Annotated in this window: 56 protein-coding genes, 2 pseudogenes and 1 riboswitch (1 of these 59 running past the window's edge); of the genes and pseudogenes, 50 read left to right on the forward strand and 8 right to left on the reverse strand. The window is 39.0% G+C overall.

All coding sequences use genetic code 11. From position 1 onward, the window contains the following. Positions 1-486 precede the first annotated feature (486 nt). The 4 genes from J7E52_RS19605 to J7E52_RS27085 all read left to right on the forward strand — a co-directional run bounded on the left by J7E52_RS19605 (position 487) and on the right by J7E52_RS27085 (position 2,202). Positions 487-768, forward strand: coding sequence for a DUF4190 domain-containing protein (locus J7E52_RS19605; protein ID WP_214750132.1), 282 nt, complete (start codon positions 487-489; stop codon positions 766-768). 110 nt (positions 769-878) lie between these two features. Next, complete coding sequence (locus tag J7E52_RS19610) at positions 879-1,199, forward strand: hypothetical protein (RefSeq protein WP_214750133.1); 321 nt, start codon at positions 879-881, stop codon at positions 1,197-1,199. A 345-nt stretch (positions 1,200-1,544) separates the two neighbouring features. Continuing rightward, complete coding sequence (locus J7E52_RS19615) at positions 1,545-1,967, forward strand: nucleoside 2-deoxyribosyltransferase (RefSeq protein WP_214750134.1); 423 nt, start codon at positions 1,545-1,547, stop codon at positions 1,965-1,967. Between the two features lie 112 nt (positions 1,968-2,079). Beyond that, entirely contained in the window at positions 2,080-2,202 is a 123-nt protein-coding gene (locus tag J7E52_RS27085; protein WP_268750824.1) for a hypothetical protein, read from the forward strand. A 399-nt stretch (positions 2,203-2,601) separates the two neighbouring features. Here the strand turns inward: J7E52_RS27085 and J7E52_RS19620 are convergent, their stop codons facing one another. Further along, complete coding sequence (locus tag J7E52_RS19620; RefSeq protein WP_214750135.1) at positions 2,602-3,345, reverse strand: L,D-transpeptidase family protein; 744 nt, start codon at positions 3,343-3,345, stop codon at positions 2,602-2,604. Between the two features lie 209 nt (positions 3,346-3,554). On the opposite strand from J7E52_RS19620, the gene J7E52_RS19625 reads away from it, so the two are divergent. Beyond that, positions 3,555-4,019: a YueI family protein gene (locus J7E52_RS19625; protein WP_309476911.1), complete on the forward strand. Its 465-nt coding sequence runs from the start codon at positions 3,555-3,557 to the stop codon at positions 4,017-4,019. Positions 4,020-4,525: 506 nt separating this feature from the next. Here the strand turns inward: J7E52_RS19625 and J7E52_RS19630 are convergent. Both J7E52_RS19630 and J7E52_RS19635 read right to left on the reverse strand, forming a co-directional pair. Beyond that, entirely contained in the window at positions 4,526-5,593 is a 1,068-nt protein-coding gene (locus J7E52_RS19630) for an AI-2E family transporter (protein ID WP_214750136.1), read from the reverse strand. A 392-nt stretch (positions 5,594-5,985) separates the two neighbouring features. After that, complete coding sequence (locus tag J7E52_RS19635) at positions 5,986-7,254, reverse strand: L-lactate MFS transporter (RefSeq protein ID WP_214750137.1); 1,269 nt, start codon at positions 7,252-7,254, stop codon at positions 5,986-5,988. Between the two features lie 662 nt (positions 7,255-7,916). Between J7E52_RS19635 and J7E52_RS19640 the strand changes: the two genes are divergently transcribed. Beyond that, a complete protein-coding gene (locus J7E52_RS19640) occupies positions 7,917-9,005 on the forward strand; it encodes a branched-chain amino acid aminotransferase (protein ID WP_214750138.1) in 1,089 nt (362 codons plus the stop codon). A gap of 41 nt (positions 9,006-9,046) precedes the next feature. On the opposite strand, the gene J7E52_RS19645 is transcribed toward J7E52_RS19640, so the two are convergent. Next, a complete protein-coding gene (locus tag J7E52_RS19645; protein WP_214750139.1) occupies positions 9,047-9,733 on the reverse strand; it encodes a response regulator transcription factor in 687 nt (228 codons plus the stop codon). A 139-nt stretch (positions 9,734-9,872) separates the two neighbouring features. Between J7E52_RS19645 and J7E52_RS19650 the strand changes: the two genes are divergently transcribed. Beyond that, on the forward strand, positions 9,873-10,760 hold the full coding sequence (locus tag J7E52_RS19650) for a R2-like ligand-binding oxidase (protein ID WP_214750140.1): 888 nt from the start codon (positions 9,873-9,875) through the stop codon (positions 10,758-10,760). Positions 10,761-10,887: 127 nt separating this feature from the next. Continuing rightward, positions 10,888-12,099 carry an iron-containing alcohol dehydrogenase gene (locus J7E52_RS19655; RefSeq protein ID WP_214750141.1) on the forward strand — a complete coding sequence of 404 codons (1,212 nt, stop codon included), beginning with the start codon at positions 10,888-10,890 and terminating at the stop codon, positions 12,097-12,099. 144 nt (positions 12,100-12,243) lie between these two features. On the opposite strand, the gene J7E52_RS19660 is transcribed toward J7E52_RS19655, so the two are convergent. Further along, positions 12,244-12,498 (reverse strand): alpha/beta-type small acid-soluble spore protein, encoded by a 255-nt coding sequence (locus tag J7E52_RS19660; RefSeq protein ID WP_214750142.1) that lies wholly within the window; start codon positions 12,496-12,498, stop codon positions 12,244-12,246. Between the two features lie 232 nt (positions 12,499-12,730). On the opposite strand from J7E52_RS19660, the gene J7E52_RS19665 reads away from it, so the two are divergent. The 8 genes from J7E52_RS19665 to J7E52_RS19700 all read left to right on the forward strand — a co-directional run bounded on the left by J7E52_RS19665 (position 12,731) and on the right by J7E52_RS19700 (position 24,386). Then, the gene (locus J7E52_RS19665) at positions 12,731-13,465 is read left to right on the forward strand and encodes a YqcI/YcgG family protein (protein ID WP_214750186.1); all 735 of its coding nucleotides are present in this window, start codon (positions 12,731-12,733) and stop codon (positions 13,463-13,465) included. Positions 13,466-13,700: 235 nt separating this feature from the next. Then, positions 13,701-14,327, forward strand: a complete 627-nt coding sequence (locus J7E52_RS19670) for an FMN-dependent NADH-azoreductase (RefSeq protein ID WP_214750143.1) — start codon at positions 13,701-13,703, stop codon at positions 14,325-14,327. 118 nt (positions 14,328-14,445) lie between these two features. Then, entirely contained in the window at positions 14,446-16,242 is a 1,797-nt protein-coding gene (gene pepF / locus J7E52_RS19675; protein WP_214750144.1) for an oligoendopeptidase F, read from the forward strand. A gap of 226 nt (positions 16,243-16,468) precedes the next feature. Beyond that, positions 16,469-18,715, forward strand: a complete 2,247-nt coding sequence (locus tag J7E52_RS19680) for an AAA domain-containing protein (protein WP_214750145.1) — start codon at positions 16,469-16,471, stop codon at positions 18,713-18,715. Positions 18,716-18,998: 283 nt separating this feature from the next. After that, positions 18,999-19,991, forward strand: coding sequence for an LLM class flavin-dependent oxidoreductase (locus J7E52_RS19685; protein ID WP_214750146.1), 993 nt, complete (start codon positions 18,999-19,001; stop codon positions 19,989-19,991). Between the two features lie 99 nt (positions 19,992-20,090). After that, positions 20,091-21,113, forward strand: coding sequence for an LLM class flavin-dependent oxidoreductase (locus J7E52_RS19690; protein ID WP_214750147.1), 1,023 nt, complete (start codon positions 20,091-20,093; stop codon positions 21,111-21,113). 92 nt (positions 21,114-21,205) lie between these two features. Then, a complete protein-coding gene (pabB, locus tag J7E52_RS19695; RefSeq protein WP_214750148.1) occupies positions 21,206-22,954 on the forward strand; it encodes an aminodeoxychorismate synthase component I in 1,749 nt (582 codons plus the stop codon). Between the two features lie 100 nt (positions 22,955-23,054). Continuing rightward, the gene (locus tag J7E52_RS19700) at positions 23,055-24,386 is read left to right on the forward strand and encodes a D-serine ammonia-lyase (protein ID WP_286197930.1); all 1,332 of its coding nucleotides are present in this window, start codon (positions 23,055-23,057) and stop codon (positions 24,384-24,386) included. A gap of 403 nt (positions 24,387-24,789) precedes the next feature. Here the strand turns inward: J7E52_RS19700 and pdxR are convergent, their stop codons facing one another. Further along, a complete protein-coding gene (gene pdxR, locus J7E52_RS19705; protein WP_214750149.1) occupies positions 24,790-26,184 on the reverse strand; it encodes a MocR-like pyridoxine biosynthesis transcription factor PdxR in 1,395 nt (464 codons plus the stop codon). A 131-nt stretch (positions 26,185-26,315) separates the two neighbouring features. Here pdxR and pdxS point away from each other — a divergent pair, with 131 nt between their 5' ends. From pdxS to J7E52_RS19780, 15 genes and pseudogenes are all read left to right on the forward strand, one after another. Continuing rightward, positions 26,316-27,203, forward strand: coding sequence for a pyridoxal 5'-phosphate synthase lyase subunit PdxS (gene pdxS / locus J7E52_RS19710; protein ID WP_076369529.1), 888 nt, complete (start codon positions 26,316-26,318; stop codon positions 27,201-27,203). Between the two features lies 1 nt (position 27,204). Next, positions 27,205-27,804, forward strand: coding sequence for a pyridoxal 5'-phosphate synthase glutaminase subunit PdxT (pdxT, locus tag J7E52_RS19715; protein ID WP_214750188.1), 600 nt, complete (start codon positions 27,205-27,207; stop codon positions 27,802-27,804). Positions 27,805-27,954: 150 nt separating this feature from the next. Then, a pseudogene (locus J7E52_RS19720) lies at positions 27,955-28,705 on the forward strand (SDR family NAD(P)-dependent oxidoreductase). Positions 28,706-28,867: 162 nt separating this feature from the next. Next, entirely contained in the window at positions 28,868-29,455 is a 588-nt protein-coding gene (locus tag J7E52_RS19725) for a TetR/AcrR family transcriptional regulator (RefSeq protein ID WP_214750150.1), read from the forward strand. Between the two features lie 208 nt (positions 29,456-29,663). After that, positions 29,664-30,197 (forward strand): NADPH-dependent FMN reductase, encoded by a 534-nt coding sequence (gene ssuE / locus J7E52_RS19730; protein ID WP_214750151.1) that lies wholly within the window; start codon positions 29,664-29,666, stop codon positions 30,195-30,197. Between the two features lie 280 nt (positions 30,198-30,477). Beyond that, positions 30,478-30,586, forward strand: a riboswitch (SAM riboswitch). Positions 30,587-30,757: 171 nt separating this feature from the next. Next, positions 30,758-30,901 carry a YezD family protein gene (locus J7E52_RS19735; protein WP_072273036.1) on the forward strand — a complete coding sequence of 48 codons (144 nt, stop codon included), beginning with the start codon at positions 30,758-30,760 and terminating at the stop codon, positions 30,899-30,901. A 180-nt stretch (positions 30,902-31,081) separates the two neighbouring features. Further along, positions 31,082-31,786, forward strand: a complete 705-nt coding sequence (locus J7E52_RS19740; protein WP_309476912.1) for a phosphoadenylyl-sulfate reductase — start codon at positions 31,082-31,084, stop codon at positions 31,784-31,786. 29 nt (positions 31,787-31,815) lie between these two features. After that, positions 31,816-32,964, forward strand: a complete 1,149-nt coding sequence (gene sat / locus J7E52_RS19745) for a sulfate adenylyltransferase (RefSeq protein ID WP_214750153.1) — start codon at positions 31,816-31,818, stop codon at positions 32,962-32,964. Between the two features lie 43 nt (positions 32,965-33,007). Next, a complete protein-coding gene (cysC, locus tag J7E52_RS19750; protein ID WP_214750154.1) occupies positions 33,008-33,607 on the forward strand; it encodes an adenylyl-sulfate kinase in 600 nt (199 codons plus the stop codon). Between the two features lie 16 nt (positions 33,608-33,623). Then, positions 33,624-35,249, forward strand: a complete 1,626-nt coding sequence (locus J7E52_RS19755) for a nitrite/sulfite reductase (protein ID WP_214750155.1) — start codon at positions 33,624-33,626, stop codon at positions 35,247-35,249. A 20-nt stretch (positions 35,250-35,269) separates the two neighbouring features. Further along, entirely contained in the window at positions 35,270-35,485 is a 216-nt protein-coding gene (locus J7E52_RS19760) for a DUF3906 family protein (RefSeq protein ID WP_214750156.1), read from the forward strand. Positions 35,486-35,504: 19 nt separating this feature from the next. Continuing rightward, a complete protein-coding gene (gene cobA / locus J7E52_RS19765) occupies positions 35,505-36,281 on the forward strand; it encodes a uroporphyrinogen-III C-methyltransferase (protein WP_214750157.1) in 777 nt (258 codons plus the stop codon). Continuing rightward, entirely contained in the window at positions 36,281-37,042 is a 762-nt protein-coding gene (locus J7E52_RS19770; protein ID WP_214750158.1) for a sirohydrochlorin chelatase, read from the forward strand. The genes cobA and J7E52_RS19770 overlap by 1 nt, the downstream gene beginning before the upstream one ends. After that, positions 37,023-37,637, forward strand: a complete 615-nt coding sequence (locus J7E52_RS19775) for an NAD(P)-binding protein (protein ID WP_214750159.1) — start codon at positions 37,023-37,025, stop codon at positions 37,635-37,637. Before J7E52_RS19770 ends, J7E52_RS19775 begins: the two co-directional genes overlap by 20 nt. A 160-nt stretch (positions 37,638-37,797) precedes the next feature. Next, positions 37,798-38,697, forward strand: a complete 900-nt coding sequence (locus J7E52_RS19780) for a sulfite exporter TauE/SafE family protein (protein ID WP_214750160.1) — start codon at positions 37,798-37,800, stop codon at positions 38,695-38,697. Between the two features lie 306 nt (positions 38,698-39,003). Here the strand turns inward: J7E52_RS19780 and J7E52_RS19785 are convergent, their stop codons facing one another. Next, positions 39,004-40,149, reverse strand: a complete 1,146-nt coding sequence (locus J7E52_RS19785) for a glycosyltransferase (protein ID WP_214750161.1) — start codon at positions 40,147-40,149, stop codon at positions 39,004-39,006. 739 nt (positions 40,150-40,888) lie between these two features. On the opposite strand from J7E52_RS19785, the gene J7E52_RS19790 reads away from it, so the two are divergent. The 14 genes and pseudogenes from J7E52_RS19790 to J7E52_RS19855 all read left to right on the forward strand — a co-directional run bounded on the left by J7E52_RS19790 (position 40,889) and on the right by J7E52_RS19855 (position 53,841). After that, positions 40,889-41,077 (forward strand): DUF2642 domain-containing protein, encoded by a 189-nt coding sequence (locus J7E52_RS19790; RefSeq protein ID WP_214750162.1) that lies wholly within the window; start codon positions 40,889-40,891, stop codon positions 41,075-41,077. 13 nt (positions 41,078-41,090) lie between these two features. Beyond that, on the forward strand, positions 41,091-41,306 hold the full coding sequence (locus tag J7E52_RS19795; RefSeq protein WP_214750163.1) for a hypothetical protein: 216 nt from the start codon (positions 41,091-41,093) through the stop codon (positions 41,304-41,306). Positions 41,307-41,730: 424 nt separating this feature from the next. Then, complete coding sequence (locus J7E52_RS19800) at positions 41,731-42,249, forward strand: mismatch-specific DNA-glycosylase (RefSeq protein ID WP_214750164.1); 519 nt, start codon at positions 41,731-41,733, stop codon at positions 42,247-42,249. A gap of 30 nt (positions 42,250-42,279) precedes the next feature. Next, positions 42,280-43,020, forward strand: a pseudogene (locus tag J7E52_RS19805) (AzlC family ABC transporter permease). After that, positions 43,011-43,337: an AzlD domain-containing protein gene (locus J7E52_RS19810; protein ID WP_214750165.1), complete on the forward strand. Its 327-nt coding sequence runs from the start codon at positions 43,011-43,013 to the stop codon at positions 43,335-43,337. Before J7E52_RS19805 ends, J7E52_RS19810 begins: the two are co-directional and overlap by 10 nt. Positions 43,338-43,666: 329 nt before the next feature. Then, positions 43,667-44,680, forward strand: coding sequence for a glycoside hydrolase family 15 protein (locus J7E52_RS19815; protein WP_214750166.1), 1,014 nt, complete (start codon positions 43,667-43,669; stop codon positions 44,678-44,680). Positions 44,681-44,926: 246 nt separating this feature from the next. Continuing rightward, positions 44,927-46,867 (forward strand): 1,4-alpha-glucan branching protein GlgB, encoded by a 1,941-nt coding sequence (gene glgB, locus J7E52_RS19820; RefSeq protein ID WP_214750167.1) that lies wholly within the window; start codon positions 44,927-44,929, stop codon positions 46,865-46,867. Further along, positions 46,867-48,033, forward strand: coding sequence for a glucose-1-phosphate adenylyltransferase (locus J7E52_RS19825; protein WP_286197923.1), 1,167 nt, complete (start codon positions 46,867-46,869; stop codon positions 48,031-48,033). The genes glgB and J7E52_RS19825 overlap by 1 nt, the downstream gene beginning before the upstream one ends. A gap of 17 nt (positions 48,034-48,050) precedes the next feature. Continuing rightward, entirely contained in the window at positions 48,051-49,157 is a 1,107-nt protein-coding gene (gene glgD, locus J7E52_RS19830; protein WP_214750168.1) for a glucose-1-phosphate adenylyltransferase subunit GlgD, read from the forward strand. A 16-nt stretch (positions 49,158-49,173) separates the two neighbouring features. Further along, positions 49,174-50,610: a glycogen synthase GlgA gene (gene glgA, locus J7E52_RS19835; protein WP_214750169.1), complete on the forward strand. Its 1,437-nt coding sequence runs from the start codon at positions 49,174-49,176 to the stop codon at positions 50,608-50,610. 126 nt (positions 50,611-50,736) lie between these two features. Next, positions 50,737-52,242, forward strand: a complete 1,506-nt coding sequence (gene cls, locus J7E52_RS19840; protein ID WP_214750170.1) for a cardiolipin synthase — start codon at positions 50,737-50,739, stop codon at positions 52,240-52,242. 75 nt (positions 52,243-52,317) lie between these two features. Continuing rightward, on the forward strand, positions 52,318-53,073 hold the full coding sequence (locus J7E52_RS19845; RefSeq protein ID WP_214750171.1) for an exodeoxyribonuclease III: 756 nt from the start codon (positions 52,318-52,320) through the stop codon (positions 53,071-53,073). Between the two features lie 63 nt (positions 53,074-53,136). Continuing rightward, positions 53,137-53,547, forward strand: a complete 411-nt coding sequence (locus J7E52_RS19850) for a cytosolic protein (RefSeq protein ID WP_214750172.1) — start codon at positions 53,137-53,139, stop codon at positions 53,545-53,547. 15 nt (positions 53,548-53,562) lie between these two features. After that, a complete protein-coding gene (locus J7E52_RS19855) occupies positions 53,563-53,841 on the forward strand; it encodes an HNH endonuclease (protein ID WP_214750173.1) in 279 nt (92 codons plus the stop codon). A gap of 41 nt (positions 53,842-53,882) precedes the next feature. On the opposite strand, the gene J7E52_RS19860 is transcribed toward J7E52_RS19855, so the two are convergent. Beyond that, positions 53,883-54,404 (reverse strand): DUF2179 domain-containing protein, encoded by a 522-nt coding sequence (locus J7E52_RS19860; RefSeq protein WP_063233682.1) that lies wholly within the window; start codon positions 54,402-54,404, stop codon positions 53,883-53,885. Positions 54,405-54,644: 240 nt separating this feature from the next. On the opposite strand from J7E52_RS19860, the gene J7E52_RS19865 reads away from it, so the two are divergent. The 5 genes from J7E52_RS19865 to J7E52_RS19885 all read left to right on the forward strand — a co-directional run. Next, positions 54,645-54,989 (forward strand): avidin-fold protein, encoded by a 345-nt coding sequence (locus J7E52_RS19865; RefSeq protein ID WP_214750174.1) that lies wholly within the window; start codon positions 54,645-54,647, stop codon positions 54,987-54,989. Between the two features lie 27 nt (positions 54,990-55,016). Next, positions 55,017-55,589 carry a histidine phosphatase family protein gene (locus tag J7E52_RS19870; RefSeq protein WP_214750190.1) on the forward strand — a complete coding sequence of 191 codons (573 nt, stop codon included), beginning with the start codon at positions 55,017-55,019 and terminating at the stop codon, positions 55,587-55,589. Between the two features lie 41 nt (positions 55,590-55,630). Continuing rightward, entirely contained in the window at positions 55,631-56,308 is a 678-nt protein-coding gene (locus J7E52_RS19875; RefSeq protein WP_286197926.1) for an NAD(P)H-binding protein, read from the forward strand. 474 nt (positions 56,309-56,782) lie between these two features. Beyond that, positions 56,783-57,199, forward strand: coding sequence for a BlaI/MecI/CopY family transcriptional regulator (locus tag J7E52_RS19880; RefSeq protein ID WP_214750175.1), 417 nt, complete (start codon positions 56,783-56,785; stop codon positions 57,197-57,199). A gap of 68 nt (positions 57,200-57,267) precedes the next feature. After that, positions 57,268-57,671, forward strand: partial view of a M56 family metallopeptidase gene (locus J7E52_RS19885; RefSeq protein WP_214750176.1) — the 5' portion only. Its footprint extends 379 nt past the window's final position; only the first 404 of its 783 coding nucleotides appear in the window; its start codon is at positions 57,268-57,270; its stop codon lies off the right edge, out of view.

Raw genomic sequence — 57,671 nt, forward strand, 5'->3', positions numbered from 1 at the left:
AAGATGGCCAATTGGACATGGCAAGGTCCAAAAATGGCCTAACATAGAGGGCTCGTAGAGCCCTAATCTCTCAACCTTGGGCCAAAATTCAAAGGAAATTTCAAAAGGGGCTCGGAATTTTTTAATTCCGAACCCCTTTTGTCTACAAACTGAAACGACTCAGTAATGAGTCGTTTTCTATTTGTCGACAAAAGGATGTTCGGCAGTGTCTCACCCCGAATTATGATTATTAAAAGTAGACTTGGTTATTCTTCATGTATTTTCCTTACGGGAGAACCTATTAAATTGAAGAAATTTGCGACACACCTGCCGAAGAGCTGACTAGCCGAGACCCCAAAGGCGCTTGCTTTGATGAGGCCTGGAAGTCGGCGGAAAGGGAGCGGGCTTCTGAAATCAACTGGAATATTAGTGGTGAATGAGTACACAAAAAATGAATCTTTTGCTTTAAATAACCGTATATATAAAGGAAGAAAGAAGGTGGAATATATGTCGGAAATTAAAACAAGCAATAGCAAAGCGATTGTATCATTGATCATGGGGGTATTATCCCTGTTTATTCCATTCATAGGCATCATATTAGGTATTCTAGGGTTAATATTTGCATCGAAGAGTAAACAAGAAATTAAGCTTACCGGTGAATCTGGAACTGGTTTAGTGACAGCTGGAAAAGTGTGCAGCATTATTGGAATAATCTTGAACGTTCTCGTGATTCTGATTTTCCTGGTGTTTTTTTACTTTGTAGTGAATACGGACATTACAACCTATTGAATGTAAGTACTAACTTGGCAAACAAAGAAAAGTAAATTAAACATGTATAAAATGGAAATTCATGTTATAATTAATATAAAAACCTAAATATTATATGAAGGGATGATATTTTGACCATTCAAATCTTTGAGTACCCAGCCGTATTCTATTATGAAAAACACCCGTTGATTATCGATTCTTTTTCCGTTCAAGTTTGTTTCCCGGATTTTAGGCGAGAAGGAATTATTTCTTCCGTTAGCGGTAGGAATCGGGTAGATGCCTTAGCTTGTGCTCAAGAACTGCTGGAATCCATGGTCGAACATTTTATTCACGATAAAAAAACAGTCCCTGATGCAAGTGAAATGGAAAAGGTTAATCTGGATAGGGGAATTAATATATGTGAGGCTGGACCCTTCAGGATCGAAATAGAAAATATCACATATGAAAAATAAAAAAACCTTGCCGGTTAAAGGACAAGGTTTTTTTATTTTGTATTTCTTGAAATTCAATGAACATTTAACCCGGAACGTCAGACTCTTAATGGTTACATAGTATATTATATTTTGCAGTAAGGTGAAGTCGACGATGATCACGATTTACTGCATAAAATACGTTAAATCTTTATAAAAAAACCATCATTACTGTATAGGAATGATGGTTTTTTGTTTCGCTTAAAGTTTCCATTTAATTATTTTTTAATTTTGGGGAAAGGATATTGCGTTCTTTATAACGAATATGTATAGTATAGGTAACGTAGGTAAAAAGTATCAATAGTTATATTTTTTGGAGGTGTATGTGTGAAATATTATATAGCATCAGACGAAAAAAATTTGAAGCAAGTCAAATCATTGATCAAGAAATTGACTTCAAAAGGGTTTACTTGTGTGAATGACTTGAATTTAATTACGAATGATGAGAAAAACCAAATAACGGACGGCATTGGAGAATATGAAAAAAAGGGGATTGAGGAATCAGATTTCATACTGATCTTCCTAACGGCAGGAAAAGGTAATCTATATGAGCTTGGATATGCTTTATCTTTAAATAAGAAAATTATTGTGTATTCACCTGAGAAAGACAATTATCATATTAATAAAAAATCAATATTTCATAATCTGCCCGAGGTAACAATCTGCAGCGGGACCTTTTATAAGCTGGTTAAATTGATACATACGCTTTCTCCGGAAGGATCTGAAAAAGATTCACTGCATCTTAAATAAATGACAAATGTAAAATTTTAAAGGATACCCTCTAATAATATATCTTTTGAACGAATTGTTTAATGTATTAAATATGAGGGTAAAAACCATTAAAAAAAGGGAGAGGACTGTTTTGGCCATTATTGATATCGACCAATTATTGTTAGCCACTGAAGCGATTGCAGAAGAGTCAGTTCCATTCCATCTTGATACATTTGACATCGATCAACTTTTAGATAATACGGATAATTGGTAAGGAAAAGCATGCCCAGAGAGGATATGCTTTTTTTCTGAGTGAAAATAACCTGATTACCAGTATAAAAATAATACAAGTAATCAGGCAAATGAGGATAATTAAGAAATTGGATAAAGTTAAAACCGGCGTCCTTTTACGAATCCTAAAATCACAAACATCGAGATGGTGCCAATAACAAAAATTGATTTAATGGTTGTTGCGAGAATTTCATCGTACATTTGTATTACCTCCTTATATGTAATGACAGTGCGATTATGTTTAGCTGTTCATGTATAAATTATAACATAAAGACAATAACTGATGGTGGAAAATTAAAGTCGATATGGGTAATAATGTATAGGTCGTACAGTTAAAACATAAAAAAAGATATCCTCAAGAAGAGGATATCGGTAATGAAAATTATTTAAGTCCAAGCGCTTTTTTCGTTTTTGGTCCGACGATTCCATCAGAAGTAAGCTTTTTGGACTTTTGGAATTTCTTTACAGCCATTTCGGTGTTTTTTCCAAATGACCCATCTACTCCTTTAGTGCTGAATCCAAGTTTAGTTAATCTTTTTTGCAGTTCAATTACTTGGGGTCCACTGCTACCTTTCTTTAGGGTAGAGTTGGTATTTACAGGTAGGCTCACAGATCCGCTCACTTTATATCCGTTCGTGGCAGCTATGGTGGCAAATGTTTTATTCGAACTGGCAATCAAGACTACAGTGTTCATTTTCACCCTATCGTACAGCCATTGAACATCATTGTTATACATACGAATACAACCGGCACTTATATATTTCCCAATAGTTGTAGGATCATTATTGCCGTGTATTGCGTACGTATTTCCTGGTGTGTTCCTTGCATTGATCCCCAGCCATCTTTTACCTAGAGGGTTTTTTGGGTCCCCGCCTCTAATGTTGCCTTTATAATAGGGACGATTCACAATCTTTGTCACTACCTTGAACTTTCCTTCAGGAGTGTAGGCTGCTTTCTTTCCTGTCGCCACAATGAATACCCTCACCAATTTATCATTTTCGTAATAGGCAAGCTGATTATTGGCTTTATTGATGATAATCAGTTGTCTTGCTGCTGCACCTGAAGTATTACTGAACCCAACAAAAGTAAAGGCGAATATCAATATAAATACAATTAATTTCCTCATGTTTTTCCCCGTCCCTCATTTAAGCAACCTAAATTTTACACATATACCATCCTATGCATGAAGTGGTGCTAAAGTGACAATTTTTAAAGTGGGGTAGAGTAACAATGGGTAATATTAAACCCAGAGTACTTTCTGCTTTTTTGCATACCTAGAGAATGATGGGCACTATTTTTGGCCATATTACATACATTATTGAAGTGAAAGCGGAGGTGGGAAAAGAATTGTCACGCCTAAAGGTGGAGGATTATCTAGAACAAGGAATATATGGGCCAAAAGAAATAAAACCTGGTGAACGAAGGGAATTTCTGGGCACATTACGGGAGCGCGTCGTCATTGTCCTAAAAAAAAGCCAAGTTTTTGAAACGAATGTATATCCGGAGATAGAGCAAATGATGAAGCAGTATCCCCGTTCAAATTTGTTTTTAAATGGTCAGATGGACTATCAATATTTAGGGAAATATATAAAATTGGCAATGAGACATAATATTCCTTATAAAATTGTCCTAAACAAAGATCATAACTCAGATTTAGGTCTGGTATTAGCAGAAAATAATGCCATAAACAAAGAGGAAATTTATATCGAGAAGAAATATCATGCCCAGCAAGTTATCAAAAAGAAAAGCTTCAAAGCATTTTTCAAACGCTGTGTTAAAAAATTATTAAACAAACGTTGATAGAATTATCAACGTTTTTAGTTTGTTTACAAAAGGAGTCACGGAATGGTTTCACCCCGAACCATGATTTTAAAACAAGATAAAAACCATTAAGAATTATCTAGTTCAGTTGATTGGAACGGAAGGTGCGAGACTCCTGCGGGAAAAACGCGTCCAAGGGAGACCCCACAGGCGCAAAGTGCGCCAAGGAGGCTCCCGGACAGCCCGTGGAAAGCGAGTGCCTGGAGTGGAAATGAAAGTTCAAATTTTACAAACCCTCAAAAAAAGTTCCAGTTGATTTCATAAAACCGTAACAGAGGATAACCTACCACTCCTGCTGAATAACTGGCTAACAAAGTCGCCAAAGGCGCTTGCGTCGAGGAGGCTTGGCATACAGAAACTTATATAAAAAAACTGTAGGCAAACGCTTTTCTTAGAGTTTGTCTACAGTATGAAAAGTTGATGGAATCATTTTTGTTTTTATTTTTACCGCTCCTTTAATTAAGTGTGTAGTCAACCGTTCCTGTTTATGTAATCCTATTCCGTAATCTATAAAACTTCCTGAAATTCCCTATGATCGTTTTTACTACGGAATAAGTGGGGATAGCGATTAACATGCCAATGAAACCGTATATCGATCCTGCAGCAAGCAGCAATAAGATAATGGTAAGAGGGTGAATGTTTAGCCGTTTTCCCATAATATTAGGTGTAACCAAGTGCCCCTCGACCTGTTGAACAACGGTAAGGACAATGAGCACTTTCACTGCCAAGCCAATGTCTTGCTGTAAGGCAATGAAAAGGGCAGGGATGATGCTTATTAATGGACCAAGGAATGGTACAACGGTAAAAATCATGGCAAATAGTGCTAATACAAGTGCATAATCGAGACCGATAATCAGGTAGCCAATATACATCAAAGTCCCAATGACGATAGATACGATGAATTGACCGATAATATAAGTTGAAAGGGCTTTATCGACGTCTTTTAAAATCGTGTTTCCCTCTGATTCTACATCGTTCGGAATATATTTTAATAGAAATGGTCTTAATTTATCTCCATCCTTCAAGAAATAGAATAAAATGAATGGTGTAATGACCAATACTGTTAATACACTAGTGATCGTGGAAAAAATGGTATTGACATTCCCTATGAGTTTTTCCGAGTAATCTTTCAAATGTGTGACCGCTTTTTCTTTCAAGTCTTCCATATTAACCATGCCAAAATCATTTTTTTCAATCATGACTTCAGATTCTTTAGAGAATTCCTTGACTTTGCTGGGTAGGTTTTCGGATAATTTTTGAAATTGGTCCACGATTACAGGACTTCCAAAGTAACTTACCATCCCAATCATACTAAATATAATTAAAAAAACGGTGAAGATGCTAGCTGACCTCGGGATAAATTCAGTTAAAAAGTTAACGACCGGCCGCAATATATAGTATAAAAGCCCAGCCACAATAATAGGGAAAAACATGGCAGCAATGATTTTTTGTAGCGGCTGCAGAACATAATCAATCTTACCTAGTAAAAAAATAATTAAAATGATCAAAATGATCGCGAATGCATATTTAAAAAACGGTTTATTGATCCACAAGACAATCCCCCCTAATTCCATCTCTTACTTGATTCCCTGATTTAGCTTAATGTTAAACTAAATAACTTGTTCAAATTGTTTGGTGCAAAACATGTTATAATGATCATTCAACTTTTTCGATTGTGCTGTTTCATTTTGAACATTTAAGGATTACTAGCTGACCAAAAGGAAATGGGAATACAGGCTGTTAATAAGCTGGAATTGATATAATCAAAGTATTAAAATGACTACAGATCCAAAAAGATATCAAATTATCTCAATCCCTGAAGCGATATCCGAAAATTTATTAAGAGCAGCCGCCGTTACGGCCATAAACAAACAAAAAGGCATCATCAAAGGTAAATTCCGGTTATGGAAGTTTACTTGATAATGCCTTTTTGCAAGGTTTTAAATTAGGATATTTTACTGAATGTGTTCGTTACTCCTTGTTTCTGTTCTCTTTGCATTTTTTTAATATCCAGGCGCAACCAGATGGAGATGGCAAACGCTATCGCAATTAATGCTGCGAAAACGTAGAATACCGGGATGTAACTGTTCGTACTTTCCCTGATTGCGGTAACCAACATTGGTCCACAAACCCCGCCTAGAGACCATGTAGTTAAAAGATAACCGTGGATGGCCCCAATTTCCTTAGTTCCAAATAAATCCCCGGCAAATGCAGGGAGATTTGAAAATCCTCCTCCATAACAACTCACGACCAGCAAGATGAGTCCTTGGAACAATAGTGTATTTGTTGTCGTTGGAAGTAAAAGGAACGCTCCGATTTGAATGATGAAGAAAATGACGAAAACATTTGGACGTCCAATATAATCTGATGCTGCTGCCCAGCCAAGTCTCCCTCCGCCATTAAAGATTCCCATAATACCGACTAATGTTGCTGCCCCTGCTACAGACAGACCAACAACGTCTTGTGCCATAGGTGAAGCTACCGAAATCATCATGATCCCTGCACTTGTATTTATCAATTTCATGGACCATAACATCCAGAAGTGTTTAGTTTTAACCGCTTCTTTTGCAGTTAATTGCCTTAGGTCTTTCTTCAGTTCTTTCTTACCTGACTCAATATCTTTCTTCATTCCTTCAGGTAGCCAGTTGGCCTTTGGAGGTGCTATATAAGTGGCCCCTAAGAACATAAGTATGAAGTAACCTGCGCCTAAAATATAATATGTAGTATAAATACCAACGGATTCCATAAGGCTTGCAGCTACTGGGGCTGTAATGAGAGCTCCGGCACCGAAACCTAATACTGCCATTCCTGTTGCCAATCCCCTGCGATCTGGGAACCATTTGACTAAAGTGGATACTGGTGAAATGTACCCGATCCCCATACCAAGTCCGCTTAAAACCCCATATGTCAATAGGTAAAGGGGAAGTGAATCGACCATTACTGCTAAACCGGAACCAGCTTGTCCTAAACCGAATAATACGGCAGCGACCATAGCTGACTTCCTTGGACCATTTTTTTCTACGAATTTACCAAAGAAGGCAGCTGAAGTTCCTGCAAGCGCCATCATTATTGTGAATGCTAACGTTACTTCAGTTTCTGACCACCCCATAGTCTCAACTAATGGTTTTTTGTAAACGCTATATGCGTATGCCCCACCAATGGAAAGGTGAATGGCGATAGCGGATAAAGCGATTAACCATCTGTTTTTTGTCATGTTGTTACCCCTTTTCGTCAAAAATAAGAAAGTAGCATGCGTTTTATCTATAATGTATCGTTTTGCATGCATTTTATCTATCTTGTGGGATAAGTATATAAGAATATTATTTAGTAGTAAACTACTAAATTGAAATTCATGAAAAATTTCCCTCTATACTCCATTAAATTGAAAAAGGGATAAAAAAATGTTATATTTCCTTAGGCTTTTTAATATATACATATAAGTTTATGTTGGGTATCAGCTTTATGTGTTTATAGAGCAGTTGTGATCACGAAATTGCTGCCAGCTTTTATTTTTCGATTTTCTAGGTTAAAGGAAGGGATACGATTGAATTAATTTAGGTACCATGATGGAATAACTAGAATATTTTTCTTCATGGCTTTATTGTAAATACTTTGTTAAAATTAACCTTATATTCAGGATTTCAAGTAACTTTTGCGAACAATCTGAATTGTTATTTTTTGAGAAGTTTCATGAATAAATGATTCTTTTTTCAGGAATCATAGCCTGGAAATCAAAAAAATCCCAATTATTTTAAAAAAATTCCGAAAATTTCGTCTTAAAGGCTTGAACTATGATTCCTGATAGGAGTAAACTAAATAAAGATAGATTTTATGGAAGTGAAATCTTGTAAAATTATTCAACAAGGGGTTTTGGTAATGAAGGAACATGACATGCAAATCACGCTTAGTACAACAAAGAAAGAAAAACCACAAGCGGACCAGCTTGAGTTCGGTAAGCAGTTTACCGATCATATGTTTATTATGGATTACACACAAGGGCAAGGGTGGCATGATCCAAGAATTGTTCCTTATCAACCGCTCACATTAGAGCCGTCAGCTATGATTTTTCACTATGGTCAATCCGTTTTTGAAGGATTGAAAGCATATGCAACACCAGAGGATGAAATTATCTTATTCCGTCCGGAAAAGAATTTCCAACGCTTAAATAGTTCAAATAGCCGATTATGCATACCGGATATCGACGTTGATTTTGCGTTGAAGGCCTTAAAGACTTTAATTAGAGTTGATAAGGATTGGATTCCCCAGGCAGAAGGGACATCTTTATATATAAGGCCATTCATTATAGCTACTGAGCCTTATCTTGGAGTTTCTCCATCGGATAAATATCAGTTCATCATCATCATGTCACCAGTAGGTTCGTATTATAAAGAAGGCATTCATCCAGTTAAAATAGCGGTGGAGTCAGCTTTCACACGTGCAGTTAATGGAGGTACGGGTGAAGCTAAAACGGGTGGTAATTATGCATCAAGCCTAAAGGCCCAGGAAGTATCCGAAAAGATGGGATATGCGCAAGTTCTTTGGTTAGACGGAGTAGAGAAAAAGTATATCGAAGAAGTGGGAAGCATGAATGTTTTCTTCAAAATTAATGGTGAAATCATCACTCCTGCTTTAAATGGAAGTATCCTTCCGGGTATTACTCGTGATTCCATTATAGAATTGCTGAAACATTGGGGTCTTCCGGTGTCGGAAAGACGCATTTCGATGGAGGAAGTCCATGAAGCCTATAAATTAGGTCACTTGGAAGAGGCCTTTGGAACGGGTACAGCCGCGGTCATATCACCAATTGGTGAATTTTTGTGGAATGGTGAAGAAATGATTGTTCATAGCGGGGAAACTGGCGAACTATCCAGAAAGCTTTATGATACACTGACAGGTGTCCAAACAGGTAAAGTCGCAGACGAGTTGAACTGGACTACGAAAGTTGAAGAAAAAGTGACTCAATGATATTTAAACAAAAAAACCTTCTTTGAAGGTTTTTTTTGTTTTCACATAATCATTTTGTGTCTGATGGCAACCGCGACGGCCTCGGTCCGGTGATTCACTCCCAATTTCCTGATAGCGGAAGAAATGTGATCTCTGACGGTAAATTCACTAACGCTCATTTTTGGTGCCATTTGCTTTAATCCCAATCCATTGGCTAAATATTGAAGCACCTCCACTTCTCGTTTGCTTAGAAGGTAAGTGGGAGGAGCGGAATCCAATGTCGAACCGACAGCGAGTTTTAAATAATGGGAAAGCTTCATTAAATCATTCTTGGTAACAGGCTCGTTGGCGTGAATGGGGTCAACCAACACTAAACCGATGGCCATTTCATTCACAATTATTGGAATGATTGCCAATGAAGAGATGGAAAATCTTTTAACGTATTTTGCAGGGATGGAGGATTTCGCATGCTGGATGGTTAAGTATATGGGCTTGTTATGGATGACTGCTTGGTGGATGGGGTATATATCATGAATATTTTCTTTAACATTATGTAATGAAAAGGTATCTTCACTTGTACAAGCACATATTCCTTCACTCATTCCTGTTAAACATGAGTAACTGAATAAAGAAGCGCGTTGAAATGAAAAAAATTCCACACAGCCCTTAACGATCATTTTTGATTTATTCGCCATATCTTTTTGATGGGAAATCTTTTTTACATGATTCATCAGCGTTTCCTCAAGCATTCGACTTTATTCCTCCCTACATTTTCAGTGCTAGGATAAATGTTACTAATATCTTACAATATAATGAAAACTCTTACAAATAAAAAAATTCCCTTAGAGATTCAAAAGTTTAAGTTCAAAATTTCAAGGAGGCGTTTACATGAAAAGAAAGAATTTAACGACAACCAGCCGGAGTTTTAGAGAAGACACCCTACCATTTAAACTTTATCAAAAGGCAAAGAAATTCGGTATATGGAATCCTCGTGACATTGATTTCAGCCAGGATAAAGAAGATTGGAAGTCATTTACTGATATTGAAAGGGAAGTGTTATTACGGATCATTTCCCTTTTTCAGGGAGGGGAAGAAGCTGTGACTTTGGATTTGCTGCCTCTCATCATGACGATAGCCAAGGAGGGAAGGATCGAAGAAGAAATGTACTTAACGACATTTTTGTTCGAGGAAGCGAAGCATATGGAATTCTTCCGTTATACATTAGATCAAATTGGTGAAACGGGTGATTTGACGGTTTATCACTCAGAAACTTATAAATCGATTTTTTATGAAATATTGCCTGAAGCGATGGAGAGACTTTTATCCGATCAATCTCCTGAAGCAATGGCGGAAGCTGCCACTGTGTATAACATGTTTACCGAGGGCGTTCTTGCAGAAACTGGATATTTTGGATTCTATCAGACTCTCGATGATAATAAAATGATGCCTGGTTTATTAAAGGGCGTGGGTCTTTTGAAGAAGGATGAATCACGTCATATTGCTTATGGGACCTTCCTGCTGCAGCGAATCATCAGTGAACATCCACATATCTTCAAACAGGTTGAAAAGAGAATGGAGGAACTTTCACCTCTGGCCATCGCGCTAAATACGGAGGGATATGATCGGTTAGGAAATCCATTTGGTAATGATCAACAAGCTATATTGAATTTTACCTTGAAACAATTATCAGTGCGGATGGAGATTTTAGCCAGGGCAAAAGGAAAGGGGATTGAAGAAATCTATCAAAGTAACGAAAAGGAATATGGGGTTTTGTAAAGCCGATAGAAGATACAGGCTTACTATTTAGTTTACATTTGTTAATGGATGGCCATCGGGAACTTGGAGGCAGGGTATGAACAACCCTTAACTGCGAATCTAGACTAATATATCTGAGGTGATCTGTATGAAGGTAAACGCTCATTCGAATTTTTGGTTAAGGTCTTCGGTTTACAGTGGCACTAATACTCGTTCACTCATTCCGGACCTATTCAATGGTCTCGGGGCCAAAAGGATTCTACTCGTGAGTGATGCGGGCTTGGAAAATGCAGGTGTCGTTACAAAAGTTGCCGAAACTTTTGAGCAGCAGAAATTAGGTGCCAGAGCTGAAATAGTTGGACAGTTTCTGGGTGTTACACAAGACGCAGCGAGTGAATGTGTAAACGAAGCATTAAAATATGCACGCGAAGTGAATGCCGATGCCATTCTTGCCATTGGTGGAGGGAGTGTCATTGATACCGCAAAAGCATTGAAATTCGGATTATATAAGGGAATTACGGATATAAATGATGCGGTACCAAGCGGTTTTCTGTATGAGGGTTTTCCAAAAGCCCAATCCATGAATATCCCGCATATTTCCGTGGCCACAACAGCAGGAACCGGTTCTGAAGTATCCCCGATTGCAGTCATTTATAATGAACATAAAAAAGTAAAAATGAATATATACAATGTTTTTTTAAGTTCGGATGTGGCCATTCTAGATCCCGAGTTAACAGTCGGACTGCCAAATGATATTACGGCGTTTACTGGTGCAGATGCATTAACACATGCAATTGAAGCGATCGTTTCACCTGCGGCGACATCAATAACCGATGCTTATGCATTTCAGGCCATTCGGGTTATTGAAAGAAATTTACCGCGGGCCGTAAAGGACGGAACGAATATTGAGGCCAGAATGGAGATGCTGCATGGAAGCATGATGGGAATCACTGCATTTTGTAGTGCATTGAATGCGATTCCGGTTCATAACTTTGCCCACGCATATGGGGCGTTATTTCGGATACCTCATGGAATGGCCAATGCCGTGTTATTGCCGGTCGTCATGGAATCAACCCCGGATTTATATCTTCCTAAGGCCCATTTGATAGCCGAAGCCTTTAATGTGAAAATACATGATGAAGATTCAAAAGGGATATTAGCGAAAGTGGTAGAAAAGCTCCGTGTTTTCCTATCTGATCTTGGGCTGCCCTCCGACTTTAGCGCTTATGGAATTAACCAGTCGGATATGGAGAGAATTTGTACTGCAGTAAGGACGGATACAGCTGCCACTAATTACCCGATGTCGGAGGAATTAATACTGTCAGTAGTTTCAAGAGTTTCACCCGTGAGAATAAGTTAATATTAAAAAAAGCCAGCCCAAAAGGTTGGCTTTTTTTGCGGTTGATTGCCATCCAACGTGTTAAGTCCCAAGATTTTTCGTTCAGTCAGTTCGTTTTGATATAAGCTCTTAAGGATGTACACCAACCGTAATCCAAAATATTCGTTAATGTTTTTTTCTTAAGTTTTCCTGTGCCATCTTAATAAGTTCCTTGACCATGTCCCCGCCTAACTTCCCGCCTATTTTTCCATTCTGCTTGGAAGTCAGCTCACCGTTATAGTCTTTTTTCAGCGGTACGCCAATTTCCTTTGCCACTTCAAACTTTGCCTCTTCAGGATTCTTTGTACCAGCAACTTTGGCTTTTAAATCATCGAGTCCTTTTCGCGCTTCAGATACTAGAATTTTCCTTCTCCTTGCCATTAAACATCACTCCTATTTTTTTCTTAGGTTATCCTAATGTAAAGAAAATGATTAACATGCAGATTGAATGTTTTTTAATTGGAATTTTCGATGAATCTGGAGGAAGTCATAAACTCTTAAATAAAGAAGTGATAATATAGCGTCCACCTTATTGAGGTGATTTGCGGTCCGAAGAAGTTTTAGTTTTTTTAAAGCGGGTAACATATAATAAAACGATTTAAGGAGAAACATGATGCTGACTGCTAATTCAAGCTTGTTAACAAAAGAAGATATGACAAATCCAGATCGAGTGCCGCAATGGCTAATAAAGGAATATCAAACATTCCATAATACAGTGACCGATAAAACCTTTCCTTGTTATTTTGGTATGAAAGCAGAAAATAAAGGGGAACTTCGTTATGCTTATATCACACAGGAAGATTGGTCCAATCTCCCAAAAGCAGTGGAAAGCTTTCTCGATTTATTTCAGGAACCACCATATATCAGGCACGGCCTTTTTGTCTTTATGGAGCCTGAAACAATAGAGGGTGATATAGAATTTTACCGTAAAAGGTTTTGGGATATCCTGCAATACCTGCATAAAGCGGATGAAAAACCTTGGCCAATTGAAAAGCCGAAAGATCCCGAGCATTATTTATGGGACTATCATTTTGCAGGGAAACCAATCTTTGTTTTTGGTAATGCACCTGCTTATAAACAGCGTAAAACCCGTGATTTAGGAAATAGTCTTGTACTTGGATTCCAACCCCGGGTGATCTTTGAAGGCTTGGAAGGAACGGAAAAAGGCGGAATCATGTCACGTGAAAAGGTTCGTGAACGAGTGGAGAAATGGGATAACCTTCCTAAACATCCTGATATCAGTCACTTTGGTGATGTAAATCATAATGAATGGAAACAATTTTTCATAGGGGATGATCTAGAACCGATAAAAGGTAAGTGTCCCTTCCATCATAAAGAGTTAACTTAACCGAGGGCAAATTGCTCTCGGTTTTTTTATTCGCGTCTTACTTAGAAGGCGTCGGGGTTAAAAAATACATGGGCGCAAATTCCTGGAATGTACCTTTGAAATAAAAAACATATTTCTTGCCTTATTAGATTTTCAGTTTTATAATGTGAATGTAGCAATTGCAGTTAATTCGAGATATATGGATTAAATGCTATTTTTATAAAAACATACAAAATTAACAATTGGGGGAATAAAAATGTCTAAAGTATTATTTGTTAAATCAAATGACCGTCCAGCGGATCAAGCTATCAGTGTCAAAATGTATGAAACGTTTTTGAACACATATAAGGAAGCAAATAGTAACGATGAAATAACTGAATTGGATTTATTTAAACTGAACTTACCTTACTACGGAAATACAGCGATTACTGCCCTATATAAACGCAGCCAAGGTATGGATTTGACTGATGAAGAAGTGGAGATTGCCGATATCGTGCAACAATACTTGAATCAATTCCTTGCTGCCGACAAAGTGGTATTTGCCTTCCCGCTTTGGAACGCAACGGTTCCGGCACCATTGGTAACTTATATTTCTTATCTTGCTCAAGCGGGAACAACATTCAAATATACAGCTGAAGGCCCAGTCGGCTTAGCTGGAGGTAAAAAAGTGGCTATACTTAATGCACGCGGGTCCGATTATGCATTGCCTGGAATGGATGCTGGCGAAATGGCAGAGAAATACGTAACGATGAATTTAAACTTATGGGGCATTACAAACCCAGAAACAGTCGTAATCGAGGGACATAATCAATACCCAGATCGCTCACAGGATATCGTTGCAGAAGGATTGGCGAAAGTTGCTGAAACTGCAGCAAAATTCTAATTGTTAAAAGGGGAAACCAGTATGTATTTTTGGCATACTGGTTTTTCTATGCAGATTTTTCTGAAAGTCGATTATAATAAAGGGTAAGCCTATAAGCATGAAAGGAAGTGCAGATAATATGCAAACGTTTAAATCACGTGACGAAATAAAAATTGAAGAAACATGGAATTTAAAGGATATTTACGATGATCAGACCAACTGGGAAAAGGATTATCAAGAAGTCCTGAAGATGACAGAAAAATTAAAAACCTATGATGGACATATTCAGTCAGCTCAAGATTTGTTCGAATATTTACGATTAAGTGAGGAACTTGGGTACATTTATAACAAGCTATATGTATTTGCCATGCTGCAAGCGGATTTGGATACACGGGTAACCTCATCACAAGCATTGCTGGATCGGGCTGGTAAGTTAGGGCAGAAAATCAGTAATGCTTCTGCATTTTTCATGCCGTTTCTTTTAAGCCTTGAAGAACACACATTAAAAGGGTACATAAATGAAATCGAGGGTTTGAAATATTTTGAGGAGGATCTACTGGATTCCTTCCGCTATAAAGCCCATGTGTTAACGAAAGAACAAGAAGAGGTGCTTTCCCAAATAGGCGAAGCCTTTTCAGCACCTCAAAAAACGTTCGGGATGATCAACAATGCTGATATTAAATTTGGGGAAGTTACGAATGAAGACGGCGAGAGGGTAGAGCTGACGCGAGGAATGTATTCCAAATTGATTGAAGACGATGATCGCGATATAAGAAAAGAGGCCTATTTCGCCTATTATCAGCCATATGTACAATTGAAGAATACAATCGCTTCCACACTTTCCACAGCAATTAAGAATAATGTGAATCTGTCAAAACTTAGAAATTATCCATCTGCCTTGGAAAAATCCTTATTTGGAGATCAAGTTCCAAAAGAGGTTTATGATAATTTGATTATGTCTACTAAGCAAAATATCGGCCCCATGCATAAATACATTCATTTAAGAAAAAAATTGCTGGGTGTAGAAGAATTGCGTGCCTATGATTTAAGTGTGCCATTAGTCGAAGGCGCTAAAGAGGAGATTTCTTACGATGATGGTTTTTCTTTGATGGTGGAAGCTCTGAAACCTCTTGGCGAAGAGTATATCACAATCCTGAAAACCTTTAAGGAAAAAAGATATATCGACGTCAGGGAAACACCTGGAAAACGTTCAGGTGCTTACAATTTAGGACTTTATGGTGTTCACCCTTTCATCTTATTAAATCACCGTGATGATTTAGACAGTGTATTTACACTTGCACATGAATCTGGACATGGAATGCATTCCTACTATAGCTCAAAATATCAACCGCAAATAAGTGCTGGGTATTCCATTTTTGTCGCTGAAGTTGCTTCCACTGTGAATGAAATCCTTTTGATTCGCCATTTAATTAAGACTACAAAAGACGTGCAGAAGAAAAAACACTTACTTAACCATTTCATAGATAGTTTTAAAGGAACATTCTTCACACAAGTGATGTTTGCGGAGTTCGAAAAGATCGTACATGAAAAAGCTGAAAATGATGAACCTCTAAATGCCGAGGTTTTTAATACAGCCTATGAATCCATATTTCGTGCTTATAATGGAGATGAAATAATTTTCGATGAAGAAGTGAAGTATGGCTGGTCACGAATCCCACACTTTTATCGTCCGTTTTATGTCTACAAATATGCTACTGGTTACGTTTCAGCCATCACTATCGCTGATAAGATCCTTTCTGGGGACCAAAAAACACTTGAAAGTTATTTGACCTTCTTGAAAAGCGGGAGTTCCGATTTCCCATTGGAGCTGCTTAAGAAGACAGGCGTGGATTTAACTAAACCTGATCCAATCGAAAATGCAATGAAGATTTTCAGCGATCTGGTCGACCAATTCACTGAGTTGACAGAAGGCTAATCTAAACCATTTCTTCCAAAAGAGCCCATGGTATGATGTTATAAAAAATGCTATAGTTAAAACATTGGCGTAGCAGAGGCCCAATCTATTGATTGGGCCTTATTTTATATGCTTAAGAAACAGGTATCGAGCGAAAAGAGTCATGTGACAGCGTTCTGCATCGGAGCCTAGCCAATGGGTCAGTTTCTTTGTACTTCAATGGCATATTTTGTGAGGAAAGTGAAAAATGAATTCGACAGTTAATTATATAAAAGAATGGCAGCAGGCACTTCAACTTGAAATCCTGCATTTGAAAAAATATGGCAGCACAAAATACCTGGTTTCGAACGGCCATCTGCTTACAGGTGACGGTTCTTTCAACTATTATTTTGAAACAGGTTCATCGATAAAAATCCCTGTTGGTTCCCTCGTTCGACTGGAATGGGGAGGGATTAAACAGGAGGGAAGAATCCTCTCATCGGAAGGGAAAAGTATAATCATCGTTTTTGAGCGCTCGATAGGCGATATGATCGATGAAGCCTTTTTATACCACGACCCCTGGGAATTACTGGAACAATTGATCATCCGCTTGGATGAAATCAAGAGGAGCAAAAGGAAAAGGCTTCGGATCAAGCGCCTGATGGATCCGTCCATGCCTCAAAAACATCCTTTAATTGAAAAGCAAAGCAGCGTGAAAGAATTATATGCCCGCTCGAAGTTCAATCCTGTTACTTTTGTTTGGGGACCCCCTGGAACAGGAAAAACCTATACATTGGCTCGTACAGTAGCCAATCATTATTTACAGAATAAAAAAGTTCTGGTTTTGTCCCATAGCAACCAGGCTGTCGATGTTTTGATGGCTGAAATTTCGTCATTCATTAAAAAGAAAGATCGTTTCAAAGAAGGCGATGTGCTTCGCTATGGATCTCAAATCGGTGAATCACTTGCCATCCATGATGATATTGTTACAGGGCAATTATTAGGTAAACATGAACCGACATTAGTTAAAGAAAAAGAAGAGCTTGACGAAGAGAAACGTCTGTTAAAGCATGACTTGGCAGGGTCTTTCAGCAAGAGGGATACAGATCAATTAATTGAGATCGAGAAAAGGCTGGCCAAGGTCTTGGAGAAAATCCGCCAAAAAGAGATTCATTTCGTAAAAGAAGCGAAAGTCATCGGGACGACCTTGGCTAAAGCCGCAAATGATGAAACGGTTTATCAAAAGGAGTATGATCTCGTCATTTTGGACGAAGCGAGTATGGCATACGTACCTCAGGTGGCTTTTGCTGCAGCGTTAGCCAAGCATATTATCATTTGTGGTGATTTCAAACAATTGCCCCCTATTGCTTCTGCTCGAGATTCCCTCGTGAAACTTTGGCTGAAGGAAGACATTTTTCATCGGGCTGGTGTCGCCCAGTCTGTTGAAGAAGGAGAACTTCATCCCCATTTATTCCTATTAAAGGAACAGCGCCGCATGCATCCGGATATTTCAGCATTCACTAATCGTGTCGTCTATAACAATTTTGTTGGCGATCATAAAAGTGTTGCGACCAGCAGACAGGGCATAATGCTGGCGGAACCATTTGCCAATAAGGCAGCGGCACTTCTCGATACTAGTTTAGCAGGGGAATATTGCATCACTGAACGGACATCCCACTCGAGAATGAATATATGGCAATTGCTTTTATCATTTCAACTGATTCATGAGGCTTATATGGGCGGGGCAAGGTCAATTGGTTATGTCGCCCCATATCGTGCCCAGGCAGATTTGATGGAAAAACTATTGGATGACTTATATGACAAAGAACGGCAAACGGCGGATATCATCGCTGCAACTGTACATCGTTTCCAGGGAAGTGAACGGGAGATGATGATCTTTGACACAGTCGATAGTTATCCGCAAAACAGGGCTGGAATGTTATTGACAGGGAGAGAAAGTGAAAGGCTCATTAACGTGGCCATAACTAGGACTAAGGGTAAGTTCGTACATGTATGTGACACTTCATTTGTTAACAAACACGTTTATCGCAGCAAAACACTTCGTCAGCTTGTCGATCATCAAATTCAAAATGATCAAATTGTATCAAAGAAAGACATTGGTAAATGGGTTAAACACCAGCACCCGAGATTACAATGGATGCATGCCCGTAAATTGGGGGACTTTCAGGAAGATATTGAATCAACAAAACAACATATGGTTTTCGCTGTACCCGATTTGAACAGTTTGTCAGAAGAATGGCAGCAATATTTAATGAAACGAAACCCTGCAGTTAAATTGACGATCATTTCAGCAAAAAGAAACCCTGATATCAACTCTGATCAATTTATTTGTTCACCTGTCTCCTTTTCGTTTATCATTTTTGATAAACGAGTTATCTGGCTAGGTGTGCCCGTAGAGTCCAATAATCGGGTCCAGCCTCCATTTATAGCTGCTCGTTTGGATTCGGAAATTATGGCAGATGAATTACTATCTCAATTCAAAAAAAGTGAATAGCTCAGGAAAAGCCCTTAATAAGGGCTTTTCTTCATTTACATATATCCCTAAAAACACCTTGATAGAATAAGTGATAACTCCTTAGTCACATTCTGTCATTAATATATTAAAACAAACAACTCGCTAGAATATATGGTTACTCCATACTCCCCAATTTGGATTCAACTCCTTATATTTTCTGCTAAAGGCCGCAAACTAAAATAACAAAGCAAGCGTTTCAGGCGACTTTCGACTAGTTATGATTTACCATTAAGTTACGAAAGACAAGAAGGGAGGTAACAAAATGAAACTGAGCATTTTGGATCAATCCCCAATTTCATCAGGACAATCAGCACAGGAAGCCTTGCAGGCTTCACTACAACTTGCACAAGAAGGAGATAGACTTGGTTATAGCAGAATCTGGTTAACTGAACATCATGATCTTCCGGGATTGGCCTGTTCCGTTCCAGAGGTTTTGATAAGCTATATTGGTGCCCAAACAAAAAATATCCGGATTGGTTCAGGGGCAGTGCTGCTTCCACATTATAAACCATACCGGATAGCAGAGACTTATAATATGCTAGCTACACTTTTTCCAGGCCGGATTGATATGGGACTCGGTCGTGCTCCTGGTGGATCTGCCGAGGCAACGATGGCTTTATCCGATAATTTTCTTCAAAATGTTTATAAAATGCCTGAACTTGTTCGAGAACTGTTGAATTTTCTAAGAGATGAATTTCCGAAAGAACATCCGTTTTCAAATGTTTCTGCTGCTCCTATCCCGATGGCACCGCCTGAACCATGGATATTGGGAACAAGCGGGAAAAGTGCTAAACTTGCCGCTGAGAATGGCACTGCATACGCGTTTGGTGAATTCATGAGTGAAAATGATGGAGTGCAGAGCTTTCATCAGTACCGTGAACACTTTCAAACAAAAGGGTTGCTTAAAGAACCTAAAACGATCGTTACGGTGTCGGCCATATGCGCAGAAACGGAGGAACATGCGAAAGAAATCGCCCTTAGCAACACCCTATGGAAAATTCAAAGTGGACAAGGGGAAAGAAAGCAGGTTCCAAGCATAGAAGAGGTAAGGAACCATGATTGGACTGAAAAAGAAAAAGCACTGATGGAAACCATGCATGAAAAAATGATTTTTGGTAGCCCATCACAAGTGAAGTATCGGCTTTTGGAGATACAGGAGAAATATCAAGCAGATGAAATTATGCTGATAACCATCACTCATAAGTTGGAGGATCGGCTTAATTCGTTTCGTTTGATTGCCAGGGAAGTTTTTTAACGGTTATCCCTTCGAGCATTTTGTGTGCATTTTGTGTGCATTTTCTATATGATGGCTTTGCGTCCGATTAATTATAATTGAAAGAAAGAAGATGAAGATATGAATGCTGATCAACATGTAAAAAAACTTAGCGACATTTCTTTTTCCGTTCTGGACCTGGCTTCAATCGTTGAGGGTGGCACAGTTTCGGGAGCTTTTAAAAATACAGTAGAATTAGCTAAACATGCGGAGCAATGGAATTACAACCGTTTCTGGGTTGCGGAACATCATAGCATGCCTGGGATTGCAAGCTCTGCAACGTCAGTGCTTATAGGCTATGTTGCAGGTAGGACGGAAAGAATTCGTGTCGGTTCTGGAGGCATAATGCTACCGAATCATGCACCGCTGGTTATCGCAGAACAATTTGGAACATTGGAAGCAATGTATCCTGGTAGAATAGATTTAGGACTGGGGCGTGCTCCGGGAAGCGACCAATATACAGCCATGGCACTCCGGGGTGATGTACGTAATAACGGTCAGGATTTTCCGGAACAGTTGGCGCAGCTCCGTAGCTATTTAGATGCGGATTCTAAACATAATCGTGTTCGCGCCATCCCTGGGGAAGGTCAGGATATTCCGATTTGGCTGCTTGGTTCAAGCGGCTTCAGTGCAGCATTATCAGCACAGCTGGGATTGCCATTTTCATTTGCAAGCCATTTTTCCCCTGAAAATACTCAACCAGCTTTAGCCCGTTACCGCAATAATTTCCAACCATCCGACGTTCTCGATAAACCTTATGTCATGGTTGGTATCAATGTATTTGCTGCGGATACTACAGAACAAGCGCAAAGGATTGCAACATCTTATCAGCAGCAGTTCTTGAATTTGATACGGAACACGCCCGGTCAACTTGCTCCTCCAGTTGATACGATGGAAGGCCTTTGGACAGAATATGAAAAGGCGATTGTCATGAAGCAGCTGAACGCTTCCATTATAGGAAATCCTAAAGAGGTAAAAGAGCAGTTGCAGGCATTTTTAAATGAAACACAGGCGGATGAAATGATTATAAACTCTGCCATTTATGATCAGGATGCACGCCTTCGTTCTTATGAAATCATTGCAGAGGTTACTGGAATGAAATAAGTGTCAAAGAATGAGCTTGCAGATTTCGTTTCTGCAAGCTTTTTTATAAAATACATACAGATTGACTTCATAAACAAAGTTAGGAGAAAAGAATGAAACGAGAAGATCCTTTATCCTTAATATTTCACTTCACAGATAAACAAGGTGACATCAGGCCTCTATATTTTACGAATCCGAAAAAAGTATTCATCGCCCATTCAATTGAGGATGTCATTCCCCAATTCCAAAAAGTCCATGAAGCGATCGAACAGGGGCATTATGCAGCGGGATATGTTTCCTATGAAGCGGCACCTGCTTTTGAAAAATCTTTTAAAGTAAAAGATGGAGCCAAAATGCCATTATTATGGTTCGGGATTTTTGATAAACCGGAAGAAGAAATACCTGAAAAAATGACCGGGGCTTTTAATTTAGCTGAATGGCAATCAGAAACGGATTCAAATACATATCATTCCGGGTTTCAAAGGATAAAATCCGAAATCGAGAAAGGCAATACGTATCAAGTCAATTACACGATGCGTTTGCAATCCCAGTTCGAAGGAGATGACTTCGCTTTCTTTGATCGCTTGAAGAGAGCTCAACGTTCGAACTATAGTGCATATTTGAATGTGGGGACACATCGGATCCTATCGGCTTCACCCGAGTTGTTTTTCCGTTGGGAAGATGGTCAGTTGATTACTCGGCCAATGAAGGGAACGGTAAAGCGGGGAACGACACTGAAAATGGATCAGCTCAATGCAGACTGGTTAGCAGCCTCGGAAAAGAATCAAGCTGAAAACTACATGATCGTTGACCTGCTCAGAAATGATTTGGGAATGATCGCAGAACCAGGAAGCGTCAAGGTTCCACAGCTTAAGGCAATTGAAAAATATCCGACCGTTTGGCAAATGACATCCACGATAATAGCCGATACGAACCCAGGAACAACAATCATTGATATATTCAAGGCCCTTTTTCCTTGTGGATCGATAACAGGGGCACCTAAAATAAAAACGATGGAGATCATTGCAGATATCGAGAATTCACCACGTGAAGTTTATTGCGGTGCAATCGGGTTCATCACCCCTGAATCCGAAGCAGTTTTTAATGTGCCGATTCGTACAGTCGTGATCGATAAGGAAACTGGGAAGGCCGAGTATGGGGTAGGCGGGGGAATCACTTGGGATTCCGAGCTATCGGAAGAATATGACGAAGCCTTTTTAAAAGCCAAATTATTGACGGTGGAAAGGCCTGCTTACAAACTATTGGAATCGATGAAGCTCAGTGATGGCGAATATTATTTGTTGAATGATCATATCGATCGGATGAAACAATCCGCTGATTACTTCGATTACCGGTTCCCTGAAGTGAATCTTAGGGATCAACTCCAAAATTATGCGGATTTAAACAAAGGGACGTTGCAAAAGGTAAGGGTATTACTTAATGAAAATGGTGAAATTGAAGTTTCCGGACAAGCAATCAAGCCCCTTGATTCAGAATTTACGGCCATCTTGGCTGAAACTCCAATATCAAGTGCAAATCCATTTCTATTTCATAAGACCACCAATCGTGATGTATATGAAGGCTATCAAATGAATAATCCTGACTTCCATGATGTTCTGCTTTGGAATGATGAAGGATTCATCACGGAATTCACGAACGGAAATGCAGTGGTAAAGATAAATGGTGATCTTTATACCCCTCCGGTGGAATCAGGTCTCCTTGCTGGAACATTTCGTCAAGACTTGATCAGGAAGAAGGAAATCAAGGAAAAACCCATTTCAAAGGCTGACCTTAATAACGCTGAGGAAATTTGGTTTATTAATAGTGTGCGAGGGAAAGTAAAAGTGAATTTAACTTTCTAAGCTGATTATTCGTAAAAAAGTGAAAATTGTAATCTTTATTGCAGTTGTTGAGTTATAGTAGATGATGAATACTACATTTCCGGGAGGGACTGCTGTGAAGATGCATAAAATCGCAGGTTTATCGATTATGGATTGGATAGCGAAAGATCCTATACTTAATGATGTGATAAAGATGAACGAAGTCTTCTGGACGAATCCAGATTACGGTAACAAGCAAGAAAACCCAATCGTCCAAGCTGAACAAGTTAAATCGGCTGAAGAAAGATTAAAAAGATTTGCCAATTATATAATTAAAGCCTTTCCAGAAACCGAACCAATGGAAGGGATCATTGAATCACCGCTAGTCGAGATTCCTTCCATGCAAAAAAACTTGGAAAAATCCTATGAGACTAAAATCACTGGGAAACTTTTGCTGAAATGTGACAGTCATTTACCGATATCAGGTTCCATCAAGGCTCGCGGAGGTATTTATGAGGTCTTAAAACGTGCTGAGGAAATTGCAATGAAGCATGGTGGTTTAAAGCGGAATGATAATTATGGAATACTTGTGAGTGATGAATATAAGGAGCTTTTTTCAAAATATTCGATTGCAGTCGGTTCAACCGGCAATTTAGGATTGAGTATTGGAATAATGAGCGCCAAGCTGGGATTTAAGGTAACGGTCCATATGTCTGCAGATGCCAAACAGTGGAAAAAGGATAAATTAACAAGTCTTGGTGTCATTGTAAAGGAATATGATGATGATTATAGTAAAGCTGTAGAAGAAGGCCGTAATGAAGCATCACTTGATCCCGATTGCCATTTTATTGATGATGAAAATTCAATAGATCTGCTGCTAGGTTATGCCACCGCTGCAACGCGCCTGAAGAAACAACTGAAAGATATGTCCATACAAGTAGACGAAGATCACCCTTTGTTTGTGTACTTGCCATGTGGAGTCGGCGGCGGGCCCGGTGGTATTACATATGGGCTCAAGTTAGCCTTTGAAGATGATGTACATTGTTTTTTTGCAGAGCCGACACATTCACCATGCATGACTCTCGGATTGATGACAGGCCTTCATGACAAAATCTCGGTGCAGGACTTTGGCATAGATAATAAGACGGAAGCAGATGGGCTTGCTGTCGGAAGGCCTTCAGCATTAGTTTCCAGTATGATGACGACAATGTTAAGCGGCAGCTATACCATAGAAGATAAAAGGTTACTCGAACTGCTCAGGGGAATGGCAGAGACGGAAGGGCATTATTTAGAGCCATCTGCCCTCGCAGGCGCATTTGGTCCCGTGCAACTTTTTAAAGCTCCAGAAGGAAGGAAATATCTTATGGATCAAAAACTGCTGGATAAAATGGACCAGTCCACGCATATCATCTGGGCGACCGGCGGGAGCATGGTACCAAAGGTTATGATGGAACAGTATTTATCTAAAAGTTAAAAAATGTTCAGGGGAGTGAATTTATCAGACTGCAGACAAACTCAAAGAAAAGCGAGTTTGTCTGCAGTTTTTTATTGAAAAAACGCTTTAAGTTGTTTTCAGCGGTAGCACTTTTTTCTTTCGTTCACAAACTTTTTCATACACCGCACATTATTCGACCGTTGGCGCAGTTTTTTCGACCTAGACCGCGCTTAATTCGACCGCCAACGGAGTTTTTTCGACCTAAACAGCCCATTATTCGACCTACACCGCATTATTCGGACTCCGGAGCATTCATTTTGCGGTCCACATTTTGAAACTGTTCCTATCCGTAAATCGGGAAAGGGAATTGGGATGAGACCATTCCGAACCCCATTTTGTCGACAAACTTAAAGAAGTTCACGAAAGTGAACTTCTTTTTTCTTTATAGACCCCATGAGTTCAATAAAAGGTGAATGGCTTTTTCCAATTCGGATTCAGGGATTCCTGCAAAGCCCAATATGATTTTTGGGGGATGTTCGTCAGTTTTTTCAATTGAATATGTCGATAATCCATAAATTTTAATATGATCTTCGTTTGCCTTTTGAATAAGTGTCTGTTCATCCATGCCGTTCTTAACGATGAGGACGATATGCAATCCTGACCGCTCACCAATGATCTTTATTTGTTTATGGGGTTTAAACAGATCGATCACTTTATCCAACTTACGCCGGTACACTTTCCTCATCCGATTCAAATGCTTTTCGAAATCCCCTTCCTTCATGAACTGTGTCAACACATGCTGATCAATCCGAGAAACGGTGGAATGGTAAAAAGATAATTCCTGTTGATGCATTTGTAACAATGGAGCGGGAAGAACCATGTAACTGATCCGAATTGATGGCATCAATGACTTGGAAAATGACCCTAAATAAATCACCTTATCACCAGCATCCATACTTTGTAGGGAAGGAATTGTTTTTCCACTATAACGAAATTCACTATCATAATCGTCTTCGATAATATAGCGGTTTGCTGCCCCTTGAGCCCAGTTCAACAATCGTGTCCGTCTGTTAACGGATAGAATCGTCCCATTTGGGAAGTGATGTGAGGGAGTGACATACACGACATCGATGTTTGACTCTTCAATTTGGTTTACCTTTACGCCTTCTTCATCAATTCGCAGTGGATGGACTTCATTTGGGTAGCTGCGTAAAATCCGATGAATCAAGTGATACCCAGGATCTTCAACACCATAAATGGCATTTTTATCGAAAAGAAGGACAAGCTGCTGCAATATAATTTCCATTCCTGCACCAATGATGATCTGTTCGGGAACACATTGTACACCACGTGCATGATACAAATAATGGGCAATTTCACATCGTAATTCATATTCCCCTTGAGAATCCCCAAGTAGCAGAAGATCTTGATGTGATTCATCGATTTTGCTTTTCGTGTATTTTCTCCATTTTTCAAATGGGAAGTTTTCCGTGTCAATTTGGCTGGGATGAAAATGATACAGCAATTTCCCTTCTTTATGATTATTTTGCTCCAAGGAAACCTGGTTAGTTTGTGTATACTCTAAATCCTCGAATGTTTGAATATAGTACCCTTTTCTTGGTATGACTTCAACGTATCCTTCAGCAGTCAATTGTTCATATGCAGTCTCGACAGTATTTTGACTTATTTGAAGGAACTCTGCCAATTTCCGTTTGGACGGCAGCTTTGTCCCGTAAAGAAGACGGCCATCAATGATTTCTTTTTTAATATGTGAATATAATTGTTCGTACAAAGGTACTTCACTTGACCGATTTAAATCACAAGAAAGCATATTCATTTTGTTTCCACCTTTTATAATTTAATGCTGACCCCATTAAGTTTATTAAAACTGACACTTTCAATGCGGTCAACTATTTTTTATACTAAATCTAACAAATCTAAAAAATGCAAATATTAGGGGGAAGAGAAATGGAAAAATTATTAGGAACTGACACAGTAAAAAGAGGAATGGCACAAATGCAAAAGGGTGGCGTAATTATGGACGTCATTAACGCAGAACAAGCAAAAATCGCAGAAGCATCCGGTGCTGTCGCTGTCATGGCATTGGAAAGGGTTCCTTCCGACATCCGTGCGGCTGGCGGGGTAGCAAGAATGGCAGATCCGCGAATTGTCGAGGAAGTAATGAATGCAGTGTCCATCCCGGTCATGGCTAAAGCAAGGATCGGCCATATTGTTGAATCAAGGGTCCTGGAATCCATGGGAGTGGATTATATCGATGAAAGTGAAGTGCTGACTCCTGCTGATGAAGAATACCATATTCTAAAAAGTGATTTCACAGTACCTTTCGTTTGTGGCTGCCGTGATTTAGGCGAAGCTGCACGCCGTATTGGTGAAGGAGCATCAATGCTTCGTACAAAAGGAGAACCAGGTACGGGTAATATTGTGGAAGCTGTCCGTCATATGAGAAAGGTACAGTCACAAATTCGTAAAGTGAGCATCATGAGTGATGATGAATTAATGACGGAAGCAAAAAATATTGGAGCCCCTTATGAAATTTTAAGAGAAATCAAACGGACAGGTAAATTGCCTGTAGTTAACTTTGCAGCTGGCGGAATTGCCACTCCAGCAGATGCAGCACTGATGATGGAATTGGGAGCAGATGGCGTTTTCGTAGGGTCTGGTATTTTTAAATCTGAAAATCCAGAAAAATTCGCATCGGCAATCGTTCAAGCGACTACATACTTCACCGATTATGAATTGATTGGCCGGTTGTCCAAAGAGTTGGGCAGTGCAATGAAAGGAATTGACATTTCCAAACTAGCTCCGGCAGAACGGATGCAGGAACGTGGATGGTAATATGATAACTATCGGTGTTTTAGGATTACAGGGAGCAGTTGAAGAACACTTGAACCAAATCAAAGCTGCCGGCGAACAAGCAATTATCGTAAAAAAACCGGAACAGTTGCTGGAAATCGATGGCTTGATCATTCCAGGCGGAGAAAGCACGACGATGAGGAAGCTAATGGATCGTTATGGATTTATGGAACCGGTCAAAACTTTCTTCGAAGAGAAAAAACCTATTTTCGGTACATGTGCTGGGATGGTACTGGCGGCCAATGAATTGACTGGCGATGAGAAGGCCTACCTTGGACTAATGGACATATCCGTGAAAAGGAACGGTTTTGGACGTCAAAAGGATAGTTTCGAGGCTGAACTATCAATCAAAGGAATGCAAGATCCTTATAAGGCAGTTTTCATCCGGGCGCCTTTTGCCGATGGAATTGGAGAAGGTGTAGAAGTATTGGCTGTTTATGAAGAGAATGTAGTGGCTGCGAGACAAGACCATGTCCTCGTTAGTGCTTTTCATCCAGAATTAACAGGTGATGATCGTTTTCTGCAGCTTTTCATTGAAATGGTGAAGACATCCACAAGTAAGGCCGAATTGAAAACCTGCTAAACAAATGAAGCTGTCCTATTAATAGGACAGCTTTACTTTTGAATGCTCAAAACGCTTTAAAATACATATTAACTTGAATAAAATATCCTTTACTTTTATAATAAAAAAAGTAAGTAATCACTTACCTGTTTTTTTAGTGTTGGAAGGGGAATGTATGTGACAGCAAGAGTTGCAGTTATTACAGGAGGAGCAAGCGGTATTGGCCGAGCGACATGCTTGAAATTCGCTTCAAAAGGGACAAGGTCGTTGTTGCGGATTTTAATGAAGAAATGGGACAGGAAACCGTTGAACAGATAACAGCGGATGGTGGAGAGGCCATTTTTGTTAAAACGGATGTTTCTAAGCAGGAAGATGTTGAATCGTTAATCAATTAAACAGTTGAAACATACGGAAGGATCGATATCATGTTTAATAATGCCGGCATCAGTGCAGGCGGTATGATCCTCGATCAAGATATGGAGGGTTACTTCAAAACGATTGGAGTGGACCAGCACGGAGTTGCCTTTGGAATTATGGCAGCAGGACGGAAAATGAAAGAGCTAGGTAACAAGGGCGTCATTATAAATACCGCATCTGTGTTTGGCTACTTAGCTTACCATGGAACCTTGCCTATCAGGCGACTAAAGGCGCTGTAAGAATGATGACACAGACAGCTGCTTTGGAATTGGGTGCTTATGGCATACGAGTAGTGGGCATTGCGCCAGGCGGGGTTGACACTCCTATCATTCAAGGCTATAAAGATATGGGAATCATCGATAAATTGAATGCATGCCAAATGCGCGGTAAATTAATTAAGCCAGAAGCCATTGCAAATGCCGTCTATCTATTATCATTAGAGGAAGAGGATGCAATCAATGGAAGTGTAGTCATGGTCGATGATGGCTATGCATCCTTTAAGTGATTTTCTATAAAAGATAACATCGTTCCAATCAGACGATGTTTTCTATTGATGATATATGGGAATATTGATTTCTAATAGATCAAAGGTAATATTGACCGATTTATACCATCGAAAATAGATTGGTGAAGCCGGTCTTATCTTTATAAAAGAAGGTTGATATTTTTGAAAAAAGGGCAGCAAACCAAAGAACGAATCATAAATGTAGCCCGGACTCTTTTTGCCACTAAAGGTTTTGACATGACAAGAACGAATGAAATTGCCTCTGCATGCAATGTTTCCGAAGCTACTATTTACAAATACTTTGACAGCAAAAAAGATTTGCTATTGGCTACAATTACCCCTGATGAGCAAGAGGAATCAGAAGATGGAACTAGCCATCTATCTACGGATGATCTAGTGGAAAATCATGTTTGCACCATGATAAATAAAATTCTTGATAATAAAGAACAGTTTTCGATTCTATTCAGGGAAACGCAATTCGATCAAGATATTTCGAAGCAATATGTAGATCAGATCTTCAAGCCGAATGCCAAGCACATTGAAATACAGAAGAGAATAGATAGCGGTGAGATACAATATATCTCTGATATTATCCTATTTAATGTAGGGATCATTTCTTTCACATTGGCATTATCTACACATTATGAGATCCATCAACAGAAAAAGGAGCCATATTTTACTTCTGAACGAATTAAGAGCATTGCTCAACTTTTGGTATATGGTATTCATGGCAAACAAAATCATACATAATGAAACGGTCATATTGAAAGGCAAGCATCAAGCCGCAAATATGACCGTTTTATTTTCCTTCAGAGTCGATGAAGTCAACTTGTAAATTTATTAAACCAGAGTGTAAGATTTGACTTATATTTTTCAGACTATTACGATAAATTCATGCTGCACGAAATGCTTCACGAAGATTTTATCTGGAAATCATGTAACATTGGAGGGGGATTAAATGAGCGATATCGTAATTTTATCAGGAAGTCCGGCTATTCCGTCAAGAACGGACATTTCACTAAAACATATTCAATCATTAGTCGAAAACGAAGGATTTACCACAGCTTATTTCTCAATTACGGATTTCTCAGCAGATGATTTATTCCAAGGGAAATATAATAGCGAAGACATCTTAAAACTTTCGGAGAAAATCCAAGCAGCAAGAGGTGTCATTATTGGTTCACCGGTTTATAAGGCTTCTTATACAGGTGTAATGAAAGCATTGATTGATTTGCTGCCAGAAGGTGCTTTTAAGGGTAAGCCAGTACTGCCAATCATGATTGGCGGAAGTAACAGGCATCTATTGGCGATTGACTATGCGCTTAAACCATTAATTTCAATATTAAAGGGCGAGCCGCTGCAGGGCATTTATTTTGTTGATAAGGAAATAGATAAACAGAATTCAGAAAACCCGATTAATGATTTGCATTTAATTGATCGCGTCCAGAGTCAAGTTCAAGAATTTGTAGAAGCGATACAGTTAAGAAATTAATGAATTCAAGTTATCCCTTCTTCAAAAGGACTGGAATTCGAGAAATTATCTTTTCAAATGATGACAGGCGCCAATAATAGGTTTATTAATGAAAATAGACTCATTTTTTTGGAGACTTTATCTAAAAAGACGAGTCTATTTTCGCATTTAAATGAACATAAAATCATAAATGGAATAGTGTGTATAAAAATAACAGTTCATCCATAATATTAAACCAAGTTATTTTATAAGAAAACTCCATTGACAAGGATTAAATATATGTTAATATTTAAAATAATAAAACTTATCCAGAGCGACGGAGGGAATTGGCCCTTTGAAGTCCAGCAACCTGCATGATGGATGCAAGGTGCTACCTCCAACAAAATGTTGATCATTTTGGAAGATAAGGTAAAGATATTTACCTTGTGATCTTTCCATCATGGAAAGATTTTTGTTTTTTGGAAAAATTGTAGGCAAACCATAACAATGTAAGGTTGTTTGGAATTATATAAATCTAAGAAATTCATTTGATCAGCAGTGAAAATAAGAAATTCGCGGATTTTCTTAAAGGAGGAACAGGTTTGGATAAAGAGAATCAGCTTGAAGAAATATTTGAACGACTTCAAGAAATGCTTAATTCAATGAAATATGGATCCATTACACTTATTGTCCAGGATGGTAAAATCATTCAAATGGAAAGAAATGAAAAATTAAGAATTAAATAAGGTATCTGCTGACTAGAAAAACTAGAGGCGGGTTTAACTGATATAAAGAGAGTATTGGTTAGATTCGTCTCTTTTTCCTAGGGTCAAACAAACTGGAGAAGATTACAATGGGCATTGATCAACAGTTACTCTAACCTATACAGCAAGTTTCTAGAGGGGGCTACAAAGTTGGCTGCATTAATAAACTATGAAAATTTCAACACTGGGGATTTCCCTGTATTTCCCGAAGATAGTGAGACAAAAGGTGCTTTGGAAGTTCTGCAATGGGCGAATGACCATTATGGAAACGAACTGATTTATGCTTGCAGTTTTGGAATTGAAGGCATCGTGCTTACGGATTTATTGGCGAAGGTCAATCCTTCTGCCAAAATAGTTTTCCTTGATACAGATGTTCATTTTGAAGAAACTTACCAATTGATCGAGCAAGTGAAAAAGCGATATCCAAAGCTTTCGATCGAAATGAAGAAACCTGCCTTGACGCTTGAGGAACAAGCAGCGGAATATGGGGATGAATTATGGCTTAAAGATTCAAATAAGTGCTGTAACATCCGTAAAATCATTCCGCTTACCGACGTGCTTTCAACGGCAACAGCCTGGCTTTCGGGACTGCGGAGGGAGCAATCCGAAACAAGGGCTTTGACCGAGTATATCAATAAGGATAATAAGTTCAAGTCAGTTAAAATATGTCCACTCATACATTGGACATGGAAAGATGTTTGGCGGTACGCCCACAAAAACGGACTTCCATATAATATCCTGCATGATAATGGATATCCGAGCATTGGATGTAAAACATGTACAGCACCTGCCTTCAATGCAGATGATTTACGCTCAGGCCGTTGGCAAGGAGCTCAAAAAACGGAATGCGGATTGCATTTATCTTAAATAAATAGAAACCATAGGGGGAAATTAGCATGACAATCAGTCTACCGCACGGAGGAACATTAATCGATCTTTGGGAACCAAAATATGATATTAGTAAAATAACAAAGTCAATTGAAATCGATGAAATTGCTTTAAGTGATCTTGAGTTGATAGGCACTGGTGCCTACAGTCCGATTAAAGGATTCTTTACAAAAAGTGACTATGAGACAGTGGTCAAGGATATGAGGCTTAGCAGCGGGCATGTATGGAGCATCCCGATTACGCTGCCTTTGACCGAAGAAACTGCAGAAACCCTTACTATAGGTGAAGAAGTAACGTTGACTCATGATGGTGAAACATACGGGGTTCTCTCCGTTTCCGATATTTACACTCCAGATAAGCAATTGGAAGCGACATTAGTATATCAAACGGATGATGAGAAGCATCCTGGAGTGAAAAATTTATACAACCGCGGGGATGTATACGTCGGCGGGGAAATAAAGTTGATCAAGAGAATAGAGCGTCCGCAGTTTCAAGCTCATTATTTGGACCCAGTCGAGACAAGGAAAGCTTTTGCTGAAAAAGGCTGGGAAACGGTTGTCGGTTTCCAAACGAGGAACCCTGTTCACCGTGCACATGAATACATTCAAAAGACAGCATTGGAGATTGTCGACGGCCTATTCTTAAATCCGCTCGTAGGTGCCACTAAATCCGATGACATTCCGGCAGATGTAAGAATGGAAAGCTATAAAGTGCTACTTGAAAAATATTATCCTATGGATCGCGTCTCCCTTGCAGTTTTCCCTGCTGCCATGCGTTATGCAGGACCTAGAGAAGCCGTTTTCCATGCGATGGTCCGTAAAAATTATGGTTGCACCCATTTTATCGTCGGACGTGATCATGCGGGCGTGGGCGATTATTATGGCACATATGATGCTCAAAAAATCTTTGGGAATTTCAATGCAGATGAGTTAGGAATCACGCTATTATTCTTTGAACATAGTTTTTACTGTAAAGCATGTGGCAATATGGCATCCGCTAAAACTTGTCCGCATGGCAAGGAAGACCATGTCATCCTGTCTGGAACGAAGGTAAGGGAAATGCTTCGTAATGGAGAAATTCCTCCAGCTACCTTTAGCCGTAAAGAAGTCATCGAGGTGTTGATCAAAGGTCTAAAAAAGAATGAAGTTTATAACTGATCGGACATAAATAGAAGGATCACAAGAAGAGGGGGATTATTATATGAGTAAAAGTACGAATGTCACTTGGCATGAAACGTCATTGACCAAGGAGCTCCGCCGGAAGCAGAACGGGCATGAAAGCAAAGTTCTATGGTTCACAGGGCTCTCGGGCTCCGGAAAATCAACGATTGCGAACGCAGTCGCTAAAGAGTTATATAATCGGAATATTCGAAATTATGTTTTGGATGGTGATAATATCCGCCATGGTTTAAACAAAGATTTAGGTTTTTCTGAAGGTGATCGAACCGAGAATATTAGGCGGATAGGTGAGGTTTCCAAGTTATTCGTGGATAGTGGGCAGTTCGTATTGACCGCCTTCATATCACCTTTCAGGGCAGACCGGCAGATTGTTCGTGATTTACTCGAAGAAGGGGAGTTTATTGAAGTATACATAAAGTGTCCGATCGAAGAGTGCGAAGTGAGAGATCCAAAAGGTCTTTATGACAAGGCTCGTAAAGGAATCATTAAAGATTTTACCGGAATCGACTCTCCATACGAAGAACCTGAACAACCGGAAATCATTTTAGAATCCGACCAATACAGCATTGAAGAGTGCGTTGATCAGGTAATCGGTTATTTGAAAGCAAAGAAAGCGATTTAATCAAGGAGGAAATGTAATGGTTTACGAGAAATTTTGGTCGGAAAATCCACTAATCGCTAAAAATAAAACGGAAGTCTGGAAATTGGAAAAAGACGGCTTGAAGATATTTGATGATATTCCACATTACGCAGCAAATGGTTTTGAGTCCATCCCTAAAGAAAATTGGGATATGTTCAAGTGGGCAGGTCTATACCTGCAACGGCCAAAAGAAGCTGGTTATTGGATGATGCGTGTCGTCATTCCCGGAGGTATCCTGACTTATGATCAACAAATGACTCTAGCTAACATCGCTAAAGATTACGGGAGGGATGTATATGACATTACAACCCGTCAAGCCGTTCAATTCCACTGGCTGACCATTGAACAAGTCCCGGATATCTTAAATCGTTTGGAAAAGGTTGGCATGACTACGGCAGGTGCTTGTGGTGATATCACACGCAATATCATCGGGAATGCATTGGCCGGCATCGATCCTGACGAACTTTTTGATACACGCGAGGTCCTTTATGATGTATTTGAGTATTTCCGCCTTAACGAAGACTATTCGAACCTTCCGAGGAAATATAAAATGTCCATAAGTGCTAATATCCATAATGCTTCAAATGCTGAAATCAACTGTGTTTCATTCAATCCAGCAACTAAAGAAATTGATGGAGTAACGGAAGTTGGTTTTCACGTAAAAGTAGGCGGAGGGCTATCCTCCGTTCCAATGCTGGCAGAGGAACTGGATCTATTCATTTTACCTGAAAAAACAGTGGAAGTAGCGGCCTCCATCACGACGATATTCAGGGACTTCGGATACCGTGAAAAACGTCATCGCTCAAGATTGAAGTTCCTTGTCGCTGATTGGGGTCCCGAACAATTCAAGGAAAAATTGCTGGAATACACCGGTCCGCTTCCTGAAAAGGGTGAAAGTGCGGTGAAGGGATGGAATGCAGGTTATTTCTACGGCATCCATAAACAAAAGCAAGATGGTCTGAACTATGTTGGAGTCAATATACCCGTTGGTCGTCTAAATCCAGACGAAGTGATGGAGTTTGCCGAACTTGCGAAAAAATATGGAAATGGTGAAATCCGCAACTGTAATTCTCAAAATCTAATCATTCCAAATGTGCCGGATGCAAAACTTGAGGAATTAAAGCGGGAATCCATCTTTGAGAGATTTCCATATCAACCAAAAAAATTCATTGGTTATTCCGTTTCTTGTACAGGCATCGAGTATTGCAACCTGGCACTCGTTGAAACAAAAAACCGCATGAGGACCATTTCTGAATCATTGGACAGGGAAATAGATCTCGATGTTCCTGTAAGGATGCATATGGTCGGTTGTCCGAATAATTGCGGTCAAAGAGCCATCGCCGAAATCGGGCTGCAAGGCATTAAAATGAAAAACCAGGACAAAAAAATGGTCGAGGCTTTTGAAATATACGTCGGTGGAACGCTGAATGAGGGCGGGAAGTTCAATGAAAAACTTAAAGGAAAAGTGGAAGCTGAACAGCTCTATCATGTTCTGAAGGAACTGATCCTATTTTTCAAAGAAACAAAACATATATCGGAAACCTTTCTTGATTTTGTGGAAAGGGTAGGGATATCCGATTTACAAAGTAAGCTTGATGATATATTAACGGAAGTGGCCGTTTAATAGGGGAAGGTAAGCAATCCATGAATCTATACCGTTTTGAAGTCACTATCAAGGAAGAACCGGTCCATGTCATCATTGTTGCCGATTCAGATGAAAAGGCCTTTGATCTTGTTGATATCGAGCTGGAAAAGCATTATTTGAAAATGCCTGAAGTGGATGACATCTCATTATACGAAAAAAAGAAAATTAAAAATGGAGCAGGTTTCGTTTTATCGGAATTCGAAACAATTCTCTAAGGGAAGGCAGGTTGCAAAAATGGGGAAAGTATATCTAGTAGGAGCCGGTCCCGGAGATCCAGATTTAATTACATTAAAAGGATTAAAATGCATTCAAGAAGCTGATGTCATTTTATATGATCGACTTGTCAATAAAGAACTTTTGAATCATGCAAAAGAAGGCGTCGAGCTGATTAATTGCGGTAAACTGCCGGATTATCATTTGTTGCAGCAGGATACCATCAATCGGTTCCTGGTCAAATATGCAAAAAAGGGAAAAATAGTCACCCGTTTGAAAGGCGGCGATCCATTCGTCTTTGGGAGAGGCGGGGAGGAAGCGGAAGCCCTCGCCAAAAGCGGCGTGAGCTTTGAAATCGTACCGGGCATTACGGCTGGAATCGCCGCTACAGCTTATGCGGGAATTCCAGTTACACATAGGGACCACGCTTCATCTTTTGCAATTGTTACCGGCCATAGGAAAAAGGATGAAGAGGATAATATCAAGTGGGAATCCCTTGCAAAAGGAATCGATACATTAGCCATTTACATGGGTGTTAAAAACCTGCCATATATTCAAGGAAAACTTTTGGAACATGGAAAAAATCCAGAGACTCCGGTAGCCCTTATTCATTGGGGGACATTAAAAACGCAAAGAACAGCTGTCAGTACGTTGGCTAATGTAGTGGAAACCGCCAATAACGAACAGATTTCGAATCCTTGCATGATAGTCGTGGGCGATGTCGTAAATTTACGGGAAAAAATCAAATGGTTTGAAGGGCAACAAACCGAAAATTTGTTGGCGAATGAGGCCTTTTAATGGAAGCCATCTTATATATTTGCCATGGCAGCCGCGTTAAAGAAGCTTCAGCCCAAGCCATTGATTTTATTAAAGTTTGTATGCAAACACAGCCAAATTCCATTCAGGAGCATTGCTTCTTAGAATTGGAAACTCCTACGATAGAAGAGGCCTACGAACGATGCGTGCAAAAAGGAGCGACGAGAATCATCGCCATTCCAGTTCTATTGCTAACGGCTGTACATGCAAAACATGATATTCCGGTCATATTGAACAAAATGAAAGAACGGTACCCTGCCGTTGATTTGAAATACGGAAGACCGATTGGTGTCAGTGATAAAATGGTTGACATTTTAGTGGAACGGTTGGAGGAAACAAATGTAAGGGTTACGGAGGATTCCTTGGTTTTATTGGTTGGAAGGGGCAGCAGTGATCCTGACGTTAAAAGGGATTTGTCTCGATTGGCCAATTTGCTAATGAACAGGTTTCCAAAAATCCGTGTACAAGAGTGTTATTTGACAGCTGCCACACCAAGCTTTGGAGAAGCATTGGAATTTGCAGAGGAATCTCGATCAAACCAAGTATTTATCATTCCTTACCTGTTGTTTACCGGTCTCTTAATGCAGTCCATCGAAAATAGTATAAAAAAGATCCAAAAAAAGGGGAAGCAAAAAATCATACTTTGCCGATATCTAGGTTATCATCCAAAGATTGAACAAGCAATATCGGAACGAATTGATGAAGTGAGTGGGGAGGGAGCCTATGTATCCAATTACGCTTAATATTGAGAACAGGAAGTGTGTCATCATCGGCGGTGGTAAAATAGGTTACTTTAAAGCGGGCCCCTTATTGGAAGCTGGTGCTGATGTGACCGTCGTAAGCCCCGAGATATGCACGGGATTTCAACAGCTGGAGAAAGAAGGCAAGATTCAAGTTTTACTTAAAGAAGTGGAAGAAACTGACTATAAAGATGCATTTTTAATCATTGTTGCAACAAATTCTTCTGAAGTTAATGAACGGGTGTACGAGAATGCATCCCAAAGTCAGTTGGTGAACGTAATCAGCAATCATGAGCTGGGTAACTTTCATATACCGGCCACATTGAAAAGAGGCATGCTTTCCATAAGTGTTTCTACGAATGGAGCAAGTCCAACGCTCGCAAAAAAAATTCGGAATGACCTAGGTAAAGTATATGATGAATCATATGAAGATTATCTTGAATTCCTTTTTGAAGCAAGGATGATCATTAAAAGCGGTTCCTTTTCAAAAGAGGAAAAATCTAAGTTATTGAAAGATTCAATAGAGGATATTTATAAATATTCCCTAAAAGAAAGATATCGTTTCTTAGCTAGGCTTATGCCAGTAGAAGCTGAATAAAAAAATCATGGGCTGATCAGAAAAACTGAAGGCACCTAACCAACATGTCATTTCATTTTGGTTAGGTGCCTCTTTGTGTCTTATAGAACAAAATGATCTATACAGGCAAACGGTGGTCGATGTTATCTAGGTTCTATTTTAGTTGAAAAAGGGGGATGTCATGAAAAAGTTAATCGTTTTAGCCTTTATCGGGTTTTTAGCCCAATTAATCGATGGTTCGCTTGGAATGGGGTATGGAGTGAGTTCCACTTCCTTATTGTTGACATTCGGGATTGCCCCTGCAGTAGCATCAGCATCCGTTCATTTATCGGAAGTAGTGACCACAGCAGTTTCCGGAGCTTCACATATAAAGTTTGGAAACGTGGATAAAAATATGGTCTATCGCTTGATCATTCCAGGTTCTGTTGGTGCATTTGTAGGTGCATGTTTCCTGAGCAACCTGCCAGCCGAATTAGCTAAACCGTATATTGCCATATTTTTGTTTGGCCTTGGTGTATACGTTTTATTCCGCTTTTTATTTATTTTTAAACCGTCAAAGGAAAATGAAACCGTAAGGCCATTGACCGCTAAACAATCCATTCCGTTAGGCCTTTTTGCAGGCTTTTGTGATGCAACAGGCGGAGGCGGTTGGGGACCGATTGCAACTCCCGTTTTATTGTCAAAAAAAGGAATGACGGCAAGGAAAGCCGTAGGGACTGTAGATACGAGTGAATTTGCCATTGCTTTCTTCGGAAGTCTTGGTTTTATCATTTCGCTTGGATGGGAAGCTGTCAATTGGCTTTGGGTCGTAGCGTTGATAATTGGTGGGGTGGTTGCTGCACCAATTGCAGCCTGGTTAGTCAGGATGCTTCCTGCTCAATTAATGGGTGTCTTAGTTGGTGGTTTCATTATCTTGATCAATGTACGAACATTATTAGCTACATGGATTCCGATTGAAGCCCATATATATATCTATACAGGCATCGTAATTATATGGCTTTCTGGAATTCTCCTTACTATCAATAAAATGTCCAATGCGCGAAAACATGATCATATCGAACAACGGCAGAATGTTTCCTGAAACCCGAGTTAAAAAAAGAAGCGAATTTACTCAAAAGCATATTACGATACGTAACATAAAAACTCGTAGGTACATAAATACCTACGAGTAATGTCATTTGCCAAATGGGAATCCGCCTTTAAATTTTAATAATGTTCAAGACTCTATTTAATAGATTCATTTATTTCCTAGATCCATCTATTGGCTGTTAATAATCGAGAGATCTATGTCTCCAATATCTATGTAGTTTATTCTCCTAATAAAGAATCAATAGTACCCTTATACTATAGTCGGCTATAGTGAGAGATTAAAATAGCAGCAGAACCATTAATTTATGTCCTGCTGCTGTTCAAATGATTGAATTGTATCTTCATATAATTCAATAAGCGGTAATATATTTTTTTTACTATCGAATTGTTCCAATACCAATTTCCTTAAATCCCTGCCTGTTTGAACACCGGCGTTTGATTGATGGAGGTTGCGTAAGTCCTGATAAAGAATGGCTTGGCTGCAAGTCTGTTTTGCAGCGTGATCCCCAAAGTAGCATTCCCAGGCTTGTTGAAAGTTTTTCTTATTCACCGCCCCAAAATATCCGAGATTTCCACAAGAAATAACGGGTCTTTCGCATGCCATTGCTTCCAAAGCAACCCTACCCGTACCTACTACATAGTCTGCAAGTGCATAAAAGTCTTTCACATTCTTTTGTTCCCCAGTGAAATGAATGAACTCTTCTTTATATAAAGATTGGATACTCGCAGCCACATTCTTAATGTCCTTGAGCTGGCTGCCGCTACCGACGATGATTACATGAAGGTTGGGGATATCCTTTAATTTTAAATCCCTGCAAGCTTTTATTAAAAGCATGCAGATTTTTGCTTTATGCCGGGTTATCCTGCTGCAGTAAAGAATTACTTTTGCATTCAGGGGAATATTCATTTTTCTTCTTAATTCAAATGAAGGGGAAGGGGAAAAATCGGTTGTATCAATCCCATTAGCAATTACTGAAATATTCTTTGGGAATAATGGCTGTATATGTTTTTTTACCGGTTCACTAACTGCAACCGCAGCATCTGTAAACTGTAACACACTTTTTATATCCGATTTCTGGAAGTATGTCCCGTGCAGAGTGAAGACGAACGGAATGTTTGAGAGCTTAGCTGCCCTTGCAGAGATGTTGCCGGATATAATCTGGTGCCCGTGCACTAGTGTAATCTGTTCTTTTCGTAACAAATCTATCAAGCTCTTCAATAATGGAGATTCCGCCTCCGAGTTGATCGTTAATGTTTTAGGGAAATTCATTTGGTGAACTTTACATCCTGTTTCTCGTAACCGGCTAATCATGCTGCCTTTTCCTGTAACAACTGCTGTATATATTCCTCTAGATTGTAATTCCTTCACAAGACTCAATACATGCGTTTCCGTTCCGCTTACATCCATCGTATCTAACACCATCAAAACTCTTATGGGTTTCATGATGCCTTACCTCTTTGGGAAAATTCATCAGATCCAGGAACTGAATGAAGCTTAATTTCATTTGAATTCAATGGTGAAAGTAACAATTTAATGTGGGAACCTGGCTGATTTAGTAAGGTACAACAATTAGCATCGTCCGCTTCTGAAAAACCTTTATTAATAGGAAGTGAACATTTGAAAATTTGGGAATTTGCTTGATTCAGAGATTCTGTTTTTATTGCAGACGTTTTGTAGCATGAAGGGATTACACTGCCTATGTAATCCTTTATTTGTCTGTTTGTCATTGTTATCACCTCAACCGTATCATATTCATCCTATAGAGAAATGGACATGATTTCGTAAAACCTTGAAAAAAAAGTCAAGTAATTTAAAAAAAGGTTGTTTAGTCCAAGCCGTAAACATCAGTCATCAATATACTATTTTTGAAGCGATATAGAAAGCAGCAGCAAATGGTCAAGCTCCACAAAGGAATCAAATGATTCTGGTGATCAAGGAATTCAAGGAGATTGAATTCAGGCAAAATATTAGCAAAAATTCATATCGGAGATTCCTTTTCGGTTGGAACCAAAAAGGATTCACATTTTCGATCTACAACGAGTTCAGTGCTGCATTAAAGATAAGGAAGGGGGACCGTTGCTAAAAGGAGAAGGAAAAGAAATGTGAGCATGGGGATGAAGGAAATAAGAAGATATCCATGACGAAGGAAATAAAAATAGACAATAAAAAAGGTGGTAAAAAAATGAGCACTGATTTGAGAAGGGTTTTAATTAAGTTACTAGGAAGAACGGTAACGGTTTCCACTGATTTTGCCCCGGTAACGGGAATATTAAGTTCTGTTCAATTTGATTATATCGTAATTAATGAAGCCGCTGGAACTGTAGTATTTGTTCCGGGCTTTGCCATCAATTCTGTTAGAGAGCCTATATAAGGAGGAGAATGCATTGTTAGCTAGTTTTTTTCGTTTACAATTAAGACATTACATTGGGGATACGGTCGAAGTGGCTACGAGCAGTGATTTATTCGAGGGAGTGGTAATTGATGTAACCAATAGTATACTTCGATTAACAGAAACGTCTCCGGGTTATGAAGCCGATCTAGATATCATAACCATTCCACTAAATCAAATTAATTATGTTCGCGTTGATAACGTACAATAAGTTATATGAAGAAGCACCATCTATAAGGTGGCTGTTTCTTTTGAACGTGTTAAATGCAACGTATCCCGTCCATTCCCGTTTATTAAGTAAGGGTATATCCTATAATCAGTTATTCCATTCATTAGAACAAATAAAAGAGGGAAACCGTGTTAAAATTGAGTTGGGGTCACCTTTTATTTTTTGATGCTTCTAAACCAAATTCATGTCAAGACAGAGACATGAATTTGGTTTTTTCTTGTTTAAAGGCAGTTATCTTATTTGTAAATTAAAAGCGGAGTTATAGGTCTATGAAGCAAACATCCCTCATTCTAAAGTATTCCTGATTAAGTTTTGGATATAAATTATGAAAATGGCGGAAAAGGTAGTTAAATATTTTTCAGTTTTGTACAATGATTAAATGGCAAATTTGAAAAGGAGTTTTTAAATGGAAGGCATCTCTGATCATTTAAAGGAAAATTTGGATATTTTGTTCGTAGGTTTCAATCCAAGCATTCGTTCAGGCGAGACTGGCCATCATTATGCGAATCCAAACAACCGGTTTTGGAAAATCCTCTTCGAGTCCGGGTTGACACCAAGGAAATATGATCCAACTGAAGACTCGTCATTACTGGATTTAGGTTATGGTTTTACCAATATCGTTTCCAGGCCTACAAAAGGTGCGGACGATATCACTAAAGAAGAGTACATAATAGGAAGGAAGCAATTAAAAAGGAAAATTGAAAAGTATAAACCTAGACTTGTCTGTTTTGTAGGCAAGGGTGTTTATCAGGAATACCGTCAGTTACGAAAAATCTCTTGGGGGCTGCAAGAAGAACCTTCATCGAATAAGAACATGGAATTCGTTGCCCCTTCTTCCAGCGGCTTAGTTAGAATGCCGATAGATGAGATCATCGAAATATATATAGAGTTGCCAATTCTGCTTGACAAGCTGAAAAACAATTGAAGGAACTTATTAAAATAAGGGTGGAATTATATGAGTCAGGATAGTGCTGAATGGAATAGTGATGGCTTTTCCGAGGTGATTGTTGGGGAAGGCTTTTGGCAAGGAGTAAAGGATTGTATACCTACTTTATTGGGATACCTAAGTATCGGTTTTGCTGCAGGGGTCGTCGAAAAAACATCAGGATTAAGCATGCTTGAAGTGGCACTAATGTCGCTTTTACTCTATGCGGGATCTGGATAATTCATAGCTGCGGGGATGATAGCTGCAAGTCATCCAGTATCGGCCATAATTTTTACGATTTTTTTTGTTAACATTCGTCATCTATTGCTTAGTGCTGCATTGGCTCCATATTTCAGGCAGCAAAGTTTGAAACAAAACCTGATAACAGGAGCCTTATTAACGGATGAAACGTTTGGAGTGGCCGTCACAACGGCACAGAAGAGGAAACAGCTTGATTTTAAATGGATGCTTGGTCTGAATCTTGCAGCCTATTTAAATTGGTTACTAGCAAATATGGCCGGCGGTTTCTTTGGCCAATGGATTCCAGATCCCGAAAAATATGGGATGGATTTCGCCCTGCCAGCCATGTTTATCGGCCTTTTAGTTTTGCAAATATTGAGTAAAAAAGACTTTTTTATAGATCTTGCAGTCGCATTTAGCAGCATATTAATCGTTGTTGCAGCAAGTTTCTTCTTTCCTGGCAGTACTGGCGTCATAGTTGCAACGGTTATAGCTTCAACGATAGGGATGGTGATTGGCAGATGGAAATAAGCGGATATATCCTTGCTGTCATCCTAGGGGCTTCAATTGTGACGTTCATACCAAGGGTCGTTCCTTTGATGCTGCTTAGTAAAATGCAGATTCCAAAGTGGGGCATCGATTGGCTAAAGCATGTGCCGGTGGCCGTAATGGCGGCGTTGTTGGCTCAAGAGCTTCTATTATCGGAACAGGTCTTTTCAATTAAGGATAATGCTTTGAATTTGGCCGCAGCTTTACCAGCTTTCCTGGTTGCCATTTTTACGAGAAGTCTATTGGGTACGGTTATGATTGGCGTGCTTTCTTTGATGATATTACGATTTTTCTTTTAAAAAGTACTAAATATTTATATGATAGGCCGATATAACCAGTAATGGATTGCCATTACTGGGTTTTTATTTTCCAAAGAACATATTTCATTACCGCAACTTATGGGTTTGTTCATTACGGTTAGGCAAATGACGCTTTTTTAATGAACATATGAAGCTTGATTATCAAAAAGGGCAGTGATTACATAAACTAGGGTGAATGAACTTCTTAACAGTCGTTTTGGATAGCTGAATTGAAAGCGCTTCTAATTGAAAATGATACAACCAACGTTTAGAAAATGGGAGACTGTCAACAATGGGAATAAGCAAATAACTATGGAGGTGTTCAATTAATGAATGTAAATGGTGCACTAGAGGTTCTTGATCGCATGCGGCTTCCTAATGGCGCATATACTGCAAGCGTTTCCGATGATTATAATTATGTCTGGATAAGGGATGTCGTTTATACAGTAATACCTTTTATAAATGATCCGTCAAATCGTTACGAGAAAGCATATCATGCTTTATTCGACTTATTTCAATCCTATGAGTGGAAAATAGATATTCATACGGAGCAGAAACCCCAGTTTTTATTTGAACATATCCATGCACGGTATTCCACAGAGCTTAAAGAACTGCCCGATGAGTGGGGGCATGCCCAAAATGATGCGATAGGTGCCTTTTTATGGGGGGTCGGTGAAGGATATAAGCATGGAAAAAAAGTAATAAGAAATCAACGTGATTTACAAATCGTTCAAAAGTTGGTCAATTACTTGGAATGCCTGCAATATTGGCAATCGGAAGATAACGGGATGTGGGAAGAGAATATTGAAATCCATGCTTCAAGCATAGGTGCATGTGTTGCCGGTTTGAATTCAGTCAAAATGCTGGTCAACGTCAAGGAAGAACTGATTAAAAAGGGAGAAGAAACTCTTCGTTTCCTGCTTCCAAGGGAAAGTTATTCAAAAGAGACGGATTTAGCCCTTTTATCCTTAATTTATCCTTACCGACTTGTAGACCGTGAAATAGCACTTAAAATATTGAAGAATGTCACAGAGCGCCTAGAAAGAACAAAGGGTTGTATAAGATATGAAAAAGACCTTTATTATAATGACGGTCAAGAAGCGGAATGGTGTTTCGGGCTTCCGTGGTTAGGCTTATGCTACCTTGAACTTGGCATGATGAACAAAGTTAAGGAATATATAGGTAAAACGAAAATGATCATACCCGAAAATTGGGAGGTACCTGAATTATATATAGGAGGCAGTAATATTCCAAACAAGAATACTCCTTTGGCATGGTCAGTTTCATTATCCTATTTATTCTTGACGAAGACTTCCATGATTCGAACTGAACAAATAACATGAAGCATTCATACATGATACCTTAAAGCTCTTCCTAAAAATTGGGGGGAGCTTTTATTGGTATAATAATATTTTTACAATAAATGGCTATTTCCCTCAAAAAAATGTTTTAATTTACAAAAAAACGGGCATTTATTACAATAACTTCACCTCCATTTGAAGGATTAATATCATTTTCACCGAATATATATAATAACTGGGGAAGGATGGGTAAAATACTATCGAGTTAATACTGATGGAGGGGTTTTATTGAGTACTATTATAGACCAGCTGCAAGAGAATTATCCAAGCGATTTCGATTTGTATTTGTTTCATGAAGGCACCCTTTATGAAAGCTATAAAATGCTTGGGGCACACATTGTAACATCATTAGGTAAAGAAGGAGTACGCTTCGCCGTTTGGGCCCCCCATGCCAAGCAAGTTGCAGTAGTCGGTAATTTTAATAATTGGGACGGAAAAGATCATGCGATGAAACGGATCGAGCGTTCAGGTATCTGGGTGTTGTTCGTACCAGGACTACAAGAAGGGGAACTCTATAAATACGAAATACATACACCTGGAAATAAACGAATCCTAAAAGCCGATCCATATGCCTTTTATTCGGAAGTCAGACCAAATACAGCCTCGGTCATTAAAAGGCTGGATAATTTTGAATGGCAAGATTCGAAGTGGATAGCCGATAGGAAAAAGGAAAATATTTATCATAAACCCATGACCATTTATGAAGTGCACCCAGGAACATGGAAACAGAAAGAAGATGGCGAATTTTATTCGTACCGTGAATTGGCTGATAGATTAGTTGATTATGTGATTGATAATAGTTTTACACATATTGAAATCATGGCCATAATGGAACACCCATTTGATAAATCGTGGGGGTACCAGGTCACGGGCTATTATTCTGTAACCAGTCGTTACGGCTCACCGGAAGATTTTAAATATTTAATTAACCTTTGCCACCAAAAGGGCATAGGTGTAATCCTTGACTGGGTTCCCGCCCATTTTTGTAAAGACTCCCATGGACTTTCCCGTTTCGATGGTACGCCTCTCTATGAACCAATTGATCATACTAGAGCAGATCGCCCGTTATGGGGGACATACAACTTTGATTTTACCAAACCGGAAGTAATCAGTTTCCTTATATCAAATGTAATGTTTTGGATGGATGTATACCATATTGATGGGGTCCGTGTCGATGCGGTATCGTCAATGGTTTACTTAAATCATGATAATCCATTGCCGGTCAAGCTGAAAAATCAGTTTGGCGGTGAGGAAAACCTGGAAGCCATACAATTTTTGCAAAAACTTAACGAAGTGGTTTTCAAGAAATATCCCAATGCATTAATGATGGCTGAAGAAGCAACAGACCGGCCACTTATAACTTCTCCTACCGATATAGGCGGCCTGGGCTTTAATTACAAATGGAATATGGGATGGACTAACGATATCCTTCGTTATATGAAACTTGAAACGCATGAAAGGCCATATCATCATAGCCTCTTAACATTTTCATTTTTCTATGCTTTTTCAGAAAATTTCGTCTTGCCCTTTTCACATGATGAAGTGGTTCATGGCAAGAAGTCTTTATTGAATAAGATGCCAGGTGACTATTGGCAGAAATTCGCAAATTTACGGTTACTCTTTGGGTATTTCATGACGCATCCCGGAAAGAAGCTTCTATTTATGGGTGGTGAATTTGGCCAGTTCATAGAATGGAAAGATGAGGAACAATTGGATTGGCTGCTTTTGGAATATGAATCCCACGAAAAGCTGGCCTATTATTTCCGTACCCTTCAGGATTTTTATAGGCAAACATCCTCCCTTTGGAGACTGGATCATGTCCAGGAGGGTTTTGAATGGATAGATCCGAACAATAGTGAACAAAGTATCATTACCTTTATGAGAAAAGGTAAACGCAAAGGCGACTATTGCATTGTTGTCTGTAATTTTTCTGCACAGGCTCATGCTCGATATCAAATAGGCGTACCATCCCAAGGCAAATATATAGAGGTTTTCAGCAGTGATTCAGCAGCTTTCGGAGGATCGGGTCAGATCAATGAAGAACCCATTAATGTCAAAAAGGAACCATACCATAATCAACCATTCAGCATGGAAATAACTGTACCTCCATTAGGCATTTCTATTTTTATGAAGCAAACAAAAAAAAGACGGGGGAGAGTGAACGAATAATGGGAGCAAAAAAATGGATAGCAATGTTGTTGGCAGGAGGCCAGGGTTCAAGGTTAGGTGAATTGACAATCGGTTTGGCAAAACCAGCTGTTCCCTTTGGCGGTAAATATAGAATCATCGATTTTCCATTAAGTAACTGCACTCACTCTGGTATTGATACGGTTGGGGTACTGACCCAATACCAGCCATTGATTCTAAATGATTATGTTGGTAATGGCAAAGCTTGGGACCTTGATCTGGATGTTGGCGGAGTTTCCGTTCTTCCCCCTTATCAAGGGAAAGAGGGCGGTGAATGGTATAAAGGGACGGCGAACGCTGTTTATCAAAATATCCAATACATTGATAACTATGATCCGGAACATGTACTGATTCTCTCTGGTGACCATATTTATAAGATGGATTACAGTAAGATGCTGGATTATCACATCGAAAAAAATGCAGAGGCAACCATAGCTGTCATTCAAGTGCCGTGGCAGGAAGCAAGTCGTTTCGGAATCATGAATACCAATGATGATGATAAAGTCACTCAATTCGATGAAAAACCAAAGTATCCAAAGAGTAATCTCGCTTCCATGGGAGTTTACCTTTTCAATTGGAAAACCCTAAGACGGTATTTAATAAATGATGAAAAAGATGAAAATTCTTCCAATGATTTCGGCAGCAACATCATTCCAAAGATGCTTGAAGACCGAAAAAAGCTATATGCCTATCGTTTTAATGGTTATTGGAAAGATGTTGGAACGGTGGAAAGCCTTTGGCAGGCCCATATGGACTTATTGGAGGATACGCCAAATTTCCAGTTGGATGATCAGCAATGGAAAATTTTTGCCCGCAATGCAAATCACCCGCCGCAATATATATCACCGGATGCAGTGGTCAGTCAGTCGCTTGTCAATGAAGGGTGCATGATTCATGGGAACATTGAACATTCGGTTTTATCCTATAATGTTCAGGTGGGCTATGGGTCAACCATAAAAGATTCAGTCATCATGCCTAATGTTACGATTGGTGAAAACGTTCATATAGAAAGAAGCATCATAGCCAGCAATTGTGTTATAAAAGATGGTGCCGTAGTTGGAAATTCAGCGGTTACATCCGATATTACCTTAATTGGTGAAAATCAGACCATTATCAATCCAAACAAAAAAAAGATCACTCTTAACTAGAAAAAGGGGAAGATGCTATGGAAAATGTGTTGGGTATTATTAACTTAATCAATGAAAGACAACATTTAAAAGATCTGACTGCTCACCGTAATGTGGCATCCGTACCATTTGGCGGGCGCTACCGTTTGATTGACTTTACGATGTCGAATCTCATTAATGCAGATGTATCAAAAGTAGCCGTTTTTCCAAAAGAAAAGTATCTTTCAGTTATGGATCATCTTGGCTCAGGTAAAGAATGGAACTTGGATCGGCGTTCAGGAGGCTTATACATCTTGCCCCCTATCCATCCGGATGAAACGGTAACGGGCGATATGAAGCAATTTTATGATCATCTCAGCTTTTTCGAACGTGCACAGGCAGATACTGTCATCATTTCCCCAGGAAGCCATGTATGCAAATTGGATTTTAATGAAGTGCTTGATTATCACAAAAAACATAAAGCGGATATCACGGTCGTATATAAGGATTATGTAGGGGAATTGATTGAGAAACCAATCTATCACACCTGCTCGGTAGATTCGGATGAAGACATTACTGACATTAGCTTTTATACCATCCCTAGACCTGGTGATCATGTTTGTCTAGAAACCTTCATCATAAGTAAAACGCTATTGGTGAACTTGATCAAAAGCTGTGTTGCCAGCGGGGAATATGACTTTTTGAAAGACGCTGTGAAAGCCAATCTTCATCGTTTTACCGTCAAAGGCTACAATTTTACTGGAGAAATGCCTTTCATCCATTCCATTGAAAGCTTTCATTCCAGCAACATGAATTTCCTGAACCCTTCGGTAATCCGTTCTTTCTTCGGGGATACTTGGGATGTTTATACTAAAATCAAACATGAGGCACCGACCAAATATTCAAGTTCTTCGAAGGTTACCAATTCATTGATAGCCAACGGTTGTGATATTGAAGGGACTGTGGAAAACAGTATACTCTTCCGTGGGGTAAAGGTGAAAAAGGGAGCGATTATAAGAAATAGCATCATTATGCAAAAAGGCGTGATTGAAGAAGGAGCTATCGTTGAAAATACCATAACTGATAAAGAAGTGAGAATTACTAGTGAAAAATCAGTCATTGGTTTAAAACAGCCTACTGTAATAAAAAAAGCGGAAGTAATTTAATAGAGGAGGTGCGGCAATGAATGTTGTATTTGCTGCTTCAGAATGCGCCCCTTTTATAAAAACGGGAGGGCTCGGAGACGTTATAGGCGCGCTCCCGAAAGCGCTGAAAAAACAGGGAGTCCATGTAAGTGTCATCCTTCCTAAATACGGGGATCTACCTAACCAATTCAAACAGGAAATGAAACATATGACGAGTATTGAGGTTCCTGTTGGTTGGCGCCAGCAATTTTGTGGCATCGAAAAACTTGTTGCTAATGGAATTACATATTATTTCCTGGATAATGAATATTATTTCAAAAGACATGGTAGTTATGGATTCTTTGATGATGGCGAAAGGTTCGCCTTCTTTTCCCGTGCAATTTTAGAGGCTTTACCCTATTTAGAAGAAAAGCCGGATGTCCTACACTGTCATGATTGGCAAACGGGCCTTGTCAGCGTTTTGCTGAAAGCACATTATCATAACCATCCATTCTATCAGGATATTAAAACGATATTTACCATACATAATTTACGCTATCAAGGAGTTTATCCTAAAGCTGTTTTAGCGGAATTACTCGATTTGAGTGAGTTATATTTTAATATCGATGGTCTTGAATTCCATGGGAATGTCAGTTATTTGAAAGCCGGCCTAGCTTTCTCTAACATAGTCACAACTGTAAGCCCAAGTTATGCGGAAGAAATTCAGAGCCCTTATTTTGGGGAAAATCTGGATGGGTTTTTACGCAAAAGAAATGGTGACCTTAAAGGGATTATCAACGGAATCGACTATGAGGAATATAATCCTGCGGCAGATGGACATCTTGCAGTTCCATTCGATTCCTATGAGGGTAAGATGGAGAATAAACGTCAGCTGCAGGAATCGCTGGATCTTCCTGTCAATGATGGGGTCCCGGTACTATCCATGGTAACCAGGCTTGTTGATCAAAAAGGAATAGATCTTATTCTCCATGTTTTTCATGAAATAATGAGCCAAGGAGTTCAATTCATCCTATTAGGTACGGGTGATGAGCAATATGAATCGGCATTTCGCCATTTAGCTGACCAATATCCAAATCAGGTATCAGTCAATACATATTTTGATGAGGGTTTAGCAAGACGGATATACGCAGGTTCTGATTTATTCCTGATGCCATCCCAATTCGAACCATGTGGTATCGGCCAGCTCTTGGCACTCCGTTATGGTACCTTGCCATTGGTGAGGGAAACCGGCGGACTTCGTGATACGGTCATCCCGTATAATCAATTTACTGGTGAAGGCAATGGCTTCAGCTTTACGAATTATAATGCACACGATATGCTTCATACAATTGAGCAATCTGTTGGTCTGTACAAATTCCAGCCGAAAAGATGGAGGAAAATGGCCGAAAGTGCGATGGAGTTAGACTTCAGTTGGACATCATCTTCCTTAAAGTATATTGAGTTATATGAAAGTTTGATTCCTGTCATGAAGTGATAATTGGATAGTTTATACACAAAAACACTTACGAATATTGTTTTCGTAAGTGTTTTGTTTCTTTTACCATCAAATATGGGTATATGTTTAGATATATAAAATATTGCTGTGTAGGAGAATGAAACGATGAAAAGAAGAAGAATGGAAATTGTATTTTTATTTATTTTAATTGCTGCAGTTTATATGATCCTATTCACTCATGTTAGCTTCGACGTGAAGCTATTTTTTATTGGTTTGTATATTTTTGTCATGTTTATTACCATGTTTTCACTCATGCTGGAAAATAGATTTGCCCACGAGACCCTTTTATGGATGTATGTACTTTTGTTTTTCCCGGTATTTGGATATTTATTTTATCTGTTTTCAGGTCAGCTCTATTTAAAAGGGTATTTATTTCGTAGTAAAAGGAAAAAAGATCGCGAAGAATGGAAGAGTCTTGTCACACATGTATCATCGCCAGATTTATCGTTCTTGAATAATCATCAGCAATCATTCGCAGATTTTGCCAAAAATGCATCTGAGACCACCATTAGTACTTCATCGCAAACGGAAGTATTGAAAAATGGTAATGAAACGTTTACCGAAATCATTAAACAATTAAAAAAAGCTGAAAAGTTCATTCATATTGAATATTATATTTTTCGTTCCGACAGGCTTGGTACTGAAATTATAGATATCCTTATTGAAAAAGCAAAAAATGGTGTGGAAGTTTTATTCATTTTTGATGCTGCCGGTAGTTTAAGCCTTTCAAATAATGAAGTTAAACGGATGAAAAATGCAGGGATAAAGGCTTATCCATTTTCACCATTGAAACATGGTTTTTTTAATCAAAAATTTAATTTTAGGAATCACCGGAAAATAATCATCATTGATGGGGAAGTTGGCTTTGTTGGAGGTTTAAACGTAGGAGAGGAATACTTAGGACGAAATAAATCGATTGGATTTTGGAGAGATACACACATGGTCCTTAAAGGTGAAGCGGTTTATATGCTTCATACTGTTTTCCTTTTGGATTGGGAATATGTCAGTGGGGAAGATGTATTAGAAGAGCGTCCAGAATTCAACAGTAAAGTGGATCAAGGGGATGGAGCTGTTCAGGTGGTGGCAAGCGGACCTGATACACAACAGGGAATCATGAGTGATTTTTACTATTCTCTTATTACTAGCGCGACTGAATCAATCTGGATTGCAAGTCCATACTTCGTACCTAATCAAGCGATTAAAGCAGCAATTAAACATGCTGCAATTAAGGGGATACAAGTTAGGCTTATGGTTCCGGCAGTAAATGATGGGTTTTTAACCCAATATGGCAGTCGCTCCTATTTCGGGGAGCTGCTTCAATTCGGTGTAGAGGTATACTCGTATAAAAAAGGCTTTCTACATCAGAAAATTATTATCGTAGATGGTGATATGGCTTCCATAGGGACGGCAAACATGGATATGAGGAGTTTTCATCTGAATTTTGAAGTGAATGTCTTTCTTATGGGCAGCCGTTCCATTGAAGATCTCATCACTCACTACAAAGAGGATATGATGGATAGTGACAAACTAGATCCTATTGGGTATAACAATCGTGGTTTGCTGGAACGTTCAAAAGAATCATTTGCCAGATTGTTTTCGAATGTACTCTAATGGGAAAAATAGCAGATAAATAGTATAGTTGAAATGCAAAGAAATTAATTGGCCATAAGGAGAATTTAAGAGAATATGAAATTGGTTTCCTGGAATGTGAATGGAATTAGAGCTTGTGTTAAAAAAGGATTTTTAGATTACTTTAAAGATGTGGATGCAGATATTTTTTGCCTTCAAGAAACTAAGCTTCAAGAAGGGCAGATTTCACTTGAGTTGGAAGGGTACCATCAATATTGGAATTATGCACTGAAAAAAGGGTATTCAGGTACAGCCATTTTCACGAAGGAAAAACCGCTTTCAGTGAAATATGGTGTAGGGGAGCTGGACGAGGAGCCGGAAGGCAGGATCATAACACTGGAATTCGAGAATTTCTATATGGTGAATGTTTATACCCCCAATGCAAAAAGGGATTTATCAAGGCTTGATTACCGTCTCGAATGGGAAGATGGAATGATTAGTTATCTTAAAGAACTGGACTCGGTGAAGCCGGTTATCTTTTGTGGGGACCTTAATGTCGCGCATTCGGAACTCGACTTAAAAAACCCAAAAACCAGTATCGGGAATTCCGGTTTCACTAATGAAGAGCGTGGAAAGATGACTGAATTACTTGATGCAGGGTTTATCGATACATTTCGCCATTTTTATCCAGACCGGGAAGGTGCCTATAGTTGGTGGTCATATATGGCTAAAGTAAGAGAGCGGAATATCGGGTGGAGAATCGATTATTTCATTGTTTCAAAACGTCTGGCGGAATATTTAAAAGAGGCTAATATTCACTGCGATGTCATGGGCAGCGACCATTGCCCGGTCGTCTTGGAAACAAACCTCTAAATGGAATAAATTCGGTTAAATGGGGATACTAATGGTTATCCATATTCAACAGGAGGTTTGATTATGAACACATTTATCGTGGGCTTTCATCAAGAAGATAATGTAGACAGCATGCAAGTGCAAAAATTGACGGCGGCTGAGTTTGAAAAAGCAACATCACGCGGTTTTCGCAGACTATTTGAACTGGATACAAATATCGGATACTTCGTATTTTTTGATGCTGAAGATGATGATGGTGATTTATCTCATCTAGTTTTACAGTATGAAGAAGATAATCAAGATCCAAGTGATTGTTACTCCTTTACTAAAAATGATTTTTATGAGTTCATGGCCCTTTATTTACAAGGCATGGATGAAGTGGAAGTGGAAGATGAAGGTGAAGAAGATGATGACAATGAAGAGTATGGACCAATCCATCATCTTGCCCATTTGATGTTTCATATAGTTGAAGAAGGAAAATCCGTTAAGCCTTAACGGCCGAGTATTGAGATGAAAGGTACTTGCGAGCTTTGTGACAGGGGTGGAATTGAACTGACCATCCATCATTTAACACCTAGAGAATTAGGTGGCAGCCATTTACCCATTGCCTATCTCTGTAAATCTTGTCACAAACAGATTCACGCACTGTATTCAAACCGAGAGCTGGCCATCCGACTATATACCGTGCTTTTGCTAAAAGATGATGAAGCATTAAAAAAATACTTAAAGTGGATTAAAAAACAACCGGTAACGAGGTCAGTAAAGATTAGAAAATCAAAAACGAAATAATGCAAAAGCCCATATTAAAAACATGGGCTTTTGCATTTCATTCAACTTGCTTTATTTTTCAACCGGTCCAATAAAAATCCACCTTTAAAATAACGGGGTTCGTATGAAATGATGAAAGCCTTAGGTTCAAACTTTTCAACGGTTGCTATCAATTCTTGTTCCCGATTGCGTTTTGTCAAGATTTCCATCCGATAACGGTTGCTATCCCTGCCCTCGCCCGTATAAAGAGTTACACCAAATCCGTTGTTCCTCAATGTATCTACCAACTGTTCATTTTTGGTTTGAGTATTAACGGTTACATTAATAAAACCGATGGCAAGTTTTTGCTCAATTTTCGTACCAAAAATTATTCCGATTCCAAAACCGACTGCATATACAACCATGGCGAGTATGCTTTGGTCACCGCCAAATACTAGGGATAATCCAAAAACGTATATTAACATTTCTGCGATACCCAGTATCGAGGCGAGTATGGTAATATTTTTTACTAAGAAAATGGTTCGCAACGTGTAAATCGGAACATAAATAAGTTGTAATAGTAGAATCAGAAGTATTTCTTTCAATTGAGCACCTCACCAACATCTTCCAGTTAGATTAGACGTTTCAACTTTGGGAATGTTCATTCCATAAGTAACATCTTCCATAATCTAACCACAATATAATGGCAGAATTCAATGGGGAATTTTATGTATTTTTTGTGGCATTTCCGTTGAGACCGAATTAAATTCTGTAAGATTTATCAATATTCTTTTTTTTATAAATTTGGTATCATTATCCTTACTAATTCATATGGGGGAATGATGATGTTTAATTATGATGGTCGGATTTTCAAAGCTAAAGTCAATTCCGAAAACGGAGAAGTTTCAGGAAATACTACCTTCCACTATTCTCAAGAAGGTTCAATTCTTTCAGCAAGTTATCATGGCGGAGAGATTGTTAAAGGGACTTTAATAGGGCTTGTCAATATGGATGGGTCTTTAGAATTCAGGTATAATCATATCAATGAAAAAGGTGAAATTAGAGGAGGCAGCTGTCTTTCCACTCCTGAAAAGTTGCCAGATGGAAGGATACGCTTGCATGAAAAATGGAAATGGTCAGATCTCGAACAGTCTGAAGGACACTCCATCATTGAAGAAGTGAAAAAATAACAATCTACATAGAAGGGTTTGAGGAACATTACTACTATCTGTTTAGTGCGGCATGGTCAAACAGATTGGAATGCACTAGGGAAACTGCAGGGGCAGACTGATATTCCCTTAAATGAACTAGGAAGGATACAGGCAAGACAATGTGGTGAATTTTTGTCCAAAGAGGCTCCATGGGATGTGATTATTTCGAGCCCTCTAAAAAGGGCAAGGGAAACGGCAGATATCATTTCGCATTATATTGAAGTCCCGGTTATTGAAAAAATGGAATTCATTGAAAAGAATTTTGGCGTCGCTGAAGGAATGACGGCAGCTGAAAGGGCATCAGCATTCATGGATAAAGAATATCCTGGTCAGGAAAATCAGGAATCTTTACGAAACAGGCTGATGAATGGGCTTCAGGATATTCAAAGGGAGTATCCTGAGAAGAAAGTTATACTTGTTGCACATGGTGCAGTCATTCATTTTATTTTACGCTTGATGTCAAACGAGTCAATCGTCTCAAATGAAATGCGCTTGTTCAATGCATGTTTGAGTACGATTAGATTTGAAGTCGATTCTTGGATAATTGATGATTTCAATCAAGTGAATCATTTATCTTAGTCCTATATTATTCAGTAGCTAATGAAGGAAAGAAGGAAATCATGACTAATAAGACGGCATTGATTTTAGGGGCTACAGGTGTGGTCGGCACCCAGTTGGTGAAAGAAATAAGCAACAGCAATATCTATAGTGAAATTCATTTTCTGACAAGGAGGGAAGTGAAATTCACGGACCCCAAGTGCATAGGACAAGTTGTGGATTTCGATAATTTATCCCAGTATGCCGATTTGTTCAAAGTCACCGATGTTTTCATTTGTTTGGGTACAACGATCAAAAAGGCTAAATCGAAGGAAGCTTTTCGTAAAGTTGATTATGACTATGTAATCCAAGCAGCTAAAATGGCGAAGACATCCAATGTTGAAAAATTACTCGTCATAACGGCCATGGGAGCCAACTCCAAATCAAAGTTTTTTTACAGTCGTGTTAAGGGAGATGTGGAAGGAACACTACAACACCTGGAATTGAATACTGTACATATATTCCGCCCTTCCTTACTTCTTGGAGAACGCGAGGAATTCAGGGCAGGTGAAAAGATTTCTGGGCTGTTAAGTACTTTTGCTAAATTTGTCTTTGTGGGCCCTTTACGCCCATATCATGCTATAGAAGCAAACAAAGTAGCTGCTGCAATGTACGCTGCGGCACAAACGAAGGCACAAGGATATCATTTTTATAATTCTGATGAAATTGAGAAACTTGCACAAAGCGTTACTATAAGTTAAACGAGCCTCCAATAGGCTCGTTTCAGACTGTAGACAAACTCGAAGAAAAGCTAGTTTGCCTGCAGATTTTTTATTTATAAATGTTTCAGTTGATTGAAGAAAATCCGATCCCTTTCCGCCGACTGTCTGCCAAGACTCATCAAAGCAGCATCTAGCGGGTCTCGGCAGGCGTGCCGCTTCAATCCAATAGCTTTCATCCGAATGAAAAAGTGAAAAATAGATCCAAGTTTTCTTTTAAAATAATGGTTTGCGATTAGTCCATTCCGAACCCCTTTTGTCGATAAACAGAAAACGAGCCCAAAATAGGCTCGTTTTTTTAAAATTTAAAAGCAAATTTTGATATCCGCTTTGAAGGAAAAAGGAACGGAGGAATACTTATAGGAATTCGTGATACTAATTCAGTTCTAATTTTCCGCTTGAAACTTGATTGTAACAGTGATATCCACTACAATTTGTAGTGGGAGGTGGTAAAGGGTGAATATTAAAAATTTTAAATATGATGAAGTTGGACTGAATCGTTTCTTTGGTCCATTGGAAGCTAATATCATGGAATATTTATGGGATAAAGATGAACAGAGCATTAAAGCGGTTCAGCAATCATTGGAACTTGACAAACCTATTAATTTCAACACAGTAATGACCGTCATGAATCGTTTGGTTGAAAAAGGCATTCTTGAAAAGAGGTCTGAAGGAAGGCTTTCATTATTTCGCCCGGTTCAATCCAGGGCGGAGTTTTTAGAAGAGCAGTCAAAGAAACTGACTGAGAATTTGCTCGATGAATTTGGTGGAGCGGTCATAAGCCATATGCTGGATGCCATGAAAGACGCTGACCAAGGTTTAATTGAAAAATTGGAACAAAAAATTCAATCGTTAAAAAAGGATAAATTATAATGTGGAAGAGGAAGTCTTATTTTGTGATAAGCCTGAGTCTTTTAATTGCCTGTGTAGTATGGTGCCAAATGGGAGCGTTTTTGGTACATATCTTTTTTGGTGTGAATATTAAAGCCAACTTTTTTAAATTTTGCTTTAGTCTATTCAAGGAAGATTCAGTATACTATTTTGTGGTCGTCACCCTGCTCAGTATAATAATATCCTATAGCATATTGAGCACCCTATTCAAAATTGCAGAGCAATATTTCTTATCCAGAAGGTTTAAACAAAAGCTATTTCTCTCCAAAAATGTTGAAAAGACAAGGTCCATAAATGAAACATTCAACCGGGTCAACGATGATATCTTAGTTGTGAATGCTGATCAGCCTCTTGCGTTTACGCTTGGTTTCAGGCGGCCTTTCATTGTGTTCAGTACGGGTTTATTACGATTATTGGACGTTGATGAGCTAGAAGCGGTAGTAGAGCATGAAGC

Source organism: Bacillus sp. ISL-34 (genome assembly GCF_018613325.1).
GTDB lineage: Bacteria > Bacillota > Bacilli > Bacillales > DSM-1321 > Peribacillus.

Bases quoted from the DNA above. Each gene is read 5' to 3' on its own strand.
- J7E52_RS19605 (WP_214750132.1), top strand. From the start codon at position 487: ATGTCGGAAATTAAAACAAGCAATAGCAAAGCGATTGTATCATTGATC.
- J7E52_RS19620 (WP_214750135.1), bottom strand. From the start codon at position 3,345: ATGAGGAAATTAATTGTATTTATATTGATATTCGCCTTTACTTTTGTT.
- J7E52_RS19635 (WP_214750137.1), bottom strand. From the start codon at position 7,254: ATGACAAAAAACAGATGGTTAATCGCTTTATCCGCTATCGCCATTCAC.
- J7E52_RS19640 (WP_214750138.1), top strand. From the start codon at position 7,917: ATGAAGGAACATGACATGCAAATCACGCTTAGTACAACAAAGAAAGAA.
- J7E52_RS19645 (WP_214750139.1), bottom strand. From the start codon at position 9,733: ATGCTTGAGGAAACGCTGATGAATCATGTAAAAAAGATTTCCCATCAA.
- J7E52_RS19650 (WP_214750140.1), top strand. From the start codon at position 9,873: ATGAAAAGAAAGAATTTAACGACAACCAGCCGGAGTTTTAGAGAAGAC.
- J7E52_RS19655 (WP_214750141.1), top strand. From the start codon at position 10,888: ATGAAGGTAAACGCTCATTCGAATTTTTGGTTAAGGTCTTCGGTTTAC.
- J7E52_RS19660 (WP_214750142.1), bottom strand. From the start codon at position 12,498: ATGGCAAGGAGAAGGAAAATTCTAGTATCTGAAGCGCGAAAAGGACTC.
- J7E52_RS19665 (WP_214750186.1), top strand. From the start codon at position 12,731: ATGCTGACTGCTAATTCAAGCTTGTTAACAAAAGAAGATATGACAAAT.
- J7E52_RS19670 (WP_214750143.1), top strand. From the start codon at position 13,701: ATGTCTAAAGTATTATTTGTTAAATCAAATGACCGTCCAGCGGATCAA.
- pepF (WP_214750144.1), top strand. From the start codon at position 14,446: ATGCAAACGTTTAAATCACGTGACGAAATAAAAATTGAAGAAACATGG.
- J7E52_RS19680 (WP_214750145.1), top strand. From the start codon at position 16,469: ATGAATTCGACAGTTAATTATATAAAAGAATGGCAGCAGGCACTTCAA.
- J7E52_RS19685 (WP_214750146.1), top strand. From the start codon at position 18,999: ATGAAACTGAGCATTTTGGATCAATCCCCAATTTCATCAGGACAATCA.
- J7E52_RS19690 (WP_214750147.1), top strand. From the start codon at position 20,091: ATGAATGCTGATCAACATGTAAAAAAACTTAGCGACATTTCTTTTTCC.
- pabB (WP_214750148.1), top strand. From the start codon at position 21,206: ATGAAACGAGAAGATCCTTTATCCTTAATATTTCACTTCACAGATAAA.
- J7E52_RS19700 (WP_286197930.1), top strand. From the start codon at position 23,055: ATGCATAAAATCGCAGGTTTATCGATTATGGATTGGATAGCGAAAGAT.
- pdxR (WP_214750149.1), bottom strand. From the start codon at position 26,184: ATGAATATGCTTTCTTGTGATTTAAATCGGTCAAGTGAAGTACCTTTG.
- pdxS (WP_076369529.1), top strand. From the start codon at position 26,316: ATGGAAAAATTATTAGGAACTGACACAGTAAAAAGAGGAATGGCACAA.
- pdxT (WP_214750188.1), top strand. From the start codon at position 27,205: ATGATAACTATCGGTGTTTTAGGATTACAGGGAGCAGTTGAAGAACAC.
- ssuE (WP_214750151.1), top strand. From the start codon at position 29,664: ATGAGCGATATCGTAATTTTATCAGGAAGTCCGGCTATTCCGTCAAGA.
- sat (WP_214750153.1), top strand. From the start codon at position 31,816: ATGACAATCAGTCTACCGCACGGAGGAACATTAATCGATCTTTGGGAA.
- cysC (WP_214750154.1), top strand. From the start codon at position 33,008: ATGAGTAAAAGTACGAATGTCACTTGGCATGAAACGTCATTGACCAAG.
- J7E52_RS19755 (WP_214750155.1), top strand. From the start codon at position 33,624: ATGGTTTACGAGAAATTTTGGTCGGAAAATCCACTAATCGCTAAAAAT.
- J7E52_RS19760 (WP_214750156.1), top strand. From the start codon at position 35,270: ATGAATCTATACCGTTTTGAAGTCACTATCAAGGAAGAACCGGTCCAT.
- cobA (WP_214750157.1), top strand. From the start codon at position 35,505: ATGGGGAAAGTATATCTAGTAGGAGCCGGTCCCGGAGATCCAGATTTA.
- J7E52_RS19770 (WP_214750158.1), top strand. From the start codon at position 36,281: ATGGAAGCCATCTTATATATTTGCCATGGCAGCCGCGTTAAAGAAGCT.
- J7E52_RS19775 (WP_214750159.1), top strand. From the start codon at position 37,023: ATGTATCCAATTACGCTTAATATTGAGAACAGGAAGTGTGTCATCATC.
- J7E52_RS19780 (WP_214750160.1), top strand. From the start codon at position 37,798: ATGAAAAAGTTAATCGTTTTAGCCTTTATCGGGTTTTTAGCCCAATTA.
- J7E52_RS19785 (WP_214750161.1), bottom strand. From the start codon at position 40,149: ATGAAACCCATAAGAGTTTTGATGGTGTTAGATACGATGGATGTAAGC.
- J7E52_RS19790 (WP_214750162.1), top strand. From the start codon at position 40,889: ATGAGCACTGATTTGAGAAGGGTTTTAATTAAGTTACTAGGAAGAACG.
- J7E52_RS19800 (WP_214750164.1), top strand. From the start codon at position 41,731: ATGGAAGGCATCTCTGATCATTTAAAGGAAAATTTGGATATTTTGTTC.
- J7E52_RS19810 (WP_214750165.1), top strand. From the start codon at position 43,011: ATGGAAATAAGCGGATATATCCTTGCTGTCATCCTAGGGGCTTCAATT.
- J7E52_RS19815 (WP_214750166.1), top strand. From the start codon at position 43,667: ATGAATGTAAATGGTGCACTAGAGGTTCTTGATCGCATGCGGCTTCCT.
- J7E52_RS19825 (WP_286197923.1), top strand. From the start codon at position 46,867: ATGGGAGCAAAAAAATGGATAGCAATGTTGTTGGCAGGAGGCCAGGGT.
- glgD (WP_214750168.1), top strand. From the start codon at position 48,051: ATGGAAAATGTGTTGGGTATTATTAACTTAATCAATGAAAGACAACAT.
- glgA (WP_214750169.1), top strand. From the start codon at position 49,174: ATGAATGTTGTATTTGCTGCTTCAGAATGCGCCCCTTTTATAAAAACG.
- cls (WP_214750170.1), top strand. From the start codon at position 50,737: ATGAAAAGAAGAAGAATGGAAATTGTATTTTTATTTATTTTAATTGCT.
- J7E52_RS19845 (WP_214750171.1), top strand. From the start codon at position 52,318: ATGAAATTGGTTTCCTGGAATGTGAATGGAATTAGAGCTTGTGTTAAA.
- J7E52_RS19850 (WP_214750172.1), top strand. From the start codon at position 53,137: ATGAACACATTTATCGTGGGCTTTCATCAAGAAGATAATGTAGACAGC.
- J7E52_RS19855 (WP_214750173.1), top strand. From the start codon at position 53,563: ATGAAAGGTACTTGCGAGCTTTGTGACAGGGGTGGAATTGAACTGACC.
- J7E52_RS19865 (WP_214750174.1), top strand. From the start codon at position 54,645: ATGTTTAATTATGATGGTCGGATTTTCAAAGCTAAAGTCAATTCCGAA.
- J7E52_RS19875 (WP_286197926.1), top strand. From the start codon at position 55,631: ATGACTAATAAGACGGCATTGATTTTAGGGGCTACAGGTGTGGTCGGC.